This is a genomic window from Staphylococcus sp. GDY8P126P (assembly GCF_017891965.1).
Taxonomy (GTDB): domain Bacteria; phylum Bacillota; class Bacilli; order Staphylococcales; family Staphylococcaceae; genus Staphylococcus; species Staphylococcus saprophyticus.
Window position 1 is genome coordinate 1 of the sequence record NZ_JAESKG010000019.1, and the last position, 56,645, is coordinate 56,645.

Annotated in this window: 67 protein-coding genes, 3 pseudogenes and 2 riboswitches (1 of these 72 running past the window's edge); of the genes and pseudogenes, 35 read left to right on the top strand and 35 right to left on the bottom strand. The window is 32.1% G+C overall.

Annotation, left to right across the window (positions count from 1 at the left end; genetic code table 11):
- Window positions 1-23: 23 nt before the first annotated feature.
- Window positions 24-1,019, bottom strand: coding sequence for a YeiH family protein (locus tag KA893_RS12365; RefSeq protein ID WP_002484378.1), 996 nt, complete (start codon window positions 1,017-1,019; stop codon window positions 24-26).
- 125 nt (window positions 1,020-1,144) lie between these two features.
- Between KA893_RS12365 and KA893_RS12370 the strand changes: the two genes are divergently transcribed.
- On the top strand, window positions 1,145-1,966 hold the full coding sequence (locus tag KA893_RS12370; protein WP_002484379.1) for a LysR family transcriptional regulator: 822 nt from the start codon (window positions 1,145-1,147) through the stop codon (window positions 1,964-1,966).
- A 378-nt stretch (window positions 1,967-2,344) separates the two neighbouring features.
- Here KA893_RS12370 and KA893_RS12375 read toward each other — a convergent pair whose 3' ends face one another.
- From KA893_RS12375 to KA893_RS14095, 5 genes are all read right to left on the bottom strand, one after another.
- Complete coding sequence (locus KA893_RS12375) at window positions 2,345-2,446, bottom strand: type I toxin-antitoxin system Fst family toxin (protein ID WP_277750774.1); 102 nt, start codon at window positions 2,444-2,446, stop codon at window positions 2,345-2,347.
- Window positions 2,447-2,615: 169 nt separating this feature from the next.
- Complete coding sequence (locus KA893_RS12380) at window positions 2,616-3,095, bottom strand: hypothetical protein (RefSeq protein ID WP_142758805.1); 480 nt, start codon at window positions 3,093-3,095, stop codon at window positions 2,616-2,618.
- An 18-nt stretch (window positions 3,096-3,113) separates the two neighbouring features.
- Window positions 3,114-3,251: a hypothetical protein gene (locus KA893_RS12385; protein ID WP_164971921.1), complete on the bottom strand. Its 138-nt coding sequence runs from the start codon at window positions 3,249-3,251 to the stop codon at window positions 3,114-3,116.
- A gap of 207 nt (window positions 3,252-3,458) precedes the next feature.
- Window positions 3,459-4,652, bottom strand: coding sequence for a hypothetical protein (locus tag KA893_RS12390; RefSeq protein ID WP_041079820.1), 1,194 nt, complete (start codon window positions 4,650-4,652; stop codon window positions 3,459-3,461).
- Between the two features lie 990 nt (window positions 4,653-5,642).
- Window positions 5,643-5,822 carry a helix-turn-helix domain-containing protein gene (locus KA893_RS14095; RefSeq protein ID WP_307877664.1) on the bottom strand — a complete coding sequence of 60 codons (180 nt, stop codon included), beginning with the start codon at window positions 5,820-5,822 and terminating at the stop codon, window positions 5,643-5,645.
- A gap of 258 nt (window positions 5,823-6,080) precedes the next feature.
- On the opposite strand from KA893_RS14095, the gene KA893_RS12400 reads away from it, so the two are divergent.
- Both KA893_RS12400 and KA893_RS12405 read left to right on the top strand, forming a co-directional pair.
- Entirely contained in the window at window positions 6,081-6,518 is a 438-nt protein-coding gene (locus KA893_RS12400; protein ID WP_075340126.1) for a GNAT family N-acetyltransferase, read from the top strand.
- Window positions 6,519-6,971: 453 nt separating this feature from the next.
- Window positions 6,972-7,193, top strand: coding sequence for a hypothetical protein (locus KA893_RS12405; RefSeq protein WP_041079822.1), 222 nt, complete (start codon window positions 6,972-6,974; stop codon window positions 7,191-7,193).
- A 301-nt stretch (window positions 7,194-7,494) separates the two neighbouring features.
- Here KA893_RS12405 and KA893_RS12410 read toward each other — a convergent pair.
- Both KA893_RS12410 and KA893_RS12415 read right to left on the bottom strand, forming a co-directional pair.
- Window positions 7,495-7,803 (bottom strand): annotated as a pseudogene (locus KA893_RS12410) (protein rep); the annotation flags it as partial.
- Between the two features lie 10 nt (window positions 7,804-7,813).
- Window positions 7,814-8,596 (bottom strand): annotated as a pseudogene (locus KA893_RS12415) (replication initiator protein A); the annotation flags it as partial.
- Between the two features lie 715 nt (window positions 8,597-9,311).
- On the opposite strand from KA893_RS12415, the gene KA893_RS12420 reads away from it, so the two are divergent.
- On the top strand, window positions 9,312-9,512 hold the full coding sequence (locus KA893_RS12420) for a hypothetical protein (protein WP_041079823.1): 201 nt from the start codon (window positions 9,312-9,314) through the stop codon (window positions 9,510-9,512).
- Window positions 9,513-9,666: 154 nt separating this feature from the next.
- On the top strand, window positions 9,667-10,050 hold the full coding sequence (locus tag KA893_RS12425) for a YxeA family protein (protein ID WP_041079824.1): 384 nt from the start codon (window positions 9,667-9,669) through the stop codon (window positions 10,048-10,050).
- A 98-nt stretch (window positions 10,051-10,148) separates the two neighbouring features.
- On the opposite strand, the gene KA893_RS12430 is transcribed toward KA893_RS12425, so the two are convergent.
- From KA893_RS12430 to KA893_RS12440, 3 genes are all read right to left on the bottom strand, one after another.
- A complete protein-coding gene (locus tag KA893_RS12430) occupies window positions 10,149-10,313 on the bottom strand; it encodes a hypothetical protein (RefSeq protein ID WP_100217411.1) in 165 nt (54 codons plus the stop codon).
- Between the two features lie 196 nt (window positions 10,314-10,509).
- Window positions 10,510-10,923, bottom strand: a complete 414-nt coding sequence (locus tag KA893_RS12435; protein ID WP_075339907.1) for a YxeA family protein — start codon at window positions 10,921-10,923, stop codon at window positions 10,510-10,512.
- 54 nt (window positions 10,924-10,977) lie between these two features.
- A complete protein-coding gene (locus KA893_RS12440) occupies window positions 10,978-11,313 on the bottom strand; it encodes a magnetosome magnetite crystal formation protein family (RefSeq protein WP_052463671.1) in 336 nt (111 codons plus the stop codon).
- A 203-nt stretch (window positions 11,314-11,516) separates the two neighbouring features.
- Here KA893_RS12440 and KA893_RS12445 point away from each other — a divergent pair.
- The 5 genes and pseudogenes from KA893_RS12445 (at window position 11,517) to KA893_RS12465 (ending at window position 14,841) form a co-directional block, all read left to right on the top strand.
- Window positions 11,517-11,861, top strand: a pseudogene (locus KA893_RS12445) (DUF4260 domain-containing protein).
- Window positions 11,862-11,901: 40 nt separating this feature from the next.
- Entirely contained in the window at window positions 11,902-12,300 is a 399-nt protein-coding gene (locus KA893_RS12450; RefSeq protein WP_041079828.1) for a hypothetical protein, read from the top strand.
- Between the two features lie 41 nt (window positions 12,301-12,341).
- Window positions 12,342-12,956, top strand: a complete 615-nt coding sequence (locus tag KA893_RS12455; RefSeq protein ID WP_041079829.1) for an FMN-binding negative transcriptional regulator — start codon at window positions 12,342-12,344, stop codon at window positions 12,954-12,956.
- A 200-nt stretch (window positions 12,957-13,156) separates the two neighbouring features.
- Window positions 13,157-13,345, top strand: a complete 189-nt coding sequence (locus KA893_RS12460) for a hypothetical protein (RefSeq protein ID WP_041079830.1) — start codon at window positions 13,157-13,159, stop codon at window positions 13,343-13,345.
- Between the two features lie 197 nt (window positions 13,346-13,542).
- Window positions 13,543-14,841, top strand: coding sequence for a peptidoglycan recognition protein family protein (locus KA893_RS12465; protein ID WP_041079831.1), 1,299 nt, complete (start codon window positions 13,543-13,545; stop codon window positions 14,839-14,841).
- 71 nt (window positions 14,842-14,912) lie between these two features.
- Here KA893_RS12465 and KA893_RS12470 read toward each other — a convergent pair whose 3' ends face one another.
- The 3 genes from KA893_RS12470 to KA893_RS12480 form a co-directional block, all read right to left on the bottom strand.
- Window positions 14,913-15,326: a GNAT family N-acetyltransferase gene (locus KA893_RS12470; protein WP_069821900.1), complete on the bottom strand. Its 414-nt coding sequence runs from the start codon at window positions 15,324-15,326 to the stop codon at window positions 14,913-14,915.
- Between the two features lie 24 nt (window positions 15,327-15,350).
- Window positions 15,351-15,860, bottom strand: coding sequence for a hypothetical protein (locus KA893_RS12475; protein ID WP_037539146.1), 510 nt, complete (start codon window positions 15,858-15,860; stop codon window positions 15,351-15,353).
- Window positions 15,861-16,318: 458 nt separating this feature from the next.
- A complete protein-coding gene (locus KA893_RS12480) occupies window positions 16,319-16,729 on the bottom strand; it encodes an Lrp/AsnC family transcriptional regulator (RefSeq protein WP_041079834.1) in 411 nt (136 codons plus the stop codon).
- Window positions 16,730-16,839: 110 nt separating this feature from the next.
- Here KA893_RS12480 and KA893_RS12485 point away from each other — a divergent pair, with 110 nt between their 5' ends.
- Window positions 16,840-17,247: a carboxymuconolactone decarboxylase family protein gene (locus tag KA893_RS12485; RefSeq protein ID WP_041079835.1), complete on the top strand. Its 408-nt coding sequence runs from the start codon at window positions 16,840-16,842 to the stop codon at window positions 17,245-17,247.
- Window positions 17,248-17,291: 44 nt separating this feature from the next.
- On the opposite strand, the gene KA893_RS12490 is transcribed toward KA893_RS12485, so the two are convergent.
- The 3 genes from KA893_RS12490 to KA893_RS12500 form a co-directional block, all read right to left on the bottom strand.
- Entirely contained in the window at window positions 17,292-18,596 is a 1,305-nt protein-coding gene (locus KA893_RS12490) for a TrkH family potassium uptake protein (protein ID WP_069821899.1), read from the bottom strand.
- Between the two features lie 139 nt (window positions 18,597-18,735).
- A complete protein-coding gene (locus KA893_RS12495; protein ID WP_194376074.1) occupies window positions 18,736-19,482 on the bottom strand; it encodes a poly-gamma-glutamate hydrolase family protein in 747 nt (248 codons plus the stop codon).
- 366 nt (window positions 19,483-19,848) lie between these two features.
- Window positions 19,849-20,223, bottom strand: coding sequence for a VOC family protein (locus KA893_RS12500; RefSeq protein ID WP_069821897.1), 375 nt, complete (start codon window positions 20,221-20,223; stop codon window positions 19,849-19,851).
- Window positions 20,224-20,396: 173 nt separating this feature from the next.
- Between KA893_RS12500 and KA893_RS12505 the strand changes: the two genes are divergently transcribed.
- The 3 genes from KA893_RS12505 (at window position 20,397) to merA (ending at window position 22,727) form a co-directional block, all read left to right on the top strand.
- Window positions 20,397-20,795: an SRPBCC domain-containing protein gene (locus KA893_RS12505; protein ID WP_309543877.1), complete on the top strand. Its 399-nt coding sequence runs from the start codon at window positions 20,397-20,399 to the stop codon at window positions 20,793-20,795.
- Between the two features lie 188 nt (window positions 20,796-20,983).
- Window positions 20,984-21,418 (top strand): redox-sensitive transcriptional regulator HypR, encoded by a 435-nt coding sequence (gene hypR, locus KA893_RS12510; RefSeq protein ID WP_069821896.1) that lies wholly within the window; start codon window positions 20,984-20,986, stop codon window positions 21,416-21,418.
- Complete coding sequence (gene merA / locus KA893_RS12515) at window positions 21,405-22,727, top strand: hypothiocyanous acid reductase MerA (RefSeq protein ID WP_037539143.1); 1,323 nt, start codon at window positions 21,405-21,407, stop codon at window positions 22,725-22,727. Before hypR ends, merA begins: the two co-directional genes overlap by 14 nt.
- 79 nt (window positions 22,728-22,806) lie before the next feature.
- Here the strand turns inward: merA and KA893_RS12520 are convergent, their stop codons facing one another.
- Complete coding sequence (locus tag KA893_RS12520) at window positions 22,807-22,986, bottom strand: hypothetical protein (protein ID WP_069821895.1); 180 nt, start codon at window positions 22,984-22,986, stop codon at window positions 22,807-22,809.
- A gap of 306 nt (window positions 22,987-23,292) precedes the next feature.
- Here KA893_RS12520 and KA893_RS12525 point away from each other — a divergent pair, with 306 nt between their 5' ends.
- Complete coding sequence (locus KA893_RS12525; protein WP_069821894.1) at window positions 23,293-23,712, top strand: GNAT family N-acetyltransferase; 420 nt, start codon at window positions 23,293-23,295, stop codon at window positions 23,710-23,712.
- Between the two features lie 41 nt (window positions 23,713-23,753).
- On the opposite strand, the gene KA893_RS12530 is transcribed toward KA893_RS12525, so the two are convergent.
- Window positions 23,754-23,978 carry a hypothetical protein gene (locus KA893_RS12530; RefSeq protein ID WP_011303942.1) on the bottom strand — a complete coding sequence of 75 codons (225 nt, stop codon included), beginning with the start codon at window positions 23,976-23,978 and terminating at the stop codon, window positions 23,754-23,756.
- Window positions 23,979-24,271: 293 nt separating this feature from the next.
- Window positions 24,272-24,371, top strand: a riboswitch (guanidine-I (ykkC/yxkD leader).
- Between the two features lie 52 nt (window positions 24,372-24,423).
- Here KA893_RS12530 and KA893_RS12535 point away from each other — a divergent pair.
- From KA893_RS12535 to KA893_RS12550, 4 genes are all read left to right on the top strand, one after another.
- Window positions 24,424-24,750 (top strand): DMT family transporter, encoded by a 327-nt coding sequence (locus tag KA893_RS12535; protein WP_037539141.1) that lies wholly within the window; start codon window positions 24,424-24,426, stop codon window positions 24,748-24,750.
- Window positions 24,750-25,064 carry a DMT family transporter gene (locus KA893_RS12540; protein ID WP_047505262.1) on the top strand — a complete coding sequence of 105 codons (315 nt, stop codon included), beginning with the start codon at window positions 24,750-24,752 and terminating at the stop codon, window positions 25,062-25,064. The genes KA893_RS12535 and KA893_RS12540 overlap by 1 nt, the downstream gene beginning before the upstream one ends.
- Before the next feature lie 379 nt (window positions 25,065-25,443).
- Window positions 25,444-26,070, top strand: a complete 627-nt coding sequence (locus KA893_RS12545) for a LysE family translocator (RefSeq protein WP_069821891.1) — start codon at window positions 25,444-25,446, stop codon at window positions 26,068-26,070.
- Between the two features lie 212 nt (window positions 26,071-26,282).
- The gene (locus KA893_RS12550; protein WP_069821890.1) at window positions 26,283-27,614 is read left to right on the top strand and encodes a PepSY-associated TM helix domain-containing protein; all 1,332 of its coding nucleotides are present in this window, start codon (window positions 26,283-26,285) and stop codon (window positions 27,612-27,614) included.
- 366 nt (window positions 27,615-27,980) lie between these two features.
- On the opposite strand, the gene KA893_RS12555 is transcribed toward KA893_RS12550, so the two are convergent.
- Together KA893_RS12555 and KA893_RS12560 are read right to left on the bottom strand one after the other, a co-directional pair.
- Window positions 27,981-28,313 (bottom strand): DUF4889 domain-containing protein, encoded by a 333-nt coding sequence (locus tag KA893_RS12555; RefSeq protein ID WP_041079841.1) that lies wholly within the window; start codon window positions 28,311-28,313, stop codon window positions 27,981-27,983.
- Window positions 28,314-28,416: 103 nt separating this feature from the next.
- Window positions 28,417-28,782, bottom strand: coding sequence for a magnetosome magnetite crystal formation protein family (locus tag KA893_RS12560; protein WP_037539136.1), 366 nt, complete (start codon window positions 28,780-28,782; stop codon window positions 28,417-28,419).
- Between the two features lie 139 nt (window positions 28,783-28,921).
- On the opposite strand from KA893_RS12560, the gene KA893_RS12565 reads away from it, so the two are divergent.
- Entirely contained in the window at window positions 28,922-29,500 is a 579-nt protein-coding gene (locus tag KA893_RS12565) for a histidine phosphatase family protein (protein ID WP_069821889.1), read from the top strand.
- A 46-nt stretch (window positions 29,501-29,546) separates the two neighbouring features.
- On the opposite strand, the gene KA893_RS12570 is transcribed toward KA893_RS12565, so the two are convergent.
- From KA893_RS12570 to KA893_RS12590, 5 genes are all read right to left on the bottom strand, one after another.
- Complete coding sequence (locus KA893_RS12570; protein WP_011303933.1) at window positions 29,547-29,762, bottom strand: hypothetical protein; 216 nt, start codon at window positions 29,760-29,762, stop codon at window positions 29,547-29,549.
- 310 nt (window positions 29,763-30,072) lie between these two features.
- Entirely contained in the window at window positions 30,073-30,693 is a 621-nt protein-coding gene (locus KA893_RS12575) for an NDxxF motif lipoprotein (RefSeq protein ID WP_069821888.1), read from the bottom strand.
- Between the two features lie 605 nt (window positions 30,694-31,298).
- Complete coding sequence (ahpF, locus tag KA893_RS12580; protein WP_002484275.1) at window positions 31,299-32,822, bottom strand: alkyl hydroperoxide reductase subunit F; 1,524 nt, start codon at window positions 32,820-32,822, stop codon at window positions 31,299-31,301.
- A gap of 16 nt (window positions 32,823-32,838) precedes the next feature.
- Complete coding sequence (gene ahpC, locus KA893_RS12585) at window positions 32,839-33,408, bottom strand: alkyl hydroperoxide reductase subunit C (RefSeq protein ID WP_002484274.1); 570 nt, start codon at window positions 33,406-33,408, stop codon at window positions 32,839-32,841.
- A 480-nt stretch (window positions 33,409-33,888) separates the two neighbouring features.
- Window positions 33,889-34,218: a helix-turn-helix domain-containing protein gene (locus tag KA893_RS12590; protein ID WP_002484273.1), complete on the bottom strand. Its 330-nt coding sequence runs from the start codon at window positions 34,216-34,218 to the stop codon at window positions 33,889-33,891.
- A 402-nt stretch (window positions 34,219-34,620) separates the two neighbouring features.
- Between KA893_RS12590 and nfsA the strand changes: the two genes are divergently transcribed.
- The gene (gene nfsA, locus KA893_RS12595) at window positions 34,621-35,376 is read left to right on the top strand and encodes an oxygen-insensitive NADPH nitroreductase (protein WP_037539133.1); all 756 of its coding nucleotides are present in this window, start codon (window positions 34,621-34,623) and stop codon (window positions 35,374-35,376) included.
- Between the two features lie 86 nt (window positions 35,377-35,462).
- On the top strand, window positions 35,463-36,038 hold the full coding sequence (locus tag KA893_RS12600) for a hypothetical protein (protein ID WP_002484271.1): 576 nt from the start codon (window positions 35,463-35,465) through the stop codon (window positions 36,036-36,038).
- 174 nt (window positions 36,039-36,212) lie between these two features.
- Here the strand turns inward: KA893_RS12600 and KA893_RS12605 are convergent, their stop codons facing one another.
- The 4 genes from KA893_RS12605 to KA893_RS12620 form a co-directional block, all read right to left on the bottom strand.
- The gene (locus KA893_RS12605; RefSeq protein WP_037539132.1) at window positions 36,213-37,592 is read right to left on the bottom strand and encodes an L-cystine transporter; all 1,380 of its coding nucleotides are present in this window, start codon (window positions 37,590-37,592) and stop codon (window positions 36,213-36,215) included.
- Between the two features lie 264 nt (window positions 37,593-37,856).
- Window positions 37,857-38,885 (bottom strand): hypothetical protein, encoded by a 1,029-nt coding sequence (locus tag KA893_RS12610; RefSeq protein ID WP_069821887.1) that lies wholly within the window; start codon window positions 38,883-38,885, stop codon window positions 37,857-37,859.
- A 121-nt stretch (window positions 38,886-39,006) separates the two neighbouring features.
- Window positions 39,007-39,672, bottom strand: coding sequence for a hypothetical protein (locus KA893_RS12615; protein ID WP_002484268.1), 666 nt, complete (start codon window positions 39,670-39,672; stop codon window positions 39,007-39,009).
- A 308-nt stretch (window positions 39,673-39,980) separates the two neighbouring features.
- Window positions 39,981-40,397, bottom strand: coding sequence for a general stress protein (locus tag KA893_RS12620; protein ID WP_069826205.1), 417 nt, complete (start codon window positions 40,395-40,397; stop codon window positions 39,981-39,983).
- Between the two features lie 225 nt (window positions 40,398-40,622).
- Window positions 40,623-40,725, top strand: a riboswitch (purine riboswitch).
- Between the two features lie 255 nt (window positions 40,726-40,980).
- Between KA893_RS12620 and xpt the strand changes: the two genes are divergently transcribed.
- The 4 genes from xpt to guaA are packed head-to-tail and all read left to right on the top strand — an operon-like array spanning window position 40,981 to window position 45,895.
- Window positions 40,981-41,562 (top strand): xanthine phosphoribosyltransferase, encoded by a 582-nt coding sequence (xpt, locus tag KA893_RS12625; protein WP_069826204.1) that lies wholly within the window; start codon window positions 40,981-40,983, stop codon window positions 41,560-41,562.
- Entirely contained in the window at window positions 41,559-42,827 is a 1,269-nt protein-coding gene (gene pbuX, locus KA893_RS12630) for a xanthine permease PbuX (protein ID WP_002484265.1), read from the top strand. Before xpt ends, pbuX begins: the two co-directional genes overlap by 4 nt.
- Before the next feature lie 37 nt (window positions 42,828-42,864).
- Window positions 42,865-44,331: an IMP dehydrogenase gene (gene guaB, locus KA893_RS12635; RefSeq protein ID WP_002484264.1), complete on the top strand. Its 1,467-nt coding sequence runs from the start codon at window positions 42,865-42,867 to the stop codon at window positions 44,329-44,331.
- A gap of 22 nt (window positions 44,332-44,353) precedes the next feature.
- Entirely contained in the window at window positions 44,354-45,895 is a 1,542-nt protein-coding gene (gene guaA, locus KA893_RS12640; protein ID WP_002484263.1) for a glutamine-hydrolyzing GMP synthase, read from the top strand.
- A 117-nt stretch (window positions 45,896-46,012) separates the two neighbouring features.
- Here guaA and KA893_RS12645 read toward each other — a convergent pair whose 3' ends face one another.
- Window positions 46,013-46,165 (bottom strand): hypothetical protein, encoded by a 153-nt coding sequence (locus KA893_RS12645; protein ID WP_210125866.1) that lies wholly within the window; start codon window positions 46,163-46,165, stop codon window positions 46,013-46,015.
- A 296-nt stretch (window positions 46,166-46,461) separates the two neighbouring features.
- Between KA893_RS12645 and KA893_RS12650 the strand changes: the two genes are divergently transcribed.
- Together KA893_RS12650 and KA893_RS12655 are read left to right on the top strand one after the other, a co-directional pair.
- The gene (locus KA893_RS12650) at window positions 46,462-47,139 is read left to right on the top strand and encodes a hypothetical protein (RefSeq protein ID WP_210125867.1); all 678 of its coding nucleotides are present in this window, start codon (window positions 46,462-46,464) and stop codon (window positions 47,137-47,139) included.
- A gap of 135 nt (window positions 47,140-47,274) precedes the next feature.
- On the top strand, window positions 47,275-47,493 hold the full coding sequence (locus KA893_RS12655; RefSeq protein WP_069838241.1) for a hypothetical protein: 219 nt from the start codon (window positions 47,275-47,277) through the stop codon (window positions 47,491-47,493).
- Window positions 47,494-47,574: 81 nt separating this feature from the next.
- On the opposite strand, the gene KA893_RS12660 is transcribed toward KA893_RS12655, so the two are convergent.
- Window positions 47,575-47,913: a hypothetical protein gene (locus KA893_RS12660; protein ID WP_041079848.1), complete on the bottom strand. Its 339-nt coding sequence runs from the start codon at window positions 47,911-47,913 to the stop codon at window positions 47,575-47,577.
- A 96-nt stretch (window positions 47,914-48,009) separates the two neighbouring features.
- A complete protein-coding gene (locus KA893_RS12665; RefSeq protein ID WP_069838240.1) occupies window positions 48,010-48,384 on the bottom strand; it encodes a hypothetical protein in 375 nt (124 codons plus the stop codon).
- A 463-nt stretch (window positions 48,385-48,847) separates the two neighbouring features.
- On the opposite strand from KA893_RS12665, the gene KA893_RS12670 reads away from it, so the two are divergent.
- From KA893_RS12670 to cspD, 5 genes are all read left to right on the top strand, one after another.
- Entirely contained in the window at window positions 48,848-50,122 is a 1,275-nt protein-coding gene (locus KA893_RS12670) for a dicarboxylate/amino acid:cation symporter (protein WP_037539127.1), read from the top strand.
- A 144-nt stretch (window positions 50,123-50,266) separates the two neighbouring features.
- A complete protein-coding gene (locus KA893_RS12675) occupies window positions 50,267-50,782 on the top strand; it encodes a VOC family protein (protein WP_041079869.1) in 516 nt (171 codons plus the stop codon).
- Between the two features lie 529 nt (window positions 50,783-51,311).
- Window positions 51,312-51,503, top strand: a complete 192-nt coding sequence (locus tag KA893_RS12680) for a hypothetical protein (RefSeq protein WP_069826202.1) — start codon at window positions 51,312-51,314, stop codon at window positions 51,501-51,503.
- A gap of 99 nt (window positions 51,504-51,602) precedes the next feature.
- On the top strand, window positions 51,603-52,046 hold the full coding sequence (locus tag KA893_RS12685) for a VOC family protein (protein ID WP_069826201.1): 444 nt from the start codon (window positions 51,603-51,605) through the stop codon (window positions 52,044-52,046).
- A 361-nt stretch (window positions 52,047-52,407) separates the two neighbouring features.
- Entirely contained in the window at window positions 52,408-52,608 is a 201-nt protein-coding gene (gene cspD, locus KA893_RS12690) for a cold-shock protein CspD (RefSeq protein WP_011303913.1), read from the top strand.
- Between the two features lie 108 nt (window positions 52,609-52,716).
- Here the strand turns inward: cspD and KA893_RS12695 are convergent, their stop codons facing one another.
- On the bottom strand, window positions 52,717-53,880 hold the full coding sequence (locus tag KA893_RS12695; RefSeq protein WP_194376075.1) for an MFS transporter: 1,164 nt from the start codon (window positions 53,878-53,880) through the stop codon (window positions 52,717-52,719).
- 116 nt (window positions 53,881-53,996) lie between these two features.
- Here KA893_RS12695 and KA893_RS12700 point away from each other — a divergent pair, with 116 nt between their 5' ends.
- On the top strand, window positions 53,997-54,887 hold the full coding sequence (locus KA893_RS12700) for a LysR family transcriptional regulator (RefSeq protein WP_194376076.1): 891 nt from the start codon (window positions 53,997-53,999) through the stop codon (window positions 54,885-54,887).
- A gap of 62 nt (window positions 54,888-54,949) precedes the next feature.
- On the opposite strand, the gene KA893_RS12705 is transcribed toward KA893_RS12700, so the two are convergent.
- Window positions 54,950-56,389, bottom strand: coding sequence for an MDR family MFS transporter (locus tag KA893_RS12705; RefSeq protein ID WP_037539124.1), 1,440 nt, complete (start codon window positions 56,387-56,389; stop codon window positions 54,950-54,952).
- 245 nt (window positions 56,390-56,634) lie between these two features.
- Here KA893_RS12705 and KA893_RS12710 point away from each other — a divergent pair, with 245 nt between their 5' ends.
- Window positions 56,635-56,645: the beginning of a GrpB family protein gene (locus KA893_RS12710; protein WP_075339915.1), read on the top strand. The gene runs 502 nt beyond the window's last position; the window shows 11 of its 513 coding nt (coding positions 1-11); it begins with the start codon at window positions 56,635-56,637; its stop codon lies off the right edge, out of view.

The window sequence follows — 56,645 nt, forward strand, 5'->3', positions numbered from 1 at the left end:
TTTACTTTGCAACAGAACCTAATCTAACCATAAAAACACTTCGCAACGATAAATGTTACAGTTGATAAACAAATAGATACAATAATGACAACTATTAATGGTTTGAAAGCACGATCTTTTAAGTCTTTAAAGGAAACATTTAATCCTAATGCAACCATTGCCATCAATAAGCATATAGTCGTGACATTATCGATAATTTGCATAACCATGTGTGGCAAGGGCACATAAGTATGGAATAGTGCCATCATGACAAAACCAAGTAAAAAGTAAGGTACATCAATATGTTTTTTTTCGGTCTCGCTATGCGATTTTATTCTCATAATTAGAATTAAAATAATACTCAGAGGTATTAATAAAAACACACGTCCCAGTTTTCCTAACAGTCCAATACTCAAAGCTTCTTGGCCTGAAAAATCCGAAGCAAGAATTACATGTGCAATTTCATGTAAACTTGTGCCTGACCAGACCCCAAATACTTCAGGAGATATTGTAAAAACAGAATATATCACAGTATATGCAAGTGAAAATATAGTGCCAATAAGTGCGACAATCCCGATACTAATCGCAGAATCTTTTTCTCGGGATTTTAATATTGGAGATATTGCTGCAATAGCCGCCGCGCCACATACCCCAGTGCCAATACCTAATAATAGCGTGAGGTGTTTATCCCCTTTAATGTATTTATTTAGTAACAACATTAATCCGATACTAAAAAGGATGACTCCAATATCGATTAATAACAAACCGCTACCTTTTCCAATCACATCATAAATATTTAACTTTAATCCATATAATATAATAGCTAATTTCAGTAACCGTTTAGATGAAAATTCGATGCCTGAACGATATGCTTCAGGGTAACCCTTAAAATGTCTATATAGAATCGCAATCAGTATAGCAATTGTTAAAGCGCCTATCTTATCTAAAAATGGTAGTTTTGAGCCTAATAAACTTATAACTGCGATGATAAATGTGAATAATAAACCATAAATAAATGCTTTACTTTTTAAGGACTTCACTTTTTAACTCCTCCTTTTATCAAAAGTTTAGCACCGCAAAGTTATAATGTGAAATAAATATTAAGTATATTACTCATAACGATTTTGTTATAATAGAGTGACTCAAATGTCAGGAGGCCTAGTTAATGGATTCATTAAAAGTTCTAACTGAAGTAGTTAAAACGCAAAGCTTTACTAAGGCTGCAGAAAATTTATATACTTCACAGCCATCAATAAGTCGTGATATTAAACGATTAGAACTGGAATACGATATAAAAATTTTCGAATTTAGACATTCTAAAATGTCTTTAACGAGTGATGGGGAGAAACTATTTCAATATGCTTTACAGCGTGAACATTTAGAACAAACCTTAAGACACGATTTGAAAATGCAGCCTGATACAATTTCGGGAGATTTAACGGTAGGGAGTAGTTACACGTATGGCGAATATCGATTGTCACAACATCTTACTGATTTAGCAAAAAAATATCCTGAATTATATATTCATGTGCATTTAAATAATTCTGACACAGTATTACAACATATTAAGAATAACATTATCGATTTAGGTATAATCGAAAAAGAGGTTCAAAGCAATATCATATACAGTAGACGTATTGCTCAAGATGAAATAGTATTAATTCGTAAAAAATCATCATATCCAAATAAAGCAATATGCTTTATCAGAGAACGTGGATCAGGTACAAGAGTCTATCAAGAAAATGCGTTATCACAAATGACTTCATCCTCTTATTTAGTAGAAATTAATAACACAAATCTAATTAAAAATATGGTCCATGCTGGTAACGGTTTTTCTATTATTTCTAAATCCACATTAACACCTTATGATTTAGAAAAACTAGAAGTAACAAACTTAGACATCACACGCTATTTCTATTTAGTCATGCATAAAGATAAGTATATTGATACGAAACTTAATGAAGTCATCAAAAATTTGGTTTCATAAATTTTGTTTTTTGTATTATTTATTCTAAATTTAATGGACGTTCCAATGACAATCTGTTTTATAAATGGCTAAATTTCTTTTTAGAGCGCGTCCAAGAAAATATAAGCATCTAACTACATTTTTAAAATCTAATACTCAAAAAATAAATATAAAGTATAAACTCTCAATATATAACATTCATAATTTATCCTTTAAATTCTTGACAATTACGTCGAAAATATTAAAACGATACCTTGTAACTAATATCGTACATATGACTTTGCATTCCTCTACACTATGATGTTATAATACAATTAACGAATAGAAAGTCCATAGATATACACCGAGCCCCAACCTATTGCCGTAGGTTGGGGCTCTTTATGTGATATGGATAGTCGCCTATTTATTGTGCTGATTTAGCCAATAGGTAAACCAAGCTACAATACATCCAGTTATCACAGGTGCAATAACCGTTACGAATAAAAGTCCACAGATGCTCACCTCCTTCCATAGTAATTTCGCCTATGGAAGTTAAGGCGACTCCATTATTATACCATCTGTATCTTTTGAAGAATATGCACTTCCGATAAGTTATACTATGTAAAAATTCAATCTTACATTCTAGGATGGTCCTCACTTTATGCCTAATTTTAAGTACGTTTAGTATATTCTATATTTTATTTCTATTAATAAATTTTAATATTTTCATTCTGGCATTTTGCTTATTATATTTCTTCTCATTATCTTCTAATATTGATTCTATTAGTTGAATATATATTTTTCTAACGTTGCTTTTATTTTCTTGAGATACTTTTATACGTTGTGATTCGATAAAATCCCCTTTATATATTCCAAGTTTTTTAGCTTTTTCTGAAATATCACCAAACACATTTTTACTACGCATTGTATATTGTAATTGTTCTTTTCGACTTTCAATCAAACTTAGTTTATTCAGTCTTTCCTGAGTATCACCAGGGCGTTTAGGGACTAAATCAAAAACATTATTCAATTCTTTTATTTTCTTTTGTTCTGCATCATTTAAATCAATCATTTCGACAATATGGTACAAATCAGTCAATACCTTTTCATACATAGTAAGCTGTTTCTTACTAGATTCCTTTAAAAGCGTAAATAAATCAACAATTGCCAATGCCTTCATAAGATTTTCTCATAAGTCACTCTCATTAAGATTCAACAAATCGATATCTTTTAGATTATCCATAGATAAGTCATCCAAGTTAATTTTACTACTATAATTTTCATTTAAATTTTTAAGCATATCCGAAAATCTTTCATTAACCTCCAAGATATATCACTCCCACAACTAAATAAATTCCTTTAAATATTATTAAAGTTATTACTTCTCAAATAGATCGATAGATTAGTCTTTAATTTCCGGTCGTAAATCTAATTTTTCAGTTGTCTTCATTATTTTGTCTATATCTATATTATGAATTCGATTAATAATATGTGTTCGATCTTTATATCCATAATGCTCTACTCTATCAAGAACTCATTGTATTAAAAGTTTCACAGGTTCTTCAGGATAATAACTATTCCCCAAATATCGTTTAATTTCTTTTTCTGAATAATGGATAAAATTTTTCTTAGCAGTCAATCCTTCTAAGGAATAAAATAATAATTGTCTAGCTTTATTAAATTCATACCACTTGATAAAGAACTCTTTTGTAAATTGGAATGCTTTTTTTATACCAATTTCCTTTTGTGTCTTATTATCTAAATAGTAAAACATATAAGAATAACAATACTTAGGTATTAGTAGCATACTTTCTCTATCTGAGAAAAAATATAATTCAGATAACTCATTCAAATCATGAACTTCAGTATTATAAAGTATAAATTCCGCAACAGTTTGTGAATTCATATTATTCATTATTCTTAATGATCTATAAGATATTAAATCAATATTAATACTCAAACAGTCACATATTTTGGCAACACTTTCAATTTTAGGATTCTTGTTATTCATTTCCCATTGTAAATATTTATTACCTGGAACTGTTGTATACTTTTCAATATCTTGAATCTCTATGTTTTGTTGATTTCTATATTTACTTAGCAGCTGTAAACCTATTCTATTTTCATCATAATAGTCGTAATAATCATCTTCAAAAAGCTGCCTAATTTCACCTAACGACCCTTCAATGTTATGAATTAAATCCATCATATTAATAGGTTCTCTTTTATCATTAAAGTATGTGTGACCTGCTTGATCTTCCTCTAAAGTTATTGGTATTTCCCATTTACTTTTATGCTCAAATGAACTAAATAACTTTAACTTTTCTAAAAATTTTTCAGCTCTATAAATAATTGTATCGATACTTTCTTTACTTATATCTCTATATAAATAATCATAATACTCACGCATTATAAAATCATATTTCGGTAAAGAAACCCACTCATTACTTCGTACCAAATCAAAATATGGAATTATATCAGATAAATTTTGAAACGTCTTGGATATTCCCTTACTATGACCATGAAAATATTCCTCAATATTGAAATTAATGTTCTCAATCTCTTCTTTATTATAAGATTCCCATCCTTTGGATAGAAACTCTGAAATCGTAATATTAAAAAATGCGGCAAGATCATCAATGATATAAAAAGTAAATTCTTCCTGACCAGTTTCTAAACGCTCTATTTTCTTTTTTGAGTAATTAGTGAAAACGCTTTTTCTATTCAATGTCTTAGATAACTCTTTTTCGTTAGATTTCTATATTTTCTTTCTAAGTAAAGTTTCTTTCCTAAATCCATTTGAATACCTCCTATTATAGAAGAGTATAACTTAAATTTTTATAAAAATAAAATATTATATAAAAATCATGTTTTGACAACACGGTTTTACTAGATGACCTCTCATTCTCAAAAAATTTGATTACATTCTTTATATTTGAAAGGATCTTAAATCAGACTTTGTAAAACTCTTAATCAAAGCTTTTTATGATCTTAAAATATTCCTAAATTTAAGGAGTATTGGGAGTATTTTCTGTAAATCAGAGCAAAATTAAATACTCTATTATTTTATGAAAGGCTCTATAGAAGGATTTTAAATACTCTCTACTTAAGAAATGGTGGTACTAAATGAAAATATGGGAGTATCATTTTTGGATAAAGTATTTGCCCTTTTATAAAAACTTCTAAATCGTTTAAACATTGGCACATCAATGTTTAAAGTACTCCATTAATACACTTAAATAAAGTGAGTCATAAGTTCGAAACTCCAGCTATGCTGGATAACACCCTAGGTGGTACCGTTTCTCCTTATGCTCATTTCTCATAAAATTTTTAGAGAGTATAAAATAGAGGATATGTCTCAATAAAGAGTGTTTTTGAATTTGAATAACAACAATCTAAACATGTAACTTATTAAATAACAGGTGTGGTAACTCTTAAATCTTAGCGTAAAAATAACGTTTTCAATCTGATTTTAGCTACACCTAATCAAAAGATTTTTATAAGACTTCTAATCCTTTATGCTTTCCAAAATCGATTTCTTTTTCTTCGTAACGCCCTCCCTTTTTTTATAAAAATCATGAATTTTTTTCTTTAATTGATTTTTCTTTTTCCACTACTACCATCTCCAAATCTTCAATAATTTAATATCCTAAACGAATATAAACTATTATTTATTCTAGTTTAACTTTGTAGCTTTACATTCTTTTATATTATTTGATTATACAAATGAAATACGCAACTCTTTTCGTGTTACATCAGCAAGTAACCTCAGAAAAGACATTGTTGGAAGTACGTCTCCATTTTCAATAATTTCAATAATTGTTCGAGGTATGCTTAGTTTTTGAGCAAGTTGTATTTGTGACCATCCAATATTTTTCCTTAAATTAACAATAGCTATTGCTCAGTCTAATTTTTCTCCTTGCTCGTTGTATAACTTTTTTAATGTTGAATCGTTATTTATATCTGCTTGAATTAATTTAGAAATTAATTCCAATTAAGATCACTCCTTTTATCAATTATAATTAGACAAGAACGTTATTTCTATATAGTATCAAGACAAGAAGAAACTCGTTTTTAACTCGTTTCTAAAACCACAAAAAAACAGTAATAACAGAAAATATATATAATCAAAATACAAGCAAAAAGGGGGATGTATATGAAATTTAGAAATATTCAAAATGAAGACTATACTGTTTGTGCTAAAAATTTAGTTTCAGCTTATGAGGGAGCTCCATGGTATAACAAATGGACTGAAAAAGAAGCATTACTTAGAATTGAAGCCACAATGAGCGGATTTAATTCTAAAGGATATGTAATCGAAGAAAATAATAAAGTAATCGCAATGTGTATCGGCAGAATAGATTATTATTTCAGTGGCATGAACCAATTTTGTATAGATGAATTTCATGTTATACCTGAATTTCAAAAAAATGGCGTAGGTAAAAAATTAATGAATTCTGTCTCTGATTCACTCAAACTTGATGAAATATATAAAATTTTTCTAATTACAGGTGGAGAACTAGCAGAAAATTTTTATAAAAAAAACGGCTTCATGAAATCAGAAGAAGGAAGCATGTTGGAACTCCAACTGTAGAATTATGACTAAAAATTAAAAAGTTGCTTTATTCCAATTGCTTTATTGACGTTGAGCCTCGGAACCCTTAACAATCCCAAAACTTGTCGAATGGTCGGCTTAATAGCTCACGCTATGCCGACATTCGTCTGCAAGTTTAGTTAAGGGTTCTTCTCAACATCAATAAATTTTCTCGGCATAAATGCGTGTTCTTTCTTTGTCTACTCGGTAGACCTAGTAGACCCGATTATTATTGCTAGTAGCTTTTTATTTTATATATCCAAGGGCGCACTTACATACCAAAATGGTATCGTGCTTAATTCAAAAATACGTGTGATATTCCAATACACTTTTAAATAAGTATATTTATAAACTTATTTAAAAGTGTACTTACAAATAGATTTTCTCGGCATAAATGCATGTTTACTGTAAAATTGATACTGATACAAATAAAAAATAAAAGGATAGTTGCAAATGGAAAATACATATATTAAAACACTAGAAACTTTAAAAGGTAAATGTAATTTAATAACAAATTCTGAATCTCTTTCAGACTTAAAAGACAGTGATATATTTTGGACTGACGCAATGTTATCTATGTTAGAAAATATGAAAAAAGAACAAGTAACAGTTGAAGAAGGAATTGCCTATTTAGAGAATATTATTCAAAAAAGTGGAAGTAATTATAAAAATTAAAAGTACAAAAATAAAATACCTTTATTTTGGATTTTAAGGGGGTATTTTGAAGATTAAAGGGTTATTTATATAGGATTTATACCTAAAAGCTTATATACCTTCTTAAAACACAAATATGAGCTAAATAAATATATACTATTTTTAAAAACAAAAATTTGAGCAAAACCAGTGACTGATTTTTTTAGACACTGCCCAGTTACATGCAAATTTAAAAATTAACATGAAAATTGGGCAACCATGCCGGTTGAACGCTATAGTTCCCGCAGGGGCAAAAAGACATATAAAAACGCTAGCTTTTAAGCTAACGTTTCAAATCTTTTAAGTAATAATTTTGTTTTTCAAAATTCCAAATTGCCGTAATTGAATGTGCTTTTTCTTCTTCATCTGTTGTTTTATCTTCGTCACTTGTATTAATCAAATTTCCATCTTCGGCATCGTCTAAATTTAAAATTTTATGTTTTTGTTTAAGCAATCCACCATAACTCAACATACGTTTTCGGTATAAACCTTTTTCCAAGTCATTCACGATTTCTTGATTTCTTTCATCATCATCAGTTAAAAAATCAGATGACTTAACCGAATATGTAGAGGTTTCTTTGATTGCTATAAGATTATCTGAATTATTGGTTAAAGATATTATGTTGTTTCATGTTTTGACGACGCATATTAAGTGCGTGTATTTCTTCAAGTTCAGCTTTAATCGATTGCATCAAATAACCCTGCATAGCTTCAATCGTTTCATTTTTCTGTAGCAGCATCGCTTTAAAACGTTTCAACACACTTACAATTTCAAATTCAACATCTTCTAAACGATAATAGGTATCATGTGCATTATTAAATGATTTTTTTCCTTTGAGTAATACACTTTTAATAATTCGGATTTCTCTAATTTCAAATTTATTTAAATAATCTTGAAGTTGTTGTGGCAATTCTTCGAGAACTTGGAATTTAAGTGCATCATTATTAAATTCAGTTTGTTGATGATTTGTATGATTCGAATGATTGTGGTTTGTTGAATTGTTATATGTATCATTCATATCATGCGTATCATTATTCTCAGTCTCTATATAATCAGTGTTATTTAAATCAGTATCATTAGACTGTGAATTTGGAAGTTCCTTGGTACGACTGGCTTCAATATCATAATTTGGTTTTAATAAATATAATCTATTGGGTTTATTAAGGCCTACACGTTCTTGAGTTAGTAAATTAAAATTTACTAATTCTTTTTTCAATTTTATGATTTTTTGTTCTGCATAACCTAAGTACTCGCACAAATGTTTATTACTGAAAATAAAGTAAATGTTATTATTTTTATCTACCCATTCATTTTGGATGGATAATTCAAAACGATCTTTTAATAACGCATACATAATTTTGGCTTCTGCTGACATTTTAAAAAATTAATAGATGATGAATGGAGTTCGAGTATGTTTTGTCCTGATACAATCATGCTAATCCTAACAATAATGGCATTATTATTTATATTGTATTGGTTTTCGGTTTAATACTTGATAAATCAGTTATTTATCTGTTTATTGCACTTTTCATTCATTCAATCCTTTTATTTAATATACGTTATTTTTGGAAAGGTCAATCTTTTGGAGATGCTTTTACATATTCTTTTGATTTTCTTACCATAATTGTAGTAATCATATTTGTTATCTATAAAATCAATAAAGGAAAAACTAATGAATAATTGGAAGAATATTAGTTGATTTTAAATATAGAAAATAATCAAAGGGGGCGTTTTGCAGTGAAATATAGAGTAATGAGTGGACTTAAAGATGGACTTTTTGTATTTATTGGTGTTGTACTCATTGCACTTTTCTTTAATTATACAGGGATACAATTTGGTCATAATAGGCTTTGAGGTAGTTTGGGCAATTTAAATGTGATTAATATATTTGAAGATAAAGCATTAAATGGATTACTTATTTTAGGCGTAATATTAGGAATGATTGCCTTTATATTAGGGTTTGCTTCTCCAAAAATAATAAGTCTAAAGAATTTAAAGAGGAATAACAATTTCAAATAATGTTTATTTAACGAGCGTTGTAATTGATATTATAATTTACACGTAAAAATCGTGACTGATAAAAAGGTGAGGTGCTTTTTATGCCAAAATCACAACAATATTTATTGGGATTAACGTTGATCCTCTTTGTATTTAATATCATCATTCCTGTTGTGGGCGCAATGTTTAATGTAGATGCATTAGATTTTAGATCAATGTTAATCAAATGCACACAAGGGTTGTTTATCTTAGTTTTTGTAATTTTTACTTATAGACAAATTAAGCGTAAAGGCTTTAAATAATATTAAATTAGCCTGCTATCTTGCTATTAGATAGTGGGTTTTTTCTATAGATGACAACTTTGTCATATGATTTAGGATATATGTCATGTATATCAAACGAAACAGTATGCAATGAAGTGTTATGATTTCATTACATACAAAAGGAGGGTAAGTCATGAAAATCATATATACGATATTGTCGATCATTATAGTAATCTTTTTGGCGTTATTGGGGTGGAAATTTTACGCCGAATCACATACGGACAGTCAAAATGTCAGAGATTTAGCTGATTTTAATCCTTTAATTAAATCTGAAAAGTATTATGTTGAAACAAGTGCACCTAAAAGTGCTAAAGATTTAGGAGAAGGTACGCTTTATAAATATCAAGCAAAAGCATATGACGAAGATGGAAAAGAGAAAAATCTGGAATATACGGCTACTAAAAAATTAAAACAAGAGCGCTATTTAGAAATAAAATATAAAGTAGGAGAAGTGAAGAGTTTCGAGGAAGTCAGCTTCTCTGATATACCGAAAAAAGCGAGAGCACAACTGAAATAATTATATTGAATTAGAAACATAGGCTTCTATCAATTGAGTATAATAACCCTGTAGCTATTTAGCTATAGGGTTATTATTTACTTGTATATAGACATAAACTACTGTCTTTTCGTTTCGCTATATAAAATACCTACACCACAGCCGCTACTACCCAATTGATAATCAAATTGAACAATTTCAATATATGGATTTTCTTGTAAAAAATCATTCACCTTTTTGTTTAATCCCTTTTCAGTCATTGTATTAAAACAAATAAATTTCATAGTAAATCAGTCCTTTTCTAATTACTTTTGAATCTTTTCGTACAATGTCACTTTTAATCAATTGAAAGTATATGGCATTTTTTACTTATATTATAGTATACCCAGTAGAAAACAAAATTTAGCAACTTTATCTATTAATAAAATGAGGCTATCAATCATATCAAACCCAAGTAAGATTGATAACCTCATTCTATTATTACTGTTGCATTTCTAATTTTTTTAATGGCTTATAAGGGACTTTATCTTTAGATACTTCATTGTATAATTTCGCTTCTCCTAAGAATAAAGAAACTTTTAAATAAGCTCCTTTTTTTAGTTTCTTCATTCCATTAAAAGTAACTGTATGAGCTACTCCATCTTTATCGAAACCATCAGTCATATAAGTATATGCTCCGATTTGATTTTTACCATTTTTCTTAAGTGGATCACTTACTTGTACATAATAGTCCGTTTCTCTAATCAAAGGATTGAATTGAGCAGCCTCTCGTATATTAGTATTATGATAATTGCGTTCTGCATAAATTTTCCAAGCAAATAAAGCAAGGAAGATGAATGCAATGATAACAATGACTGTAGTGATCATAATGATGAATTTTTTAGAACGGGTCATAATAGAAACTCCTCTGAAATTTATTTTTGATATGTTTATTTGGATGCTTTGTAATTATTTTGATAAAAGCTTGATACCTCGAATTAAATTAAAGATAAATAGCATAACGACGATAATTGCAAAATGTAAACCTAGAGTGATAGAGGTATAGGAAATCGTCATAGGGTTATCAAAGGGTTTCTCATAGACTTCTTTAGAAAATATAAAAACGATACTACTTAAAAAATAAAAAATTGCCACACCTATATGGTTTAATAGTGCCTTTTTGGCATGTGTGGTTACTGGTTTTTGAGTGAATATCCAAACAATTATAGGAAATAAGATTGGCGCAAAAAATACACTAAAATAATTTAATGATGAAAGTACGTTTTGATTGTTATCATGATCCAAGATATTTCACCTCCGATAAAACAAGTAAAACACAAAAAAATAATGTAATAAACAATACATTGCTCAAGTGACAACATTGTAAGTCATATATAAATTTTATGTAAATTTATTAAAGATTATACATAGTTGTATATCTTTAGTTGTTGCCATAAACTATAATTATAAATTGATACGTATCAGTTTTTATGATTAGGAGATGTTACATGCGCAATTTAATAAAAGTGGAAAATGTCTTTGTTTTAATTCTAGTCATTAGTTTATATTTTATGTTTGATTTTTCTTTTTGGCTCTTTTTAATATTTTTATTAGCGCCAGATTTAACTGCCATTGGCTATGTATTTAATAAAAGGATAGGTAGCACGGTCTATAATGTTGGACTTACGTATGTGTTGCCAAGTTTAGTAACGATATTATATTTATTGTTAAAATAACCCATATTACTCCAAATTGCGCTTATTTGGTTCGCGCATATAAGTATGGATCGGACGCTTGGTTATGGATTAAAGTACGCTTCAGATTTTAAAATAGCGACTATACAACAGCTTTGAAAATTCGTTTTCAATAATAAAAGATGGAGGCATAAGACATATGTTAGATAACCAATTATTAAAAACACAAATTGAAAATTTCTACCAAGATATCCTGATTAATTTGGATACTGAAAAAATAGAACATTATTTTGCAGCTGAGTATATCCAAGAAACAGAGCATGATACGTTAAATTTAACGGAATTTAAGTTGCATCTTCAAAAATTAAAAGAAGTGGTAAAGACTTTAACAATAGAGCAATTTAAAGATATGTTGATAGACGAACAACAACAAACTATATTTTTAAGATATGATGTTAGGGTAGAGAAAAAAGATAGTTCGAAAGGCAATATTGAAGTCTATGCGATATTTAAATTTAATGAGTCTGGTAAAGTCACTTCATGTCGTGAGTTGACTAAAGCATATCACCATGATGTACAAGGCTTAGCCAGTATATAAATTTTGCATTATTGTATTTACTGATTAAAGGGGTGGGAATGATGTATATTCCTAAATATTATGAAATGAAAGATTATGAGGAAATTAAACGTTTTATCAATGCGTATAATTTTGCGACAGTCGTTTCGATTGATGGGGAGCAACCTGTTGCCACGCATGTGCCAGTGAATATTTATGAGGATGATAAGCAGCTGTATGTTTCTGGACATCTGGCAAAAGGTAATCAGCAATGGCGAACATTGAATAACAATAAGTCAATCTTAGTCATTTTCCAAGGACCACATGGCTATGTCTCATCTACATGGTATGAAAATGAAGATGTCCCAACTTGGGATTATCAAAGTGTTCATATTTATGGAGAAGGACAGTTATTAACGCATGAAGCGCTTGAGGCAGATTTAGCAAAACTATTAGATCAATACCAGGGACATCGAGAAGATGGTGCAACTTGGAATAATTTGTTGGATAATACCAAACAGCAAATCAAGGGTATTGTTGGTTTCAAAATTAAAGTGAATGACATACAAGCTGCATATAAATTAAGTCAGAATAAATCTGAAAAAGATTACACAACGATTGTGGAACATTTAGCTGAAAGTGATGACGAATCTGAGCAACAACTGGCAGATGTTATAAAAGACCATAGACAATCTTAAAAGAAAGATGATCTAATGCTAAGTGAATTCTAGAATTTCGTTTCTGATTGTTATGAAAGGGGTATTTTAATACAAAGACTACGCGCAGACTAACCTTTATACGATGAAATTTATTATGCTTTTAAGTTAATAAGTTCATGAATGCTTAATTATAAACACTTGCGTTTGAATTTATATTGATCATATTAGGGGTGATGAACATGGCTACGTTTGTATTAATCTTCCACTTGATTTGTTTAGTGCTTGTAATAGTAGCAGGTATTGTGGCATTAAAAGAATTTAGGAAACAGCCTAAAAGTCGTAATCAAAAAAGAATTGATGCATTGCTCGTATTTGTATTAGTCATTGCATTAATCGCAATATTATCTAGTGTGTTCACTGATATATAATGAAGCCACCATCTTTGAAGATGGTGGTTTTTAATTTTCAAAATAAATTTATAGTGAAATCACCAAAAATAATAAGTAGTATAAAATAACAAAAATTTTTGTGAATGTTTGAATAATATTATAAAATAAAAATATAGGTGTTTGAATATACAGTGGCACTTCTAATATGGCTATGGTCAAAACAAAGGAGATATTTTATGAAATATAGGTTGAGTTTGTCAGTAGTATTGGCAACGAGTTTAATTTTAAGTACAACAGTCGCACAAGCGCAAGAAGGCAATCATAAGCAAACAACAGAAAAAAATGAAAAAGAGAATACAAGTAAACCGATTAATTTTGAAAAAGCTCAAAAGATGAGCCCACAAGCGCTGAAGGACCAATTAACACCAGAAGATTTAAAATTACATAATAAAGTAGCAGAACATAATACTGTTGAAGCACGTACGTTTGCGAATAGAGCATACCAAGACGTCAATACATATATTGCAAATAATAATATAAAGCCAGCCCAAATCGTCCAAGATGCTAGAATGAATAATTTACCTAAATATAATTATAAGTCTGGAAAATTTATAGGCGTAGTTATTCATGAAACGGCCAATCCAAGCAGTACGATTGATGGTGAAGTGAACTACATGTACAACAATTACAATAGTGCGTTCGTGCATGCCTATGCAAGCAGTGATAAAATTATTCAAACTGCGCCGAGTAACTATTTAGCATGGGGTGCTGGTGCAAATGCCAATCCGTATTTTTATCAAATTGAATTAACACGATCTAATACGTTTGATGGTTTTGCTAAATCTGTTAATAATCAGGCATACTTAGCTGCAAAAATGTTAAAAGAAAATGGTTTAACACCGTCACTTGCAGATAATAATCAAGGAACAGGCACAATTATTAGTCACAATGCCATCAGCCAATATTGGGGCGGCACAGATCACTCTGATCCAGTTGGTTATTTTAGTCAATGGGGATACAATATGAATCAGTTTTACAGTTTAGTTCAAAAACATTATAAAGTACTCTCGGGTGGGAACAATGACGCTATTACAGGTGCGACTTATAAAGTGGTTAAAGGCGATACATTGTATAGTATTTCTAAAAGAAGTGGTGTAACGATTGATAATATTAAAAAATGGAATAACTTGAAGAGTAATTCCTTATCAGTTGGTCAGACATTAAAGTTGAAAGCACCAAGTAATAATGGCGACATATCCGGCGATACTCATACAGTTGTCACTGGTGACACGTTATATAATATTTCAAAAAGAAGTGGCGTCAGTGTAGATAATATTAAAAAGTGGAATAATCTTAAATCTGATAGCATTAGTAAAGGTCAAACACTGTATTTAGTTAAAACATATACCGTAAAAAAAGGTGATACATTATACAGTATTGCTAAAAATCAAAAGACTACTGTAGATAAAATTAAAGCAGATAACAAATTGAATTCCAATAGTATTAAAGTCGGTCAAATACTGAAAATGAAATAGATTAATAAAGACACTTCATTTAATTGTTAAATTACAATAGTGAAGTGTCTCTTTTAATTTATATAAAGATCTTAAAGCGTATGTCTAAATAGCATAAATGCAACAGTATGATATTTATCATTTGAAAATAAACCGTATTTTTCATAAAAATGTCTTGTTTTATCAGTGTTATCCGTTAAAAGAACAACTTGCATCACATTTTGATATTTATTCAATATAGTAGTTAAAAGTTGACTACCTAGTCCTTTATTTTGAAATGGTTTTAATATCAGTATGTCTTGAATATAAATTATAGAAACACCATCACCCACGGTTCGAATAAGCCCGATAAGCTTTTCATTTTCCCATAGTGAAAGTACATGTAAGGAATTAATGATAGCTTCCTTTAGTTTGGTTGGATTAGTAGTATAGTTAGACCATCCAACATCATTATATAAATTAACTAATTGATTTAACGGTATGTTTGAATCTGTTGAAAAGTGCATAAGATTGTCACTCCTGTTTCGATATTAGTTCATTTCATTATTCATAATTTCTGAAACTTTGTCATTGTACTCTTCTTGAGGCAATCCCTCGAAGTCTTTTTGTTTTGTTAAATCTTGGATTTGTTGTTGTGCTTCCTCAGACATGCGATCTGTTGAAAAATCAGTCGCTGGCATACTATTTAAGTCGATTTGTTGTTTAGTTTGAGTAGGTTGTTGCACTTGATTATCTTCTGCAGTATCTGGTGTTACATTGGATGGAATTTCATTACTTGGTTCTTCTGTTGACACAGCTACTTCATTTTGTTCATTTTGTGTTGATGCAGGTTCTGAAGAAGGTTGCTCATCACTATTAGCATCTTCTGTTTTAGATTGGTTACTTGGTTGATCTTTATTTTCAATTTTTTTATTACTTTTTGTTTTTTGTGATTTATCTGAATGGCTTTCTTTCGTATTTTTCGAATGTTTTTCTTCAGAATGACTACATGCTGCTAAGACCAAAAAACAAGATAATAATAAAAATAGTAATTTTTTCATTTGAGATTCTCCTTAGTATAAGTAATTATTAATATTGTACTATATTTATTTGTGAATAAGATGGAAAATGTGACAAAATGTAAATATATTAAAAGAATTAGGTGATGCAAATGAAGTATTTTAATAATTTTTATTGCTTATTGTATATAGCATCGATAATTTGTATAACTATTATGGTATACGTATATTTTGGTTTTTCAGCATATAAGGGATATGGATTAATATTCTATATCATTTTTATATTGATAAGCATATCGGTAGGTATCATGAATAGAAAATACAATTTGAGTAAAGATTCAAAAAAGAGAAAATAGAGGAACTTGATTAGACTGAAGGTAAGATTTAGATATAAATTAAAAATGCTTGTTTTGTAAAAAATCCAAGCATAAGAACTACTAATTTTCATTAAATGAATCAGTAGTTCTAAAAATAGTAGCTGAAAGAAGGAACGTTTGATATCAAACCGTTTCTGAAAATATAAAATGTGTTTTTGTATGGCCATATTTTTGCAAAATATCTATAAACGTTTCTACATCTTGCATGGTTTTAAATCTTGCTTTAAATAAAAAGCAGCTATCTCCTGATATACGATAACAAAATGCGACGTGGCTCTGTTCTGCAATAAAGGTTTTGAAATCTTTATATAAATTGTTTTTAATAACGATTTCAATGATGATATCTATATCATAGCCTAAAGCACTGTAATCAATATCAATGGTATAGTTCTTTATAATTCCTGAATCTTTTAATTTATTAATGCGTTCACGAACAGCGGGGATGGAAAGATTTGTAATTTCACTAATATCGCTTAATGATCTGCTACTATCTTCATTTAAACTTTGTAAGATTTTTCTATTTGTTAAGTCCATTTATAAAAACTCCTTAAATAATAAAGCATTTAACTATTTTTACTTAAAAAATAGCATTTTAATATAGTTAATAATGCCATAAAATAATGGATAATCAAGGAGTGATTATAATGGCATTAATTCAATTATCGGAAAATGGTACTACGCCTTTTCAAAAGTTGCTTGGATATAACAAAGATATCATGTTAAGTTGGAGTAATTTAAGTGAATCTCTAGAAACAGATAACCAACTGTCTAGCGATTTAAAAGAAGAAATAAGAAGCATGCTTGCTCAAAATCACGGATGCGCGTATTGTAAAGCAAAAGGGCAACCATCGGGAAAATTTACTGATGAAAAATCTATGATATGTCTTGGTTTTGTTGATGTTTATATGAAACTAGGAACGGAGATTCCTGATTATATTTTACAGACTTTAAACGACCATTTGACTGAAGCAGAAATGAGTGAACTTATTGCTTTTATAACGTTTACAACATGTCAGCAATATTTCGGCGCAATAATGAAGCTAGAGGTATAAATTAAAAACAAGCACATGTCCAATTGAATTGGATATGTGCTTGTTTATAACTGTACATTGTCTTTTGCATAATGGAATAATTGTTTCTTTTCACTAATAAATAATTGTACAAAAGTGAGGATACCAATTTTACCAATAAGCATCGTTGCAATAATAATGATTTTAGTTACAGTACTATAGTCAGTTGTGAAATTCATGCTTAACCCTACAGTGCCGAACGCTGAAATCACTTCAAATAATACGGTCGTATAGGATGTATGTGGATTTAGCACACTCACAATAAACGATATACTTAATACAAAGATAGTTGCTAAAAGCGTGATGGTAACAGCAATTTTAAGTGTACGTTCAGGTATAGATTTTTTAAATATAGCTGGATGGCTCTCGTTTCTTAATGTACTTTTTATAAATAATAGCGTCAGAACTAAGCTGGTTACTTTGATACCACCAGCAGAACTGATGGGTGCACCACCGATAAACATAAATAACATCATCATCATTGATGTAGGTGTGGAAATTTGTCCGATATCAACGGTATTAAATCCAGCAGTACGTGTTGTGACGGATTGAAAAAATGAAGCTCCAATTTTTTCAATCAAAGATAAATGATTTAATGTGAATGGATATTCTAAAATGAAAAACGAAATGCTACCGACGATGATTAATATGAAAGTTGTACTCAAAACGATTTTGGAATGTAATTTAAGTTTAGTTAATTTTTGTGTTGTTACTAAATCAAGAAATACAAGTGGACCTATGCCACCCATAATAATTAATAAGGGCACGGTTATAGTGATAATAGGGTCGTTAACCGTACTGATTAGGTTATCTTTGAAAAGTGCAAAACCAGCATTATTAAAAGCAGACACAGAAGTGAATATACTTAAAAACACCCCTTGTCCTAAGCCATACTTTGGAATAAAGGATAACGCAATACATAACGCACCTACAAGTTCAGTTACCAAACTATACAAAACAAATTGTAAGATTAAGCGGATTATGCCCCCAGGCGTATCAATGTTCCACATTGCCATGACGAGGTAGCGACTTTTATTACTAATTCGCTTATTGATTAATATAAAGGTTAAAAGTGTCACAGTGACGATCCCTAATCCACCGATTTGTATGAGTGACATGATAATCGTATCGCCCAACCAATTGAATTGGGTAGAGACATCTATAGTAGCTAACCCAGTTACCGTAAATGCACTAGCAGCTATAAAAAAGGCGTCCACAAAATCAATAGGATGTTTACCTGTGATTGGCAAATATAATAGTAACGCGCCAATCAGTGTTGTTGTAATAAAAAGTAATAGGTAAAAGTATAAAGGCTTAGTTAATTGTTTCATGATTCATTTCCTTTACTCTTTTAATCAATTGTATTTTATACCTATACTTTAAAAAAGCAAGTAAATTTTTTAGAAAACTTTTTGAATTTAAAAAACCAGAATCGTCATATAGTTTTAACGATTCTGGTTAAGTTGCCTATTAATTTTTATTTGTTTGTTCCTTAATACCTTTTGTTACAGCTTCAGCAAAATCGTATATTGATTGTTTATAATCATTGGGATTTTCACGTGTTTTTCTATCGAGACGCCCATGATCAAAAAAAGATTTACGATACTGAGTTGAGATTTCTAATTGAACGCCCGAGCCCGTCTCATTTTTATTGATGATATTTTTACTGGAATCTCCATTAACATAGTTGGGGCTCTTTTCAACATTAAATGCTTCTTTTTCGAGTTCGTTAGTAATTGATTTGGCCATAGCTTTATCTTTACCACCGATATAGACAACTTTCTTCTGTTCTTGTATACCGTGTATCGAAATCGATTCATTTGATTGATTCGTTAATTTAATTAGTTTGGGGTCATCAAAACGGGTTGAGGTAATATGTAATTTTTGATTATTTGATTTCATTAAACCTTCAAAACTATATAAATTATAATCACCTTTTTTAGAAATAAGTTTAGCTAATTCTGAAGTGCCAGGCTCAATGCCTCCTCCATGAATCGCTGTAACGAGTATATCTTTGTTATTTGTTGTTTTGGCATTTGTTTGCCAATCACGATGTTCTTTAGTATCTGATTTAAGTTCAGTGAAATTTTTATAATGATCTTGATTTTGTGGTTGGTCATTTTTCCAAACATATAAGAAATAAAGTGTCGCCAGAATAATTCCCACAATAATCAACATGATTAAATAATATAAATAAGAATGGAATGCGTTTTTCATAATACTCCCTTGTTAAGCATGAGCCTGAGACAGAAATAGATGTCACAGGCTCTTTTTCATTTAGGCAGTAGATGACTGAATTGAAAATGTAAAGTCTCACTGATTAATTCATTAAGTTAGTGAGACTTATGCATGAGCTTTAGCTCAGGTAAACATTTCAATCCTAGTCATCCTTGCCGGGGTGGGACTACGAAATCTCTATTAGAAAATTTGATTTCTGTCCCACTCCCAGAAATCAAACATTAATCGTGTCATATATTTATTACAATCTTGTTACTTTGGTAATAAAGTGATGAATGATAGACAGTTAGCCCATTATCAATATCAATGACAAATAAAATAGAACGGCTCAAACTATGTTGGAATCTAAACTTCTTTTACTGCAAAATAGTTGTTTTCTTCATCAGCAAAATTAAAAACGCGTCCCATAGGTAATGTCATAATGTCGCCAACAGTTACTTGGCTATCTTTTAGACGATTAAATAGTTCATCGAATTGTGTAGTAGCAAAAATCAAAGAGGGTGTATCAGTGCTAACGCCCATATCCATTTCATCTACTTTAGCTTTGTCTTGTAGAACAATAGCAGTTTGCGCATCGTCATTGGGTGCTAATTTAACCACACGCATTTGCATTTCTTCAGTATCTTCTACTACTTTGAAATCTAAATTTTTAGTCCAAAAAGTAATTGCTTTATCATGATCATAAACATAAATCATTACTTCATCTAATCTTTGAATCATTATATCGCCCCCATAATTTTTGTATTACTTAAATTTAAGTATATAAAATAAAACAGGTAATACAAAATATTTAACTGTTCAAACTAAGTGAAGTTAAATCGTCATAAAATATCATGCTAAGTGCAAATTATGTCAAACATATGTAAAATTCATATTATACAAATAGGAAGGACGTGGTTGGGATAGATATCATAACAAAAATGCAAGTTGATGTACCAAGAGAAACTGTTTTTGAAGCATTTGTAGATCCAGAGAAAATTGGAGGATTCTGGTTCTCTTCTAGTTCTGAAAGATGGGAACAAGGTAAAGCCATTACACTCCGTTATGAAGAATATGATGCTGAGTTAAATATCAACATTGAGCGGGTGGAGGACAACCAGTTAATAGCATTTACTTGGGGTGCACATCCTGTAACCATTCAATTTGAAGAGGGTGAAGCGGGCACTGTTGTAACAACAACTGAAAAAGACTTCGACATGCAAGATGTGAAGCAATTATTAGGTCAAAAAGAAGGCTGGGTTTATATGCTCAGTTGTTTTGAAAGCCTACTTAGAGCATGGCGTTACCATTAGAGCAGCCATTTTATAGTGAAAGTGATTGAGCGAGAAACAGAGATCTAAATTAATTAGATGACAATCTCGCTCTTTTTTTATAAATGTTAAAAAAGAGGGAGTACAAAAATATAAGCAAAATACTTTTCAAAATAAACGGCATATGTCTTAATGTAATTATAAAAGTTACAATTAAAAAGGTGATGTTCATGAATTTAGAGTTTAATATTGCTGTGCATCTTCTGACGTTTTTAGTGAAACATCCGGATGAACGGTATAGTAGTAGTGAATTAGCAGAACGCATTTGTGTTAATCCTGTACAGTTAAGAAGAGTCACGAGAAAATTGAATAATCAACAGTACTTGGACGCAAGCCGTGGTAAATACGGGGGGTATCAAGCGAATGATCAAACAAAGAAAGTGAATCTCGCTGAATTATTTGTTGCATTTAGTGAAGAAAGATCGGATGGACGATTGTTTACAGGTGATGAAGGTAGTGACTGTGAAATTTCCAGGGAAATAGGTCATACAATGTCTAATTTTCATAAAAGAGAGCAAGCCTTACTAATTGATTATTATAAAAGTGTAACTATCCAAGACGTATTAAACGAAGTATTAAAGGAGGATTCTCATGAAACAGTATGATTTAGTGATTATAGGATTTGGTAAAGGTGGTAAAACACTAGCGAAATTTGCTTCAGCACAAGGTAAAAAAGTAGCTGTCGTTGAAAAATCTCAAGAGATGTATGGTGGTACTTGTATTAATATCGGTTGTATTCCTTCTAAAACACTTGTACATGAAGGCTTAGACCATGGTTCGTTTGACCGAGCATTTTCAAGAAAAACAGATGTTGTTAATGCATTAAATAGCAAGAACTATCATAATTTAGCAGATGAAGACAATATTGATGTATTAGATTACACAGCTAAATTTAAATCGAATCGCGAAGTCAATTTATTAAATGATCAAGGTGATGTGGTAGAAACATTATCTGCAGAGCATGTAGTCATTAATACAGGTGCAAAATCAGTTATTCCACCGATTAATGGTGTAGAAAGTTCAAAACATTTATATGATTCTACAGGTATTATGAATCTAGATTTCCAACCTAAAAAATTAGTTATTGTTGGTGGTGGCTATATTGCATTAGAATTTGCATCTATGTTTGCCAATTTTGGTACACAAGTCACTGTCCTAGAACGTGGCGATGATATCATGCCGAGAGAAGACGAAGATATCGTTAAAGAAGTTAAAAAAGACTTAGCAGATAAACAAGTCGATATCGTATTAAACGCGAATACAGAAAGATTTGAAGATGTTGAAGCAGGTACACTTGTTCATACGACAGATGGCACATACGAAGCGGATGCTGTACTATTAGCTACTGGTCGCAAACCCAATACAGATTTAAATCTTGAAAATACAGATATTGAATTGGGTGAACATGGTGAAATTAAAGTAAATGAACACCTCCAAACAACTGCAGCAAACGTTTATGCATTAGGCGACGTTAAAGGTGGTATGCAGTTCACATATATTTCATTAGATGACTTTAGAATCGTGAAAGATCAATTGTTTGGTAATGGTGAACGTTCTACTGAAAATCGTGGCGCTGTGCCATATACGGTATTTATTGATCCGCCATTAGCACGTGTTGGTTTAACTGGTAAAGAAGCCAAAGCACAAGGTTATCATATTATGGAAAATACGGTTCCAGTTAATACAATCCCTAGACACAAAGTAAACAATGATCCAAGAGGTTTATTTAAAGCAGTGGTTGATAAAGATAGCGAAACCATCTTAGGCGTGACGCTATATGGTAAAGAATCTGAAGAAATTATTAATTTAATAAAATTAGCCATTGATCAAAAATTATCATATAAAGTATTGAATACAAACATTTATACACACCCAACGATGGTAGAGTCATTTAACGATTTATTTAATATGTAAATAAATTTACACTCAACGTTCAATATAGGAAGTTAAAAAGCTCGGGTCTCATCATAGCCCCGAGCTTTTTTATATGACTTTAACTAACCAAGGCTTTAATAATCTGTCCGATAAGGTAAAAAGCACCAATAATGATACAAACAATGCCGATACTAATATAACTTTGTTTTTTGCTTACGCCTTCCTTTTTAGAAGTCTGCTGATTTAGGATGAGTAACACAATACCGACAATGATGAGTATGATTGAACCAATCCACATGATAAGTCGCCTCCTAATAAATATTCAGTATTGATTGCGTTGCGTGACAATGTTATCGCCCCGTTTAATATATATTTACCCGTCAGTCGCTAATAATTAACGTGTACAATGTATATTTCTATTTATACATCATGATCAGCGTTATACGTAATAATGAAATTAGTTAATATGTATTAAAATCAATAGATTGCTATGACATCCATTAATTTTTAAAGATTCATGTTAAAATATATATTATTTAATAATTCATATATAAAGAACGATGTGGTTTATAAATATTGAAAATTATTTTGGAAGGTGTGCTAAATGGATATAAAATATGAGTATCAATTTGATATGAATGATATAGATGAAATAGTGCGCATTTATCATGGGAACCATTGGAATGGCCATAATCAAGAAGAAGTGATTACACTATTTAATACTGCGACACATGTCGTGATTGCAAAAAGAGAGGGACAAGTGATTGGTTTCGCTAGAGCGATGTCAGATGGTGTGTTTAATGCCGCGATTTATGATGTTGTAGTAGATACCACTTATCAATCTAAAGGCGTTGGCAATAAAATTGTTCAAGAAATGGTTAATTATTTAGGGGAACTTTCTTGTATTCATCTTATCGCAACTACTGGGAATGAATCATTTTACGAAGCGCTTGGATTTCGAAAATTAAAAGCTGGAATGGCTATTTATAATAATGCAAAATTAAAAGATGAGTATACTGTTTAATTCATAACAGATATACTCATCTTTTTGTTGTGTAAAGAAGATTATAAAAGATTGTGACTCACGTCCTCGTAGGCATAATTTTTAAGTAAAGAACAACCAAGTGGGTGTTGTCCATTGTCTACATAGTGATTTATTTCTTCAAGGACATCTAATATTTCATATTCTGGCGTCGTAACATCAAACGTATATTTAAATAATTGCTTTTTGTCGGAAAGTACAGTAGCGATTAGTTCATCATTGTGCATTTTATAATTTAGTAACTGCATCGTTATCCCTCGCTTATATTATATTTCAATACATATGAAGTATTGATTGATGTAAATGAGAATAAATTTCAACTCATCTTTATCTAGATTATAATAATTACAATCTATAACTGATTATACATTAAAATTTATAAAATGTAGAGGGTTTTGACTTAAAAAATCTTGGAAATTTGTAAAATTTCACATGTAAACGCATGCTTAAGCCTTTTCTTAATAATAAATAATTTAAACTGGATGAAATGAATGAGCATGCTTGTAATCGTTAGTGTAATTTGCTACGATATAATTAATCGAATAAAGCTTTCTAGGGTTCCGCAAGGTGATTACTTTGGTCTGGTCCGAGAGAAAGCCACATATTTTTATGTGACACGGAAGGATAAAAGCCTGGGAGATAGTAATTAACACTATCTCCCGGGCTTTTTTTATTTTAAAGGAGGACATAGGAATGAATTGGATCAAAATTATTATCGCAACATTTTTTGAAGTAGGATGGGTGATTGGTTTAACCCATGCGTCATCTTGGTGGGAATGGCTGTTTACGATGATTGCTATATTTGTAAGCTTTTATTTATTAGTAGATGCTTCAAAGGTTCTGCCTGTAGGCACAGCGTATGCCGTGTTTGTAGGTCTCGGAACAACATGGGTTACGTTGTTTGATTTCTTGTTTTTTGGCGAACCGTTTAATGTTATGAAAATAATGTTAATTGTCATTTTACTTGCAGGTGTCATTAGCCTGAAATTAGTAACTACAAATAAAGGAGGAGAAGCATAATGGCATGGATCTTATTAGTTTTTGCAGGTGTCTTTGAAATGTTAGGTATAAATTTTTTAAATGCATATGTGCATCATCGTCAAAAACGAGATGCAATGGGACTCATTTTCTTTTTTGCTGTGAGTTTCATGGCATTATCTACCGCAATGATGTACCTTCCGATGAGCACAGCGTACGCAATCTGGACAGGTATTGGTGCAGTAGGTGGCGCAATTCTTGGGATGATCTTTTATAATGAATCTAAGGATATTAAAAGAGTAGTATGTATTTTAGTGATATTGGGAAGTACGATTGGTTTAAAATTAGTGAGTTAAAGTGAAGGACAATTTGGTAAATATTATACGGTCAAAAATGTGATGAGGGATTATTCAATTTTCAAGTTTATATAGGACGTGATGAATATCGAAACACAGTATTGCAGTGTAGACAATGTACGTTTATATAAAAAAAGACGACACATCCGTGTCGCCTTAAGAGTAATATGTTCATGAATATAAAAGACTAGTAGTCGGTTTCCAACTACACCTTTAATATATCATATCTAGTAATCAGGCTTCAATAAAAATGTAATATTGTCACATAAGCATTCATTTTTCCTCAAATCATATGAGTTAAAATAAAAAACTGTTAATTACGATACTGCGGGGATATTTGGTAACTGATACCATGAAGTACAAAGGTGGGGTGTAGTCTATGGAAGGTTTGGCAGCATTTATTATCATAACATTAATGATTATTATTGTTCCGGGGCCGGATTTCTTTGTCGTAATGAAAAATTCGATTACCTCAGGAAAAGGTAATGGCGCTATGGCAGCCTTAGGTATTACGTCAGGTCATGTAGTTTATTCACTGTTAGCTGTGTTCGGTATTATTTTTATACTGGCTAATATGTATTATGTCTTTGTGACAATTAAGATTTTAGGTGCTATATATCTTATATATCTAGGAATTAGAAGTATCATCAGTGCAAGACAAAGTATGAACTTTTCAACATCTCAGATGAAAGCACAGCGTATTACTTATTTAAGTTCATATAGACAAGGTTTTTTTAGTACGATTTTAAATCCCAAAGCATTACTTTATTATATCAGTATATTGCCGCAATTTTTAAGTACTGGTGAAGCTGTTACATCTCAAATTGCTATATTAACTGCAATTGTGACCACAGTTATTTTGCTCTGGTTTATTTTCTGTGTTTATATTTTTCAATATATTAAGCTATTGTTTACGAATAGAAAAATAAAAGCAATTTTTGATTATAGGGTTGGCGCAATATTGATTGGCTTATCACTTAATCTGCTATTGAGTAAAAGTAGTTAAATAGCATGTATGAACGTCTGAGACATTACTTGATGTGTTGGACGTTTTATTTTATCCCATTTTAAATTACAAGTTACCATAGTCATAAATAAACAAAATAATTTAAATTGTAGATAATTGTTTGTAAAACTCTTTTGAAATATTCACAATTTATCTCCATAATAATCTTGTTAGTTATTTATAATATTAAAAGAGAGAGGGGGAATAAACTTTTGAAAAATATATTTAATCCATTACAGAGGCTTCATTTCTATGCAGCGTTATTTATTACGCCGCTACTGATTACGTTAACAATTTCGGGCATTGGGTTTCTGTTTTTCCAAGAAGTAGAAAATAATATTTATAAGACAGAATTTTTCGGTGATAGTCCTGTAAAAGAACATCAATCACTTAATCAGGCAGTTGATCAAGTAGAAGATAAATTTGATGGTTTTTACATAAGTAAAGTTAGTATTTTAGAAGAGCCTTATAATAGTAGAATTACATTAGATGATATGGCAGGGAACCAACGTTATGTTTTTCTAGATCAAAATAATCAAATTGTTGCTGATCAAAATGCAAAACATACGTATGCGAACGTTGTACGAAATATACATAGCTCATTATTTACTGAAAATACTTTTATTAATTACTTGGTAGAACTGACAGCGTGTTGGACTATTTTCATGATATTGTCTGGAACGTATATGTTAATTAAGAAAAAATTAATTACAAATAAAAGTAAGCGATTAAGATTCCAAAAATGGCATGCTACACTTGGGATTATCATTGCCATACCGGTGTTTGTGCTTGTATTGACTGGCTTGCCATGGTCTGGATTTATGGGGGCTAAAATTGCGAGTGTTATGGATAATTCTGGAGAGTTGGGACAGTCAGAATTGGCAGTTAATCCACCTAAATCAGATGTGAATGAAATACCTTGGGCAACACGTAAAAATAAGCAACCAGAGTCTGAGAGCGGATCTGCGCATCATGGTAGTGGTGAAATGCCAAGAACAGATATTAAAAAACAAATTTCGATTGATAAAGTTGTTGCAGAAGCACAAAAAGATGGCATTACGAAGCCATTTTCAATTGTTTATCCAACGAGTGAAGAAGCGGCATTTACAGTTTCGAAAGGTAGTAATACAGGTGTGACAGGCTTAGACGTGTCACCTTACCATGAACAGACGTTATATATAGATCAATATAATGGTAAAGATTTAGGTAAGGTGAAATATCAAGAGTACGGCATAATTGGTAAATGGTTTACATGGGGTATTCCTCTGCATGAAGGTCATTTGTTCGGTATTGCCAATAAAGTGATTAACTTGCTTGTATGTATCGCATTACTTGCTGCGGTTGGACTGGGTCTAACGTCTTGGATTAAGAAAATGAAAGCAACGCAAATTAAAATACCAAAAAGAGTTAAAAAGCCAATGTCTATTCCATTGGTTATCATACTGGTTATATTAGGGATATTGATGCCATTATTTGGTTTTTCTCTTATTATCGTTTTCTTAATAGAGCTATTGCTTTATTTTAAGGATAAAAAGAATCGATAGTGCACGAACGGAATTTTACTGCTTTCAGACTGTCGACAAAGTCTCCGACTTTGTTGGCAGTTTTTTTATGCACACTTTCCGCGGCACTGCCTTAGCCTGTAGTCTTTGGCTAGTGCTCTTCCCACAGGAGTCGACATAAATCACTGTCAATAAAATATTGACTTGATTGCATAGGTGAGCCTACGAGAACTCTATTAGAAAATTTGATTTCTGCCCCACTCTCATTCTGTATTAAAAATAAGACTAATAATTAAAATAGATAAACTCCGCGCATATACTTGCGCAGAATTTGTCTACATTCAAAAAGCAGGAAGGTCTCTATGAGCCTCCCTGCTTTTTGTGTAGTAATCACATTAAATGTATAGATTACATTTCCATTTCATGTATTTTCATCATTAAACCATGTGGAATATCGTCGTGTTTTACAACTTCTTGTTTATAGAATGTTTTGCCGTCATCTTTAGAAACTAATTTAACAAAGTCACCTTTTTTAGGTTTGAAATCGTCATTTTTATTGTCTATTTTAACGTTTTTAGTCACGAGACCATCTTTTTCACTGACTACTTTTTCAGCAGTTGTACTATCTGACATATAGCCATAATATGTGCTCTTTTGACTCGATGTAATCATAAAGATGGTGAAGACGACACCAATAATGACTAAAATACTAATGATAGAAATTGTTAATTTTTTATTCATATACTCTGTCTCCTTTTATGTTAAGCATAAAGGATTAAAGTAAATTCGTATATAACCTTTTAAAATGTTGCTAATTTTGTCAAAAAATAAATTGCTATTCAGTTTAGGGATGGAAATAAGCGTGTTCAGAGATCAATACTCTGACACCACGATAAATATTTTTGATCGTATACCAAACGGTTATGACGAATAAAATAATTGCCACTGTAATCATTATCACACTGGTAATGGTAGAAGTATTATTGATTAAGACGCCACCAAATCCAATGCTGAGAATTAAAAGTATCGGTCCAATATACGTTATAATATGATAAGCTAACGATTTAGCTGCGTGGCTAGAAGTAGGTCTATCAGCAAAAATCCATATAAAAATAGGTAATATGATTGGTGCAAAAAAGATACTAAAATAACTCAGTGCTGCGAGAACGCGTTCTCCTTGTGTACTGTTTTGTATAACTCTGTCATTCATTTGTATCACCTCATTTAGTATACTAACAAGGTAGTTTCAAAAAATATAGAGTAAAAGCTTAACATGACAGTATTGTTAGTTAATCCGATTGATTATGGTAATCATGCGCATATGCATACAAAAAGAGAGGATGGTTAATATGAAAATATATTTGGTAAGACATGGTGAGTCACAATCAAATTATGATAAGAAACAAGGGAAAAATTATTTCTGTGGACAATTAGATGTACCACTTACTGAGAGAGGCACATGGTCAGCTCAATTATTACAGAGCTATTTTGACAAAAAAGCAATAGATCATATTTATATTTCTGATTTATTACGGACACGTCAAACTTATAATGCGATATTTGATAAATCGATTCCGGCAAGCGTGACCCCTTTGTTAAGAGAGCGTTCGCTTGGTATTTTCGAAGGTAAAATGGTTGAAGCGGTGGAACAAAATCCATCTTATACGCGCTATTTTGAAGATCAAAATTATCTTGAATTTCGTCACAGTTTTACGCAAAAGGCGCCAGAGGGAGAAAGTTATGCAGATGTTATGGAACGTGTTAAACAATTTTTTGAAAATGAAATTGATGATTCACTCGATTCCATTGCTATCGTAGCACATCAAGTTGTTATACGTTGTTGCTTCGTATATTTAGGATATGATTTGGAAGCTACAGTGATTGATAGAAAAATTGAAAACTGTGTACCTTATGAACTAGAAAAATAGCCATTAACATAAAAAACCTGAACTACGACATCGTCGTCGGTTCAGGTTAATATCTTTTAGCCGCTGTTAAGCTATCATGAAATCCTTGGAATAGCGTGTTGAAATTGTCTAAAAAACTTCCGACAATTACGGCAAGTATGACGTAAGTTACACTAAGTGCGATTGTTTTATAAGAAACAACGCCATATTTTTCTTTCTTCTCAAAGAGATTAAAAGCTATGAAGATAGCAGCCATGGCACCTATTAAAATTGTTAATATCATAAAGGTGTTCCTCCTTAAAATTATTACTTGAGTGGCTGAGCTTCGATTCATTTGTTCTTTAACTTATAAATAAGCATAACAAATGTTACTTTGTGAAAAAAAGGGATATCATATTAAAAAACCTTACAATTAAGTAAGGTTTTTTACAGAAATAAGTCATAGACTATGGTTAATATGGATATAAATAGGCTTGAGCCCTTTATAAATATGAAAAGGTGACATGTAATCTCTTTGTAACTTAACCGAATATTTTGTAAATACATAAGTAGCGACAGAGTTGGAAAACATATCTAAACTATAAGTTTGTCACTTATTTGTCGACGGCGTCAGATTTAATACCTTTATCTTTTAAGAATTTTTTGATTTTATCTTGTTGTTTCCCGTTAACATCTCCAGCATATTTTGTTGGTACATCTGCAACATTAAGTTTGTTTTGTGGCTGGTAATCTAATTGCTCAATGTCTTCGTCAGCATTTTTGATTGTGCTATTTAAGGCTGTAAAGTAATTAACGATTCGATCGAGGTTTTCTTCATACCCATCTGGGAATTTGTTGTTTTTTACGAACTTTTTGAAACGCACATCATTTTTAACTGAGTTATGTGATAGTTCGGATAAACGTTTTGCTTGTTTATCGGTAATCTTTGTATCTGTACCTGTTTGCTTATCTAATTGGTATTGGATTAGATACTTATTGTCTATAATATCTGAGTTCACATCTAGATATTTTTTAATTGCTTTATTAGCTTCTGCTTTGCTTAGTGTTTCGCCACTTTTGTCTGAATTAAAGATGTCTTGTTCAGTAATTGTTTTAACATTTTTAGGTGCGTTTTTTCCACTATAACCTTTGTCATCATCGGATTCATCATTTGAACATGCTGCGAGTATCACAGTTAGCACTAAGACTAATGAGAGTAATATACTTTTTTTCATAAATAAAAACTGCTCCTTTAAAAATAATCATACGTATATAACAAACTAATGAATGTATAAACACGTTCTTAAAAATTATAACTTAAGCGTATCATGTAGTGCTATTTATTTGAATGATGTATTAAATAATAAAACGCACAATCTTTTGAACAAAATATAAAAGAAAAGAGATGAACTTAGTAATTTTAAAAATATTCATTAGATTTTCATAATAAAATGTTACTTAGATATGTGCTGTATTTCAATTAATAATCAAATAAGCTATATGATGTGAAAAAGCATATGGGAGATGAATACCTCTAGTTGACACGGTGATTCGTTTTACAATGAGATGACAGTTATTTCCTTATGTGAAAGAGTCTTAATTTTTGGGTATTCATATATTGTAGTGATTTTGTAATTTGCTGATGCCGTGGGGAAATAGTATGAGTGAGAGACTATAGATTTGAACCAGATTTTAAGCAAATATGGACGGTCTAAATAGTGAGATTTTAAATATAAAGAGGAGCCTGAAACATCTATTTATGTCTCAGACTCCTCTTATTTTGAGAATGGGGGGATTTATATCTCAAATTTTTAATTTTCAGTGACGATAATGGGTATTACTAATGTCTGATAATATAATCAAAAGCATTTAATGCTGCATTAGCACCTGCGCCCATTGAAATAATAATTTGTTTATTGCGATCATCAGTGACATCGCCTGCCGCAAATATACCTGGGATACTTGTCGCATTCGTGCGGTCTACTTTAATTTCTTTGGCATCATTTAGTTCTACATAATTGTTTAACCACTCTGTATTAGGTAGTAATCCAATTTGTACAAAGATACCTTCTAATTCTAGCGTATGTTCCTCGCCTTGTGCCTTATCCTGATATTTAATACCAGTCACTGCATCGTCTCCAAGTACTTCGGTTGTTTGAGCATTTTTAATAACTGTTACATTAGGTAGACTGTTTAAACGTTCCTGTAAAATATTGTCTGCTTTAAGGTTTGCGTTACGTTCAAGTAATGTAACATGTTCAACGATGCCAGCTAAGTCGATTGCAGCTTCGACGCCTGAATTTCCGCCACCTATAACAGCGACATTTTTATTTTCAAATAACGGGCCGTCACAGTGTGGACAGAATGCAACACCTTTATTGATTAATGCTTCTTCACCTGGGACTTCTAGTTTACGCCAACGCGCACCTGTTGAAATAATAACCGTCTTACTCGTCAATTGAGCACCATTATCTAATGTTACGACAATACCGTCATCCGTTTTTTCAATATCACTGGCACGAATACCTGTCATGACATCGACATCATATTGTTTAATATGATCTTCTAATGCAGATGAGAATTTAGGCCCATCTGTTTCTTTAACAGTGACAAAGTTCTCAATGGTAGCTGTATCGTTAACTTGACCACCGATACGGTCTGCGACGATACCAGTACGTAAACCTTTACGTGCAGTGTAGACTGCAGCGCTACCACTTGCAGGACCACCACCGACAATTAATACGTCGTATGGTGCTTTATCGTTAAATTCAGCTGGGTCTGCTTGACTACCAAGATTTGCTAAAATATCTTGGATCGTCATGCGTCCATTACCAAATTCTTCGCCATCTAAGAAAATAGCGGGTACTGCCATAATATTTTCAGATTCTTCTCTGAAAATAGAGCCATCTATCATTGTATGAGAAATATTTGGATTTAATAAACTCATCAAGTTTAATGCTTGAACTACGTCGGGACATTTTTGACACGTTAAGCTAATATACGTTTCAAAATGTAGTGGACGATCGATTGCTTTAATTTGATCTATAATGGCTTGTTCTTCTTTTGGTGGACGACCACTTACTTGTAACAAAGCAAGAACTAGAGAATTAAATTCATGACCCATTGGTAAACCAGCAAAAGTAATGCCTGATGTTTCATTAGGTTTATCTACTGAAAAGCTTGGTGTACGTTTCAAGTCAGATGCTTCTATAGTAATGTGATCGGACGCGACAGATACTTCATCTAAAAGTTCTTTCAGTTCTTTAGATTTATCATCTGAACCAAGGCTCGCTTTTAGAACTACGTCGCCTTCCATCAATTGAAGTAATTGTTGTAATTGTGATTTAAGCTGATCATTTAGCATTTAAATCAATGCCTCCTTAGATTTTACCTACTAAGTCAAGACCAGGTTGTAATGTTTCTGAACCTTCTTCCCATTTTGCTGGGCAAACTTCGCCTGGGTGTTGACGTACATATTGTGCTGCTTTGATTTTGTGTACTAATGTGCTAGCATCACGGCCGATACCGTCAGCGTTAACTTCTGCTGCTTGTACAACGCCATCTGGATCTACGATAAACGTACCACGTTGTGCAAGTCCTAGTTCTTCATCTAATACATCAAAATTGCGTGTGATTGTTTGAGAAGGGTCACCAATCATAGTGTATTGAATTTTACTAATTGCATCTGAATGATCATGCCAAGCTTTGTGTACGAAGTGTGTATCTGTTGATACAGAATATACGTTGACACCTAATTCTTGTAATTTATCATATTGACCTTGTAAGTCTTCTAATTCAGTAGGGCATACGAATGAAAAGTCTGCTGGGTAGAAGCAAACAACACTCCATGAACCTTTTAAGTTTTCATCTGAAACTTCGAAGAATTCATCCTTTTGTGGATCGTATGCGTTAGCTGTAAATGGTAAAATTTCTTTATTTATTAATGACATAAAAATATCCTCCTATTTAATAATGTATTTTCAATTAGAATTAAGTAAGGGTAGATTTTTCTGTTTCTTAATTATAATAATTCTAATCTTCGTATTCTATTATTGCATTTCCCTCATTATTCGTCAACACAGAAGAATTTTGAGAAAACGCTTAAAAAAACCACTTTGACTCTGTGTTTTAGTATACAATAAAAATGTATTTTTACATTAAAATCGAGCGTTATACTTTATAAAATAACGCTGTATAAATAATAAATATCCTTTAAATTCTCAACTAAAACATGAAAATGAGAAGAAAGGCTATTTAAAAAAAGTATATTATTATTGGGTGCTGATTAAATTCATATAGATGAATATTTACGTGCTTATGGTCTGTTCATATTTTATAAGCTATATAACAATCAATGATTTCATTGTTTAGACGGATAGCAGACTGTCCTGAGCGGTGTTATTCAATTTGTTAAATAAAAGAACGCAACATTAAATCATGCCCGCGATCGGGAAGAATAGCCACCAGTGTCCAGCTAAAAATTCCCAACCATTCATGCCTCTTTTTTGATGATGATACGATACAGGATCTTGATATGTTTCAATGATTGTTTTTTTAAACTGTTTGTCGCCTTTGATTAGTTCGTCTAAAGAGATATCAAACAAATCACTCATTTTAATGAGCATATCAATACTTGGATAAACTTTGTTTAATTCCCATTTTGAAATACTTTGCCTTGAAATATTCAATATCTCTGCAAGTTCGTCTTGAGACCAGTGTTTTTGTTCGCGTTTTTCTTTTATTTTTGATCCGATTTCCATAATAATCACTCCCTTTACGAATAATTTAATATAGAGCCTTTAATGCGTCACGCACTAAATCATATATTTTAAAGCAACCTAAAGGTGCATCTGTGATTTGAAAGTATTTCATAAAAAAATATAGAAAAATTATGTATAACATATCGCAATTATTGATTGAATGATTTTAATTATATTAAACCCATTGATTGGATTTGTACCGTGATATAAAATAATTTAACTATTAATAAACCATGCATGGTGCGATTTTTTTTAATGATACGATTAATCTGTATTGCAATAAGTAAGTTATTTACCTCTAAGTCTTTTAATAGTAATGAAAACGGGTAAACATAATGTAAACAAAGCAGTCGCTGTTTTGTTATGCTATGAGTAACTTTATGTAAAGAGGAACGGTTAACATTGTCTGAGCATGTATACAACTTATTGAAGAATCATCATTCGGTTAGAAAATTTAAAAAGGAACCAATATCAGAAGCGCATATAAAACAACTGGTAGAAGCTGGTCAAAGTGCATCAACTTCAAGTTATTTACAAGCCTATTCAATTATTGGTATCAATGATCCAAAAATTAAGGAAGAATTGAAAGAAGTATCTGGGCAACCTTATGTTGTTGAAAATGGCTATTTATTTGTTTTTGTAATGGATTATTATAGACATTCCATTATCAATGAGGAATCTAAACATGATATGCAAACATCATTTGAATCTGCTGAAGGATTACTTGTAGGCACTATTGATGCGACATTAGTAGCTCAAAATATTGCAGCGACAGCTGAAGATATGGGCTATGGCATGGTGTATTTAGGATCATTAAGAAACGATGTGGAAAGAGTAAGAGAAATTTTAGAATTACCTAAACATACTTTCCCACTTTTTGGTATGGCATTAGGTATTCCAGAAGATGATGAAAATGGTAGCCCTAAACCAAGATTGCCATTTGAACATGTATTTCATGCTAATAAATATGATAGTGATAAAGATAGCCAACGTGAAGCATTAAAAGCATATGATCAAACAGTGAGTGACTATTATAGTTCACGTACAAATGGCGAACGTACTGAATCATGGTCTAATCAAGTTGCTAACTTTATGAGCGCGAAGCAACGACTAGATATGTTAGAACAACTGAATAAATCAGGATTTATTAAAAAATAATTCATTGAAAAACTAAGATTTACTTATAATAATTTCAATATTTTTAATATCCTGAGATAACTCGAAAGGGGGGGATCAAGTTGAATATGTTTGATAAGATTTTTAGAAAAAAACCAGATGCTTCGGAGTCTCAGAATAAAAATGAAAACTATATTTATTCATCAAATAGTAAACTCACGCCCGATGAAGCCCAACACTATTGGGAAAAGATGGCTCAAAAATTAATTGTCGGTGTTATTAATTCAGTAGATTATACGGCAGAACGCATCTTCATCTTGATCTCCTTTGATGAAAAAGACCCTACGATTGATATATTCTTCCAAATGAATGGACAGTTAAGAATGTGGAATGATTTAGATAATGAAGCGCACAAAAAGGTCATTTCAAATAGTATCGTTACTCAGGCGCCTAATATGGTTAAACAAATAAACTGTATATATAATAGTGTGGATATGACGAGACTCGCGTATTCTCAAGTTCAATATGAATTTGAAAGTAAAGCGTGGTATCTTCACGACATTACCGAAGACAGTATAGAAGCACAATTAGAGAAAGCACCAGCATTTCTAAAGTGGTTTGATGATGTGTCAAAATCAATCGATACACTGTCGCTCGATGGAAAACACAAAATCACGTGGGGACCTTTTAAACCAGAGTATTAGATGTAATTAGTGATATTAAATAAGCGGTTGATAAAAATATAAAAAAGGTTGGAACACAACGTTCAACTATCTCTTTTGAGACAGTGAAACGAGCAGTATGTGTTCCAACCTTTTTCCATTTACTTGAATTATGACTAAACTTGCTACTCGAATTTAGTGATTAATTCAAATATATTAGTTTGTAATCTCGGCATATTCATTGTCGTTATAAGTGTCTTTGTCTAGGTTGTTTGTTAATTTTGCTGTACCTGTACCTGCAAGCATAGAGTCATTAACATTCAATGCTGTACGACCCATATCAATTAATGGTTCAACAGAGATTAAGACACCTGCAAGTGCGACTGGTAAGTTTAATGTAGATAATACAATAATGGATGCAAATGTTGCACCGCCACCTACACCAGCGACACCAAATGAACTGATAATAACGACACCGATGACAGATAATATAAATTGTAAGTTAACTTCTACACCAGCTGCTGGCGCTACCATAACAGCAAGCATTGCTGGGTAAATACCCGCACAACCATTTTGACCGATTGATAAACCGAATGAAGCAGAGAAGTTAGCGATACCATCAGGGACACCTAAACGGTTCTTCTGAGTTTGCACATTCAGTGGTAATGATCCTGCACTTGAACGAGAAGTGAAGGCAAACATAAGCACTTCGCCAGTTTTCTTAACAAATGTGACAGGGTTGAGACCTAAACCTGAAACAATGATTAGGTGAATAATATACATAACAATGAGTGCTGCGTAAGATGCAATCACGAACTTACCTAATGTCCAAATAGCACCAAAATCACTTGTCGCAATGGTAGATGTCATAATTGCTAAAATACCATAAGGTGTTAAACGTAAAACAAATGTCACGATTGCCATTACTAAATTATATAATGCATCGATACCACGTTTAAGTAAGTGTCCACTTTCAGGTTGTTTACGCATAACACGTAAAAATGCAAAACCGATAAATGCTGCGAAAATAACGACCGCAATTGTTGACGTTGTACGTTGACCAGTGAAATCTAAGAATGGATTACTTGGTAATAATTCTAAGATTTGTTGTGGTAATGTATTAGCGGCCATATCTTTTGCTTGGCTTGCGATTTCACTACCTCTTGAACTTTCGGCACTGCCTAAGTCAATAGATGAAGCATCTAGTCCGAATACGAGTGCTGAAATAATACCAATGATTGCTGCAATAGCAACGGTACCAATTAAGAAAATAAAAATATAAATTCCGATCTTAGCGAATTTGTCCCCAATTTTAATTTTAGTAAATGCTGAAACGATTGAAATGAAAATAAGTGGCATTACAATCATTTGTAATAATGCAATGTAGCCATCACCAACGATGCTAAACCAATCCATGGACTGTTTAGTTACTTGTGAATCCACGCCGTAAATTAAATGAATAACGACACCAAAAACAATCCCTAACCCTAAGGCAGAGAATACACGTTTAGGAAATGAAACATGTCTTTTAGCCATTACATATAATCCAACGAGGAAGGCCACAAAAATAATAATGTTAAGAATAGTTAATAACATAAAAAAAGACCTACACTTTCTTAATAATAATTTTTTGAAATCCGATACGTATACTAAGGATATTAGCAATTTCAATAATATTCAAGTCTATGACTCAAGAAATTCATGAATTTTAAATGACTTTATTTTCTGATAATTTAAAGGTAGCAAAACGATGATTTCACCGTTTAGAAAATGAAATAAAAAAACGAATCCTAAATCACATTTCTGTGATCTAGAATTCGTTTAGTTTGATAGTTAATTAGCACCATTTATTAAAATAGTTTATAGATTGAATAGGCGTGCGAAGAAACCTTTACGTTCTTCTTTTGGTGTGTCATTTGCAACTGATGAAGACTGCGCATGTGTATCTTCAGTTGGCTGCGTTTGTGTGTTCGGTTTCGTTATTTCTTCATTAATAGATGAATTATCAGTAGATGATGTAGAAGTTTCATCTGTTTTGTCATCTGCTTTGACTTGTTCAGCAGAAGCCATTTCTTTTTCAGTAGCTGATGTTGAAGCATCTGTATCAGCTGTTGTCGTTTCAGTTGGTTGCTCGCTGATTTGAGTGATTTCAGATTCTTCAGTCGCAACTTGCGCAGAGGATTTATCAGTTGGGTTAGAAGCAGTTGCATCAGCTACAGTTTCAGAAGTTGTAGAAGTAACTTTATCATCAGATTTTTCGTCATTGCTCGCACTCTCAGTTGAATGTTCTGTTAGCGCGTCGCTGTTATTCGTTGTTGTATTAGCAGTGCTAACATGTTCAGTTTCAACATTTGATTTAGCTAACTCAGATTGTTCTTTTTGAGAATCTTGGATAACGCTCTGTGTCGTTTTGATTTCATCTGTTGACGTTTGAATCGCTTTTAGAGATTCTGTATTTGCGTCTAATTTTGTAGTGATTTGGTTCTGCATTTCGTGTAATTCCTGTTGTTGTTGATGTACTTGGTTAATCATTTGACCAAGCATATGACGTTCATCACGCATTTTTTGAATTTCCGAACGTAAATCTTCAACAAGTTTAGAAACATTTTGATCTGTAGGTAAATGATTACCGTCATCTTTGACTAATACTTGTAAGAAGTCTTTTTCTTTTTCTAATTCTTCAAAAGCTAAATCATAACTATTTGTTTGTTTAACTTTATCGGCGATATCTTGGAATAGTTCGATATCCTCTTCTTGGAAATCTGTAGCTTCACGGCCACGGTATTCTGTTTTACTAAGTTGGTAACCGCGTTCTTCTAAATGCTGAACGATTTTACGGACTTGTTTTTCACTTAGCTCCACGCGTTGTGCAAATTCTTTGGTTAACATAGAAATAAGTCCTTTCATTAATTAATTTATGTATACCGACGTTTGTCTTCGGTCAGTGAAACGTCAGTCTTACCTCTATGCTAGTTTAAACTGTTTTAACAGTGATTTCAAGTGGTGATAACTATCGTTTGCGTAATTCCATTTGTTCAAGTAGCGGATAAATAACACTTCGAGAAATTCTGTTTGCAAAAACATACTTGAGAATATAATTTGATTTCACGCTTGGTCCATAGATATCTTTTGTTAATTCAATATTTGACTTTATAAATAAATCCATAGCTTCGCCGCTCGCATAATCTTGGATATTAGGGGCTAAATAATCAATTTCATATTGTTTTTCAAAACCATGTTCATATAAAAATTGGCGTCTGTTATCCATGATTTGAACTACATCTTCAGAAATGTCTTCGGGTTCTTTAGGCACTTCCAACATAATGAAATTGACATCATGTGCATGCAGTTGATTCGACAGAGTGTTTATTTCTTTTTGAATACGTTCAAGCGTTTTTGTTATAATTTCATCATGCTCGGGTTTATCTTTAGCAATTAAATAAATTAAAAAAGATGAATTTGTCGTAGCTTCATAATGCGCTGTGGCTAAACTCACTACTTCATCTGATTCAATGCCTACTAAAAAGATATAATCATCTTTTGTACGTTCGTTTCTTAAGGACTGTTTAAAAATTTGTTCGTCTTCAGATAGACCGATATCAAATTTAGCATCATATAACTTCAATGCGGATTTAAATAACGGATCATCGATTGATGTTATTGTCTTAAACTCCATAGGTACACCCCCAAATTATTGCGTTCATTATAACATAATAGAGAAAATATGAATCGAATTGCAATTTAATTTAATTTGCAGTTAAACATAAAAAGGGTCGAGACATCAATATGTGTGTCTCGACCGACTAAATTATAAGGGCGTTATTTGTTTACGTTAGTACGACTTATACAAATGTTGTAGTACTAATCAAACAGTATCTCAGTACTTAATTTAACGTCACAGATGCGTCTCAAAATGGTTTTGGTGAAATGAGAGTTTAAGCTAACGCCTCCAGTACCATCTTTGATTTACGTATAACGTTTGGATTATGATTTTGGTCCGTTTGTTTCTTCGGAGTAATGGCTATTACTTTTAGTTTGGTTCGTTTCGAAAGCAACGTTGGCTTTGTCGGCTTCTAGGTGTGAAGTCGTATCCTTTTTAGCAACAACGAGATAATTATCGTTTAATATTTCTTTCTTATAGCGTTCTAATTCTTCTTCAGGTAGCTTGTAGTGAGCCAATACGGCTTCTTCACCGTCTTCGCCAGTTAAAATTTTAGCCATCTTATCACTGAACGAACCACTTGTAGCAGTTAGATTGACTTCAGAATCATGTAACGCATCAATGTGTAATTTTGTTTTACTAATTACGGTCATTTCTGATTCTTTATAACCCTCTGATAGTTTAGATTTTATTGCATCGATAAGATCTTCTTTGTTTTGTACAATAGTGAATTCTGACATTTAGTGTTCCTCCGTTCATTATTATATGAATTATTTTGTGTTTACCCTTAAGTTATTATATAAAACGAATACAATTACATTATATAATGAACTTACACAACTGACAAACGACATTTCATGCATATGTGAACGTTTTCTGAAAAAATATAAAAAAGAAGTAAAAGCTTTTGTGAAGCGTTTACAATCAATAGGTGTATTGAAAATATTGCCAAAATTTGCTATCATCAGTTAATAATTTATCTAACTCATATAATCTGAAGGATACGGCTTTAGAAGTTTCTACCATGTTGCCATTAACAACATGACTATGGGTAAACAATACAATACACTAGCGATTCAAATTGAGAAGTTATGAAAAGTTGTGAAAGAAACTAGACTTTTTAAAGTGCTCATACATACAAGCTTTGTTCATTAAGAATACTTTTCTTACATAGTTAAAGGGAAATGAATGTAAAAAAATTAATTTTAAGGACATATATTGTAATTGAAACGATGCTGCTTTGGTATTGCACGTTCACTCATAGATCCTGAAACTAAGTTAGTTTAGGATTTTTTTGTACACAAAATGAGGAGGTTTTTTCGAGTGGATTTGTTGAAGCAGAAAGTTGAAGCAGATGGTGTTGTGATTGATGAAAAGATATTGAAAGTTGATGGTTTTTTAAATCATCAAATAGACGCAAGTTTAATGCACGACGTGGGACAAACATTTTATGAGCAATTTAAAGATGAAGGTATTACGAAGATATTAACGATAGAAGCTTCAGGTATTGCACCAGCAATTATGGCCGCTATGCACTTCGACGTACCTTGTCTTTTTGCTAAAAAAGCGAAGCCGAGTACATTGAAAAAAGGTGTTTATCAAGCAGAGATTCATTCTTTCACAAAAAATACGACAAGTACCGTTGTCGTGTCTGATGAGTTTTTAGGTGAAAATGATCGCGTACTAATCATCGATGATTTCTTAGCCAATGGTGATGCTTCACTTGGGCTAAATGAAATTGTGAAACAAGCTAAGGCTACAACGGTAGGTATAGGTATTGTCGTAGAGAAAAGCTTTCAACCAGGCAGAGAACGTTTAGAAGAAGCTGGTTTAACCGTTTCATCTTTATGTAAAGTGGCATCATTAAGTGGTAATAAAGTGACGTTTGTAGGAGACGAAGCATGAAAACGTTCATCTTAAGCTTACAACATTTATTAGCGATGTATGCAGGTGCGATACTGGTTCCTATTATTGTAGGTACTAGCTTAGATTTCACGCCAGAACAAATCGCTTTTTTAGTAACAGTTGATATTTTCATGTGTGGTGTAGCAACCTTCTTACAAGTATGGAAAGGCACAGGAACAGGACTACCAATCGTATTAGGCTGTACATTTACAGCTGTGGCACCGATGATTTTAATTGGGCAAACAAAAGGTATTGGTGACTTATATGGTTCATTATTCTTATCGGGTATACTAGTAGTTCTTATCGCACCATTCTTTTCTTATTTAGTTAGGTTCTTTCCACCCGTAGTTACAGGAAGTGTCGTTACGATTATTGGTATCAATTTGATGCCAGTTGCGATGAACTACTTAGCAGGCGGTGAAGGTGATAAACATTACGGTGATCCTAAAAATATCATCTTAGGTGTCGTTACGCTGATCATCATTTTAATTGTACAGCGTTTTACTGCTGGATTTCTAAAATCTATTGCCATACTTATTGGACTGATTGTTGGCACAGTATTAGCTGCACTCTTTGGTATCGTGGATGTTAATCAAGTTGGCACAGCACATTGGTTCTCTTTACCACAACCATTTAGGTTCTCAACGTTTAGCTTTGACTTAGGTGCAACGCTCGTATTCTTTATTGTCGCATTAGTCAGCTTAATAGAATCAACTGGTGTATATCACGCATTGAGTGAAATTACAGGTAAAAAATTGGAACGTAAAGATTTCCGAAAAGGTTATACAGCAGAAGGTATTGCTATCATTTTAGGGTCAATCTTTAATGCGTTTCCGTATACCGCTTATTCACAGAATGTTGGGTTAGTGTCATTATCTGGTGCGAAAAAGAATAAAGTTATCTATGGCATGGTCATCTTGTTAATCATTTGTGGTTGTATTCCTAAATTGGGTGCACTTGCTAATATGATTCCTCTACCAGTATTAGGTGGAGCGATGATAGCAATGTTTGGCATGGTCATGGCATATGGTGTTAGTATATTAGGTAATATTAATTTTAAGAATCAAAATAATTTATTGATTATTGCTGTATCAGTTGGACTAGGAACGGGTATAAGTGCAGTACCGCAAGCGTTCAAAGCTTTGGGTGAGCAATTTGCATGGTTAACACAAAACGGTATTGTTCTTGGCGCAATTTCAGCAATTATTTTGAATTTCTTTTTTAATGGTATAAAACAGCAACAAGATACGGAAGTTATGAAATAATGATGTTATCAAACAAATATTAGGAGGCTGTAAGCGTATGTGGGAAAATAAATTTGAAAAAGAGTCTTTAACTTTTGACGATGTGTTACTGTTACCAGCAGAATCAGATGTGTTACCGAAAGAAGTGGATTTAAGTGTGCAATTATCAGAAGGTATTAAATTAAACATCCCTGTTATTTCAGCAGGTATGGACACAGTAACTGAATCAAAAATGGCAATCTCAATGGCACGACAAGGTGGACTTGGTGTTATTCATAAAAATATGAATATTGAAGATCAAGCTGATGAAGTACAAAAAGTAAAACGTTCAGAAAATGGCGTTATTTCAAATCCATTCTTTTTAACTCCAGAAGAAAGTGTTTTTGAAGCAGAAGCATTAATGGGTAAATATCGTATTTCAGGTGTGCCAATTGTGAATAATAAAGAAGACAGACAATTTGTCGGTATTATTACTAACCGTGATTTACGCTTTATTGAAGACTTCTCAATTAAAATTTCTGATGTGATGACAAAAGAGCAACTCGTTACAGCTCCAGTTGGTACGACATTAGATGAAGCAGAAAAGTTATTACAACAACATAAAATAGAAAAACTTCCATTAGTTAAAGAAGGTCGTTTAGAAGGTCTGATTACAATTAAAGATATTGAAAAAGTACTAGAATTCCCTAATTCTGCAAAAGATGAACACGGCCGCTTATTAGTTGGTGCTGCTATCGGTATTGCTAAAGATACAGACATCCGTGCTCAAAAATTAGTAGAAGCTGGTGTAGATGCATTAGTTATTGATACAGCTCATGGTCACTCTAAAGGTGTATTAGAGCAAGTTAAACATATTAAAGAAACATTCCCACAAGTTACATTAATCGCAGGTAACGTAGCTACAGCCGAAGGTACAAAAGCGTTATATGAAGCGGGTGCTGATGTAGTGAAAGTTGGTATTGGTCCTGGTTCTATTTGTACAACACGTGTCGTTGCTGGTGTTGGTGTACCGCAAATTACAGCAGTTTATGACTGTGCAACAGAAGCGCGCAAACATGGTAAAGCAATTATTGCTGATGGCGGGATTAAATTCTCTGGAGACATCATCAAAGCATTAGCGGCTGGTGGCCATGCAGTTATGTTAGGTAGTCTACTTGCTGGTACTGAAGAAAGCCCAGGGGCTACAGAAGTATTCCAAGGCAGACAGTACAAAGTATATAGAGGTATGGGCTCATTAGGCGCAATGGAAAGCGGCTCAAACGACCGTTATTTCCAAGAAGATAAAGCACCTAAAAAATTCGTGCCAGAAGGTATCGAAGGTCGTATTGCATATAAAGGTTCATTACAAGATACAATTTATCAACTTATGGGCGGTGTAAGATCTGGTATGGGTTATACAGGTTCTAGAAACTTAGAAGCATTAAGAGAAGAAGCACAATTTACGCGCATGGGACCTGCTGGACTAGCAGAAAGTCATCCACATGACGTTCAAATTACAAAAGAATCACCAAATTATTCATTCTAAGTTAAAAGGAGATAAAAAAGATATGGAAATGGCGAAAGAGCAAGAGCTCATACTTGTTTTAGACTTTGGTAGCCAATACAACCAATTAATTACACGACGCATTCGTGAAATGGGTGTATATAGTGAATTACATGACCACGAGATTAGCATGGAAGAAATTAAACGTTTAAATCCTAAAGGGATTATCCTTTCTGGTGGTCCTAACTCAGTTTATGAAGAAGATTCATTCACAATTGACCCAGAAATTTATAACTTGGGAGTACCTATTTTAGGTATTTGTTATGGTATGCAACTAACTACAAAACTTTTAGGTGGAAAAGTAGAGCGTGCCAATGAACGTGAATATGGTAAAGCCATTATTAATGCGAAGACTGATGAGTTATTCTTTGGTTTACCAGAAGAACAAAATGTTTGGATGAGCCACTCAGATAAAGTGATCGAAATTCCAGAAGGTTTCGAAGTGATTGCTGATAGCCCAAGTACCAACTATGCAGCAATTGAAGATAAATCTCGTCGCATCTATGGTGTGCAATTCCACCCAGAAGTACGTCACACAGAATACGGAAACGATTTACTTCGTAACTTTGTACGTCGTGTATGTGACTGTACAGGTGAATGGTCAATGGAAAACTTCATTGAGATTGAAATTGAAAAAATTCGTAATCAAGTTGGCGACCGTAAAGTCCTATGTGCGATGAGTGGTGGCGTTGACTCATCTGTAGTAGCTGTATTGTTACACAAAGCGATTGGCGACCAACTGACGTGTATCTTTGTAGACCATGGTTTATTACGTAAAGGCGAAGGCGACATGGTTATGGAACAATTTGGTGAAGGTTTCAACATGAATATTATTCGTGTCGATGCACAAGAACGATTCATGAGCAAATTACAAGGTGTTTCTGATCCAGAACAAAAACGTAAAATCATCGGTAATGAATTCATCTATGTATTTGATGATGAAGCATCTAAATTAAAAGGTGTGGATTTCTTAGCACAAGGTACATTATATACAGACGTTATCGAATCTGGTACGAAGACAGCACAAACAATCAAATCACACCACAATGTGGGTGGTTTACCAGAAGACATGGAGTTCCAATTAATCGAACCCATCAATACACTGTTTAAAGATGAAGTGCGTGAATTAGGTATCGAGTTAGGTATTCCTGAACATTTAGTATGGAGACAGCCGTTCCCAGGTCCTGGATTAGGTATCCGTGTACTTGGTGAAATCACAGAAGACAAACTTGAAATTGTACGTGAATCAGACGCCATTTTAAGACAGGTCATCCGTGAGGAAGGTCTTGAACGTGAGATTTGGCAGTATTTCACAGTGTTACCTGGCATCCAATCTGTAGGTGTTATGGGAGACTACCGTACATACGATCACACGGTAGGCATCCGTGCTGTTACATCCATTGATGGTATGACAAGTGACTTTGCACGTATCGACTGGGAAGTCTTACAGAAGATTTCTAGTCGTATTGTAAATGAAGTGGACCACGTTAACCGCGTTGTCTATGACATTACATCTAAGCCACCAAGCACAATTGAGTGGGAATAATCGTATAGAATGAAGTAACCCCTTAGGCATAGGCTTAAGGGGTTGTTTTTATGGATTTGAAATTATAAAAACCAAATTAAAATTTTCTGACCACGTATATATTACAAAAGTCGCTATCTAGCTAAAATATCCTATGTAAATAAGTAGTGACACAAATGATATGCCAGCTAATACAAAGAAGAATGCTTCGACGTAGATGCGTAGTTTAGACATCGGTTCTACATTATAATGTTTTCTTTTATGATTATGGTGTTTGAGTGTTAATTTCATACCGATATAAGTATAAAGAATAACAAAAATAATTCCCAAGACAATCGCAATTGGTATTGGTAAATGTATGAATAGTCACCTTTTTTATCTAAGCGTAGTATAAAGATAATATGTTGTTAACAATACAATGAACATCTGTTTAAAAAGTGATTAAGTAAAATTGTTGAAAAATAACCATTAAAATAGCCGTTTTCAAAAAACTATTATGGATAGTTTTAATGTTGAGTGCAATGTAAACGGATTAGAAATATGTTATTGTAAACTTAATAATTTGATAAGAGGGGTTGGCTGCTGTTATGAAAAAGACTATTATTGCTACATTTGCCGTGAGTCTATCAGTTCTATTAGCAAGTTGTAATAACGAAGCTTCAGAAAATAACGAACCTAAAGAAAAAAGTGAAAATACAGATAACACGAGCAACTCAGATAAAGACAAATCGGAAAAGAACAAAGACAACAGCAAACAAAATGAACAAAAAACAGAGCAACAAAATACCAATACAAACAATGATGGACGTAATCAGTCTGCTCAAGACAAGAATGAAACAACTGATGAAGACGAAGGTGCTTTAAATCAATACAATAATGAAGAAATTGAGTATGCTCGCGTGTGGAATCAACTAGGACCACTGAAAAATAATATGGATGGTATGGATTCATTAAATGTAGAAAAATTGCCAAAAGGTTCTAAAGTAAATCCACAAGCTGAGGACAGTGCTGTCTTTAAAGAAGACGTTGTAAAATTAAAAGCTCCTATGGGTGTAGGTGGTTCAGTGACATATAGTAGCAATGGTGATGGGTCAATCAATGTATATAAAAATGTTCCATATGATTGGCGTGATTCAAGGACTGATGCAAATATGAAAGAAGCAACAACAAAAGCGATTGAAGAGAATGTTGAAACGGTCACGATTAATCAAGGGGATGACCAGACAATCGCAGATTTAGCTGAAAAAATTAAGTACAGCAATTAATTTAAAATCGCTTTAGATGGGGTATACAGTTTTGTTTGGAAAAGTATAAATTTTAATGAGGTATGGCAAGAAAGCTTAACCATTAAGGTTATTAATTCAACGCGAGTGATTAATTAATAGTAAGTGGGTGTTTATATGAGTATATTAAAAATGATATTATACGTGGCATTGCTCGTTTCATTTTGTATTTTAATGTTCCAATCCATCTATTTTGTACTTGTATTTTGGAAATTGAAAAATAAGAAAATTAGCGAATATGATTATGAGCAATATAAACAAAAATATGAAAAACCAATGTTTATCAACTTAGGAGTTTTAATGGCTGTAACAGCGTTATTTAACTCATTAGAATGATGTACTTGGTGATTTCATTGAATGAGTAAAAAGCGTCTTTTCGAAATTAAAAAGCGCTTTTTGATTCATAGATTACAAGTGTTAATCAGTAGTCTTGTATTTTTTCTTAACAAACAAATAGTTCAAAACCCCAAGTATAATCAAGGCAATTAAGACCGTGATTAGGGGGTACTTAGATATTAAATCAAAGTTTGTGTTTGACGGCCCTAAATACCTTGTGAGAATTGAAATGACTAAAAAATAAATGAACCAAGTGCAAGTTCTAGACAATGTTTCTAAAATGATTAAACGCTGTTTTTCACTGTAACGTGTCTTATCACGTTTATTACCAGTTGCTGCATCCGGTAAATAGTTAATGATAATCATTGACCAAATCATTGAAAATACAAAAATTGTGACGAAGAATAATGCTGTTTTCAATATAAATACTCCTAAATATTTTATAAATGAAATTTAACGTATTTATATATAAAGTGTCAAACTGTGCAAAGGCATCATAATGAAGTGCGTCAAGAATCATTCAAGATCTATTTGTTTATTCACTTGATTAAAGATAGCAGATTTTATATCATCTGCAATTGGTTTGAGTTCTGGTAAATAATTATTAGCAAAGCCAATGATAATTTTATGTTTGATATGAAGTGATAAGTCTCGTGGCATCTTGTCTTCTATTAAAACTAGTAAATTCTTATATGAGATAGCTTCTCCTTTATGCCTGCTCACATATTGTATGAATGCTAGAAATAGTTTGTCAAAGTATTCATGTTCGATATCTAGATCTAAAAATATGAGACTAATAGATTTAGTTTCAAACTGATTATCTCCCATTTCTGCTGCAAGTTCACTAATAGCTTGATAGAGTAATGTAAAACTTTCTTTGTTTTCTATCAAGATACCCCTCCTTAAATATTTATACACTATATTTTAAAAATAACATATATTCAAAAGTAATTTAAATAACATCAAACCAACCATGTATATCATGAAATGAGGTAGCATGATTTTACAAAATCACGTTTATATTTATTCAATATTAGGCATTTAAATAAACAAATAAGCCTGAATTTTGATGATTATTTTATTACTGTTCACAAATTTGTTCACAATTAAAAAATGACCTTTAAAATACTTATATATGCGCAAATAACCTTTGGTGACAGGGTTTATCAGTTTATAATCCCTTTCAAAATAATTTATAAATTCTTAATTGAATGTCTGCATAAAATTAAAAATCATAAATAATTTTAAAAGCATGTAAATTTAATATATGAGTGGAATTTTGTTTATGATAAAATATATTTTGTAGAAAACTAGCATTTGGACAATGTTAGGTTGAAAAAGGGGATGAACAAGAGTGAAAGTTATCAAAAAAATAAACTTACCGACACAAATTATCATAGCATTAGTGCTAGGGATAATTTTAGGAAGTATATTACATGGAAATAAAGATGTAATTAATTATATACAACCTTTTGGCGATGTATTTATAAATTTAATTAAAATGTTAGTCGTACCTATCGTATTCTGTTCTTTAGCGTTATCGATCTCAAATGTAGGGGATACAAAAACGATTGGACGTTACGGTGGTAAGACATTATTATACTTTGTTATTATGACAAGTTTCGCGATATTTATGGGCTTGATTTTTGGTAATTTATTCAAACCAGGTGTTGGACTAAATCCTGATTTGCTTCCAAAAGGTGATATTTCTAAATATGAATCAACTGCAAAAGCTGCAGAACAATCTACATATGGCAATCACTTGATCGATACAATTGTAAATATTATACCAACGAATATCTTCGAGGCATTTGCTTCTGGAGAATTATTACCAGTTATATTCTTCTCAGTATTTTTTGGTTTAGCATTAGCGGCAATTGGACAAAAAGCACAACCGGTTAAAGACTTTTTAGGCGGTGCACTAGAAGCAGTATTCTGGATGATTGGAAAAGTATTATTATTAGCACCAATTGCAGTATTTGCATTTATTACTACAACGATTATTACTTTCGGATTATCTGCATTAATTCCATTGTTCAAATTGTGTTTAACTGTGGTAATTGCAATGCTATTCTTTATTTTCATTGTATTAGGCATTGTTTCAAGAGTTTGTGGTGTAAGAATTACACAAGTTATCAAACTATTAAAGAACGATTTAATGTTGGCATTCTCGACTGCAAGTTCAGAAGCAGTATTACCTACAGTAATGAAAAAAATGGAGCGTTTTGGTGTGCCGAGAGATATTGCATCTTTCGTACTACCAACCGGCTATTCATTTAACCTTGATGGTGCGGCCATGTACCAATCTATTGCGGCGCTATTTGTTGCTCAATTATATGGTGTTGATTTAAGTATTGGTGAACAGATCTTATTAATGATTACATTAATGTTAACGTCTAAAGGTATGGCGGGTGTACCAGGAGCCTCAATCGTAGTATTACTAACTACATTAGGATCTGTAGGATTAAATCCACAAGGTTTAGCATTGATTATCGGTGTAGATAGAATACTTGAAATGCTTAGAACATGTGTAAACGTATTAGGAAACTCAGTAGCTACAATCTTTATCGCTAAAACAGAAGGTGTTTATGATAAAAAACAAGGCGAAGAGTATCTGAAAACAATTTAACAAAATAATAAATCTACAAGCACGCCTTATAAATAAAAATAAGGTGTGCTTTTTTCTGTAAAAAATGGATGATATACTGCAATTATTAAACTCATTTTAAATAGGGTATACAATTAAAACGTTTATAAATTGGAGGAAGATAAAATAAGTAATATAAGAGGTATTAACCATATTGGCATGACAGTGCCTAATATTGAAGTAGCATTTAAATTTTTGAAAGATGCCTTTGATGCGAAATATGCATATGATGGCTTAACTTACGATGATGAACCTAGAAAAGGTCCAGAAGTAGAGCGCATGTTAGGCCTATCTAAGGGGTCTGCTATTGTTAAACAACGTATGATTGTGATTGGCAATGGTCCGAATATTGAGATGTTTGAGATAGAAAGTGACGATAAAAGGGAACCACTTGAGTTGGAAGATAATGGGTATCATCATATTTCGTTATTTGTCGACGATATGGATCGTGCAATTCAACAAGCTGTTGATGCAGGAGCGAGCCCTTTATCTGAGAAACATGATAACTCTAGATATGAAGACAGTGAAGGTAGCAGTAGTGTATATTTAAAATCGCCATGGCATAGTCTGATAGAGTTACAATCAATTCCAAATGGTTATTATTATCCTGAGGATAGTGAAAGTAATGTATTTATTCCATAATTTCGAGTTATTGTATGTACTTAAGCACTGAATTTTATACTTTTAATTAAAAAAGGTATGAACCAAAAGTAAATAAAAACCAGTAGACATCGTCACATTTAGAAAAAACATGAAACGAAACTGTTCCCCTGTCATTGTTTCAGTGCGATGTTTTTCAGCTTTTTTATTAACCTTCTGTCGTGTAGAAATGGTGTTGTTCCAAGAACTGATACTGACGAAAAGTATACCTAAAAGGATTTTTAATAGTAAGTTGATTTTCGACACACCTTCCAGCATTTAATAACTTAAATAATATATGTTATTAAAAGTTATATTATGTTACTTTGTAAATAAGATAACATGCTGTTTTAAAATTGAAAAATGTTAAAATGAATGTCCTTGTACTGTAATAAGTGCGAGGATATTTTTAAATTAAGAAAACTAAAAGTATTAAATTAAGCACATAATTAAAATGATTTGGTATTGAGAAACATAATGTAACAACAATGAAAATGGAGTGGACTGAAATAATTATAGGGAGAGCAAATTAGTGAAACAAAAACTTAAGCATAACTTAAATAAATATGTAGAAAACGGTAAGTTAGAACAAGGCTTGTATAAAGTAAGTGATAAAATTAGAGACAAAAAAGGAAAAGATTATTCTAAGTATGTTAGCAAGATCATGAATTTTATAAGAAAAAAGTGTGATGATATAGGTTCTGGTTGTATCATTACAAATTAAACGAAAATAAATTGTGTAATTCGGAGTTAAAATACCACTATTTTATAGCTTATGTAATAATATGCAAAGCAAGTATAAATTAAACAATGGGGTGTCAGGATGACAACAATTTTTCCTTATTTGAATTTTGAAAATACAAAAGAAGCATTAGCATATTATGAAGAAGTATTTGGTGCTACAAATATTACAAGATTACCAGTTGGTAAAGATCAAGCAGCTCATTTTAATATGAGTGAAGCAGAAGCAGCTAATGCGACAATGCATGCGCAATTTGATATTGCTGGTACTACAGTGCTTGCATCTGATTCATTTGGTAGAGCAGAAAGAATTAACAATGGTATTTCATTATTAATAGACTATGATATTAATAATGAAGATGACACAAGAGAAGTTGAAGCGTTATATCGTCGTGTTAAAGAAGCGGTAGATGTTGAAATGCCTTTAGAAGAACAATTCTGGGGTGGTAAAATGGGCGTATTTACGGATAAGTACAATGTACGTTGGATGTTACACGGTCAGGATTATACAAAAATCAACAAATAGCGCTCAGGCGGTTACGGATTAAACTTAAGAAAGTGTGGACTTATAGATTAAGTTGCCTTTCTTTTTATATTGTGAACTCATAAATCATAAAAATTGTCTTGATCTTTAAATTAACTGAGAACAATGCATGAATCGTGTGAAAATTAAGTCGGTCAATACAATATAATGACGAGAATGATTAAATAATAAAAGTTATTTTCAATTAGGGGTGTACAAACGCAGAAGTAAACGCTATAATAGGTATTAAGTAATTTAGTTCGTGAAATTGATTTGTAGTTTTATTCTTTTGAATTTACTCCTTTTGATTTTTTAAGACAGATTACAAATATTCGTGCAAAAGCACATTATGGAGGAATTTAATATGAATAACGGTACAGTTAAATGGTTTAATGCAGAAAAAGGTTTTGGTTTCATCGAAGTTGAAGGTGGAAACGACGTATTCGTACACTTCTCAGCAATCGCTCAAGAAGGCTACAAATCATTAGAAGAAGGACAAGCTGTTGAATTCGAAATCGTTGAAGGCGACCGCGGTCCTCAAGCAGCTAACGTTGTTAAACTATAATAACGGCTAAAAGACGAGTATAACTCGTCTTTTTTTTATGCCCAAAATACAAATATTGAATAATTAACCCCTTCATGTAGTGAAAACATATGAAGGGGTTTTTGCTTTTTATGAAGTTATTTCAAACTGCTTAAGCTCCCTGTTTCTTAAGTAGATAAATAAAATATTTATCATACAGGCCAGTATGCCAATAAAGATAACAAAATTCGATCCTAAACTTGCAATAAATATGCCGCCAAAAAATGTACCTATGGTTGTACCAGAATTCACAGCAGATAGAAAAATACCATTTGATAAATCAGGTGCATCGGGCGCAACTGAGATAATGACATATTGTGTAATATTTGCTGAAATACCTGCGAGTATACCCCAAAGTACTGAAGTCATCATCATTGGAATTAAAAATAAGCCAATACCAAACATGGCCACATAAATAATTATCAATGAAAAAGGTAAAAGAAAAATTGCTTTTTTGGGAATCGTTGTTAGTAGCTTACCTGCAATGACATTGCCTAAAATATTAGAGGCACCATATAAAAAGAGAATAATAGATACTGCATGACTTGGCGCGTTAGTTACAATATTTAAAAAATCGGTCAAATAACTATAGACACCAAAAACTGCAGCATTAAACAATATAGATACAATAATGGATAGCCAAGTTAAAGGGCGTTTAAGTACACGTAACTGTGTTCCATATGTTACTGCTTTTTTAGCGGGCATTTTAGGTATAAAGATTATAGTGAGAATCAATACAATCATATTAATTAATGCGAAAAATGCTAACGCAGCATATAAATTGAATTGATTTGCCAAGAAATTAACGATAGGCACACCCACGACCATGCCAGCAGAGACACCAATAAATACTCTAGCTACTGCTTTTGGAGCATCTTTTGAATTAACGGAATCAGAAGCAACAGAAAATGCTAACGCAATGTATACAGGATGAAATATGGCCGGGATGATTCTTGCAATGAGTAATATGCTGAAGCTTGTTGTGAATAATGAGACAATGTTACTGATAATAAAGATAACAAGTACAGCAATCATTACTTTTTTACGTTCTATTTTTGAAAGTAATAAAGGCATAATAGGTCCAGATATCGCAATGCCTATAGCAAAAACGGAAACTAACCAACCAGCAGTAGATGTACTTACATTAAAATGTTCAGCAATCTGAGGGATTAATCCAATAAACCCCATTTCAGTATTTAATATACCGAAGACGCCAATAGTTAAGATGAATATGATTAATTTATTTCTTTTCATCATTTGTCCCTCCCAAACTTTAATAATTTTAGTTTAGGCGGTAGAATGAGATATGACAAATACTTATTTTAAAGTTTTAGTTATGCTTATTTTGAATAACTCAAAGGAGATGCCTTATGGAACTAAAGACACTTCAATATTTTGTGAGAATAGCGAGGGAAGAAAGTATTACGCGTGCTGCGAATGCGTTACATATCACGCAACCAACATTATCTAGACAAATAAAAGAATTAGAGAAAGAGCTAAATGTGAAACTTTTTAAAAGAAGTAATCATAATATTCAACTAACGGATGAAGGACAACTATTAAAAAATAGAGCTGAAGAATTACTTGAAATGTCTAATAAAATACAAGAAGAATTCAAAGTAATTGATAGGAGTATTAAAGGTAGTGTGTATATAGGATGTGGTGAAACAAAAGGTATGGAAGTTATCGCAAATATTTTTAAGGATATTCACAATGAACACCCTAATATTCAATTTCATATTTATAGTGGTAATGCGGACGATATCGCAAATAGGCTTGATAAGGGATTATTAGATTTTGGAATTCTGATTCAACCAGTAAGTTTAAATAAATATAAGACATTGTATTTACCTACTTCAGATCATTGGGGTGTTGTGGTTAAAAAAGGTGATCCATTGTCACAAAATAAATATATTACTAATAAGTATCTAGTAGATAAACCATTAATATGTTCAAGACATGTATTAGATACAACATTGGATAAAAATGATTTTGCAGAATGGTTTGGTACACAATTTGACGATTTAAATATCGTTAGTACTTTTAATTTGGCTTACAATGCTGGGTGGATGGTAAAGGCTGGATTGGGTTATGCGATTACATTGGACAGTATTATTGATACGTCTACAGAAAGTGAACTTACTTTCATTCCATTGAAACCAAAATTAGTTTCGAAACATAATTTAGTATGGCGTAAGGATCATACATTTTCAAAAGCGGCACAATTATTTTTAGACAAAGCCAAAGCAACATGTCAGTAAATACATCATAGACCAAATCAAATGAATCCCCTCACATTACTGATGTGAGGGGATTTTTTATATTAAATTTCACGGCTATTGATTGTTTCTTTTTTAGTGCGAATCATTAAGGTTAAGACGAAACCGATGATCATTAAAATTGCCGTGAAGGCAAATGCAGCATTGATACCAAGCACTGTAGCATGTTGCATGATTTCTGTTTTACTTTGCGAACCACTAACATGTTCAGTGTAATTAGATCTAACAATCGTTAATATTGTAATCATAACTGCTGTACCAATAGCGCCTGCAATGATTCTTAAAGAATTAATAATGGCAGTGCCGTGGGAAATATTTTTTGCTTCTAATGCGTTAATACCAATCGTATTTAACGGCATAATAATGAGTGCTACTGCAAACATTCTGATAGCGTAAATAATGACAACATACCAATAAGGTGTGTCTGTAGTTAAGAAACAATGTAAAATTGTCATAATAATTAATATGATGAATCCAGGTACGGCTAATATTTTCAAACCATATTTATCATAAATTTTGCCGGTATAAACGGACATAAATGCATTGACAATGGCTCCGGGCAAGATGACGAGTCCGGATAAGATAGCCGACAATCCTAGACCAGTTTGAATATACATGGGTATTAATAAAGCCGGACCTACGATACCGATAAATAGTACCATAGATGCGAATGCAGATAGTGAAAAGGTTCTATTTGCAAATACACGCATATTTAATAATGGGTTATCGATTCTAATTTGTCTCATGACAAAGATACCTACGATGATAATACCAAGTATTAATGAAATGATAACAATGGGTGAAGAGAAACCAAGATTACCGGCACTACTAAAGCCGTAAAGCATTAATCCAAAACCAAATGTTGAATATATTACAGACGTTTTATCTAGTTCTGTACGTTTTGTTTCGTTATTACTTTCGACAAATATAATACCAATAATAAAGGCAATGATAGCAATTGCTGCAACTACGATAAAAGGAGCTCTCCAACTAAAGTTGTCTATGAGAAATCCAGTTAATGTAGGGCCAATTGCAGGTGCTGATTGCGCAACAATTCCTGTAAGCCCCATGGCAAATCCTCGTTTTTCAGAAGGAAAGAGGGTGAAGACAGTGAATTGCATTAATGGTAGTAAAATACCTGCACCAATAGCCTGAATCACTCGAGCAAACATAAGTAAACCAAATGATGGTGAAAAAGCAGCTATAATGGAACCGATTAAGAATGCACTCATTGAAAAAATATAAAGTGATCTTGTATGAAACCGATCCATAAGGAATGCAGTCATAGGAATCATAATTCCGTTAACAAGCATGAATCCTGTAATGAGCCATTGAGCAGTTGTTTCAGTGATTTCAAGACCTGAAATAATGGCAGGAAGTGCAGTGTTGAGCAATGTTTGGTTGAGCATCGCGACAAAAGCACTGCTGAGCATAACTAAAATAATAGTGTTTCGTTTCTTATTTGATATTGTAATTTCCGACATTACGATTACCTCTCCTTTTATAACATCCCAACGATAAATTTTATGCCTTTTAAGTTAGCAAAGCAAACCATTAAGGTTAAAAATCTAATATTTTTTACAATTATTTTTTAAAAAATAAGGATGGTATCAAGTTGTTCGGAATATATTTAAAAGGATATAAAATATAACGGATTGGTAAGCGAAGCATGATAGGGCAATGGTTGTTGATGTATACTATAAAAAAATAGGGGAGGAAGTGTGCAATTATGAAAATAGA

Bases quoted from the DNA above. Each gene is read 5' to 3' on its own strand.
- KA893_RS12370 (WP_002484379.1), top strand. From the start codon at position 1,145: ATGGATTCATTAAAAGTTCTAACTGAAGTAGTTAAAACGCAAAGCTTT.
- KA893_RS12400 (WP_075340126.1), top strand. From the start codon at position 6,081: ATGAAATTTAGAAATATTCAAAATGAAGACTATACTGTTTGTGCTAAA.
- KA893_RS12405 (WP_041079822.1), top strand. From the start codon at position 6,972: ATGGAAAATACATATATTAAAACACTAGAAACTTTAAAAGGTAAATGT.
- KA893_RS12420 (WP_041079823.1), top strand. From the start codon at position 9,312: ATGCCAAAATCACAACAATATTTATTGGGATTAACGTTGATCCTCTTT.
- KA893_RS12425 (WP_041079824.1), top strand. From the start codon at position 9,667: ATGAAAATCATATATACGATATTGTCGATCATTATAGTAATCTTTTTG.
- KA893_RS12430 (WP_100217411.1), bottom strand. From the start codon at position 10,313: ATGAAATTTATTTGTTTTAATACAATGACTGAAAAGGGATTAAACAAA.
- KA893_RS12435 (WP_075339907.1), bottom strand. From the start codon at position 10,923: ATGACCCGTTCTAAAAAATTCATCATTATGATCACTACAGTCATTGTT.
- KA893_RS12450 (WP_041079828.1), top strand. From the start codon at position 11,902: ATGTTAGATAACCAATTATTAAAAACACAAATTGAAAATTTCTACCAA.
- KA893_RS12455 (WP_041079829.1), top strand. From the start codon at position 12,342: ATGTATATTCCTAAATATTATGAAATGAAAGATTATGAGGAAATTAAA.
- KA893_RS12460 (WP_041079830.1), top strand. From the start codon at position 13,157: ATGGCTACGTTTGTATTAATCTTCCACTTGATTTGTTTAGTGCTTGTA.
- KA893_RS12465 (WP_041079831.1), top strand. From the start codon at position 13,543: ATGAAATATAGGTTGAGTTTGTCAGTAGTATTGGCAACGAGTTTAATT.
- KA893_RS12470 (WP_069821900.1), bottom strand. From the start codon at position 15,326: ATGCACTTTTCAACAGATTCAAACATACCGTTAAATCAATTAGTTAAT.
- KA893_RS12475 (WP_037539146.1), bottom strand. From the start codon at position 15,860: ATGAAAAAATTACTATTTTTATTATTATCTTGTTTTTTGGTCTTAGCA.
- KA893_RS12480 (WP_041079834.1), bottom strand. From the start codon at position 16,729: ATGGACTTAACAAATAGAAAAATCTTACAAAGTTTAAATGAAGATAGT.
- KA893_RS12485 (WP_041079835.1), top strand. From the start codon at position 16,840: ATGGCATTAATTCAATTATCGGAAAATGGTACTACGCCTTTTCAAAAG.
- KA893_RS12490 (WP_069821899.1), bottom strand. From the start codon at position 18,596: ATGAAACAATTAACTAAGCCTTTATACTTTTACCTATTACTTTTTATT.
- KA893_RS12495 (WP_194376074.1), bottom strand. From the start codon at position 19,482: ATGAAAAACGCATTCCATTCTTATTTATATTATTTAATCATGTTGATT.
- KA893_RS12500 (WP_069821897.1), bottom strand. From the start codon at position 20,223: ATGATTCAAAGATTAGATGAAGTAATGATTTATGTTTATGATCATGAT.
- hypR (WP_069821896.1), top strand. From the start codon at position 20,984: ATGAATTTAGAGTTTAATATTGCTGTGCATCTTCTGACGTTTTTAGTG.
- merA (WP_037539143.1), top strand. From the start codon at position 21,405: ATGAAACAGTATGATTTAGTGATTATAGGATTTGGTAAAGGTGGTAAA.
- KA893_RS12520 (WP_069821895.1), bottom strand. From the start codon at position 22,986: ATGTGGATTGGTTCAATCATACTCATCATTGTCGGTATTGTGTTACTC.
- KA893_RS12525 (WP_069821894.1), top strand. From the start codon at position 23,293: ATGGATATAAAATATGAGTATCAATTTGATATGAATGATATAGATGAA.
- KA893_RS12530 (WP_011303942.1), bottom strand. From the start codon at position 23,978: ATGCAGTTACTAAATTATAAAATGCACAATGATGAACTAATCGCTACT.
- KA893_RS12535 (WP_037539141.1), top strand. From the start codon at position 24,424: ATGAATTGGATCAAAATTATTATCGCAACATTTTTTGAAGTAGGATGG.
- KA893_RS12540 (WP_047505262.1), top strand. From the start codon at position 24,750: ATGGCATGGATCTTATTAGTTTTTGCAGGTGTCTTTGAAATGTTAGGT.
- KA893_RS12545 (WP_069821891.1), top strand. From the start codon at position 25,444: ATGGAAGGTTTGGCAGCATTTATTATCATAACATTAATGATTATTATT.
- KA893_RS12555 (WP_041079841.1), bottom strand. From the start codon at position 28,313: ATGAATAAAAAATTAACAATTTCTATCATTAGTATTTTAGTCATTATT.
- KA893_RS12560 (WP_037539136.1), bottom strand. From the start codon at position 28,782: ATGAATGACAGAGTTATACAAAACAGTACACAAGGAGAACGCGTTCTC.
- KA893_RS12565 (WP_069821889.1), top strand. From the start codon at position 28,922: ATGAAAATATATTTGGTAAGACATGGTGAGTCACAATCAAATTATGAT.
- KA893_RS12570 (WP_011303933.1), bottom strand. From the start codon at position 29,762: ATGATATTAACAATTTTAATAGGTGCCATGGCTGCTATCTTCATAGCT.
- KA893_RS12575 (WP_069821888.1), bottom strand. From the start codon at position 30,693: ATGAAAAAAAGTATATTACTCTCATTAGTCTTAGTGCTAACTGTGATA.
- ahpF (WP_002484275.1), bottom strand. From the start codon at position 32,822: ATGCTAAATGATCAGCTTAAATCACAATTACAACAATTACTTCAATTG.
- ahpC (WP_002484274.1), bottom strand. From the start codon at position 33,408: ATGTCATTAATAAATAAAGAAATTTTACCATTTACAGCTAACGCATAC.
- KA893_RS12590 (WP_002484273.1), bottom strand. From the start codon at position 34,218: ATGGAAATCGGATCAAAAATAAAAGAAAAACGCGAACAAAAACACTGG.
- KA893_RS12600 (WP_002484271.1), top strand. From the start codon at position 35,463: ATGTTTGATAAGATTTTTAGAAAAAAACCAGATGCTTCGGAGTCTCAG.
- KA893_RS12605 (WP_037539132.1), bottom strand. From the start codon at position 37,592: ATGTTATTAACTATTCTTAACATTATTATTTTTGTGGCCTTCCTCGTT.
- KA893_RS12610 (WP_069821887.1), bottom strand. From the start codon at position 38,885: ATGTTAACCAAAGAATTTGCACAACGCGTGGAGCTAAGTGAAAAACAA.
- KA893_RS12615 (WP_002484268.1), bottom strand. From the start codon at position 39,672: ATGGAGTTTAAGACAATAACATCAATCGATGATCCGTTATTTAAATCC.
- KA893_RS12620 (WP_069826205.1), bottom strand. From the start codon at position 40,397: ATGTCAGAATTCACTATTGTACAAAACAAAGAAGATCTTATCGATGCA.
- pbuX (WP_002484265.1), top strand. From the start codon at position 41,559: ATGAAAACGTTCATCTTAAGCTTACAACATTTATTAGCGATGTATGCA.
- guaB (WP_002484264.1), top strand. From the start codon at position 42,865: ATGTGGGAAAATAAATTTGAAAAAGAGTCTTTAACTTTTGACGATGTG.
- guaA (WP_002484263.1), top strand. From the start codon at position 44,354: ATGGAAATGGCGAAAGAGCAAGAGCTCATACTTGTTTTAGACTTTGGT.
- KA893_RS12645 (WP_210125866.1), bottom strand. From the start codon at position 46,165: ATGAAATTAACACTCAAACACCATAATCATAAAAGAAAACATTATAAT.
- KA893_RS12650 (WP_210125867.1), top strand. From the start codon at position 46,462: ATGAAAAAGACTATTATTGCTACATTTGCCGTGAGTCTATCAGTTCTA.
- KA893_RS12655 (WP_069838241.1), top strand. From the start codon at position 47,275: ATGAGTATATTAAAAATGATATTATACGTGGCATTGCTCGTTTCATTT.
- KA893_RS12685 (WP_069826201.1), top strand. From the start codon at position 51,603: ATGACAACAATTTTTCCTTATTTGAATTTTGAAAATACAAAAGAAGCA.
- cspD (WP_011303913.1), top strand. From the start codon at position 52,408: ATGAATAACGGTACAGTTAAATGGTTTAATGCAGAAAAAGGTTTTGGT.
- KA893_RS12695 (WP_194376075.1), bottom strand. From the start codon at position 53,880: ATGAAAAGAAATAAATTAATCATATTCATCTTAACTATTGGCGTCTTC.
- KA893_RS12700 (WP_194376076.1), top strand. From the start codon at position 53,997: ATGGAACTAAAGACACTTCAATATTTTGTGAGAATAGCGAGGGAAGAA.
- KA893_RS12705 (WP_037539124.1), bottom strand. From the start codon at position 56,389: ATGTCGGAAATTACAATATCAAATAAGAAACGAAACACTATTATTTTA.